Here is a 55,748-nt window from a genome sequence, read left to right on the forward strand (position 1 = left end):
GGTCATCGGCGGCAGCTTCGACCCGGATGCCTACGCCTTCGTGAATGCGCGGGTGGGTGACGTCCGCGACGACATGCTGACCTTCCTCGAGCGGCTGTTCGCGGTCAATCCAGCCGCCCGGGTCATCCTAACAATCTCGCCGGTGCCCCTGATCGCGACCTACGCGGACCGGCACGTTCTAGTCTCCAACACCTACAGCAAAGCCGCCCTGCGAGCCGCGGCCGAGGAGATCGTCGCGGCCGAGCCGCGCGCCGTCTACTTTCCCGCCTACGAGATCGTCACGAGTACCGCCAATGCCGCGCGCTACTACGAGGACGACCTGCGCTCGGTCACGCCCATGGCGGTCGCCCACGTGATGCGGGTGTTCCTCGACGCCTTCACCACCCAGGCGAAGGCGCCGATCCTGACCCAGCCCCTCGGAATCGAGTATCGCCGCGCGGCCAGCGTGATCTGCGACGAGGAGGCTATCGAGCGAAGCCTGACGTGAGCGCCTACTGGAGGTGCCGTGTGTAGGTGTCGCCCGCCGCGCGCTTCAACGCCGCGCCGGCCTCGCGCCCGATGCGGGCGGCGTCCGACACGGCGCCGGAGCGCTGGACGGCCCAGTGGGCGCTGCCGTCGGGCAGGAACAGCAGGCCGTCGAGGTTGAGCGTGTCGCCGCTGATCCGTGCCAGGGCGGCGATCGGCGTCCGGCAGGAGCCATCGAGCTCGGCCAGCAGTCCGCGTTCGGCCTCGAGCTCGGCGGTGGCGGTGGCCGAGACCAGGGGGGCCAGGAGGGCGCGCACGGCGGCGTCCGCCGCGCGGCACTCGATGCCGAGGGCGCCCTGCGCAACGGCCGGGAGCATCTCGCCGACATCGAGCACGCTCCGGGCCATGTCGGCCATGCCGAGTCGCTCCAGGCCGCAGAGCGCCAGGAGCGTGGCTTCGCAGGTCCCCTCCTCCAGCTTGCGCATGCGCGTGTTGGCGTTCCCGCGCAGGGGTACGATCCGCAGGTCCGGACGGCGCATCAACACCTGCGCCGCGCGGCGCAGAGACGAGGTGCCGACCCGGGCCCCCGACGGAAGCTCGGCGAAGCCGGACGCGCGCGGCGACAGGAAGGCGTCGCGGGGGTCATCCCGCTCCAGGATGCAGGCGATGACGAGCCCGTCGGGCAGCCATGTCTCCACGTCCTTCATCGAGTGGACGGCAACGTCGACCACGTCAGCATAAAGCGCCTGCTCGAGTTCCTTGGTGAACAACCCCTTGCCGCCGATCTCGGAGAGCGGGCGGTCGAGGATGCGATCCGCGACGGTGTTGACCACCACGATCTCGGTCTCGAGGCCCGGATTGGCCGCGACGATCTTGTCCCGGACCATTCCGGTCTGGGCCAGGGCCATCGGACTTCCGCGCGTTCCGATGCGGAGGGGACGTTGGATCATGGGCGAGGATCGCTCGGTAGTGGGGGCGGCCGGAACCCGGGGGGCCGGGCCGGTCCGGTCTGCCGATCCTAGGTACGCAGTCCGCGCGCGGATGTCACCGGGACCGCGTTCGATCCGCCGCCGGCCGCTAAGTATTCCGAAACCACGCGTACAGGTCGCGCCTCCCGCGCCCCGCGATCTTAGGCCAAGCTTATCGCTCTCGGCGTGTATCTGGTGCGACGAGGATGTCACGAGCCAGGTCGGCGGACGCTCACCGATGAAGCGCAGCAAGCTTGAAGCCTATTACGAGCAGGAGTTCGGTCCGCGCGACGACGAGCCGGACGACCGCCCGCTTCGGCGTTCGTCCGGTCGGGATCGGGCGCCGGCCAGGCCCCGGGGGCGGCGCGGCGGGTTCGGCATCGTCCGTCTGCTCAAGGTCACGCTGATGCTCGGACCCATGACGATCCTGCTGGCCGCGAGCCTGCTGATGGATTGCCAGGGGGGCGTCCGGGGATCCTGGGTCCCCGACATCCTGCGCAGCACTGCCTGCGCCCGCCGCGACCTGGCCGGCCGGGTTCTCCATCTCGACAGCGACCTTCGAACGGTCACGAACGGCCTGCGGTAGCGCGGCGTGATCGGGACGGACCATCGCGATCGTGGCGGGAGGCCGCGGTGAAGCTCGGAGCTCGGACCATGCCCCTGGAGACGCTCGCCGCGCCGGTGCGGGACGACCCTGCGGCCGACGCGGCCACGCCCGCGCACGCCCGGATCCGTGAGGCGATCATCCGCGACGGCCTGCGCACGCCCCGGACGGTGCGCCGGTTCGGGGAGTTCGAAGGCGAAGCGGACGCGGAGGTCCGGTCCTTCACCCTGGGCTGGGCGCCGTCCCTCCTCCTCAACCTCCTCCTGCTCACCGCGCCCTTCGCTCTGGTGATCGGGCTGCCGCCGGTCCTGGTCTGTCGCGAGCGCGCCGAGCAGTTTGGCTTCTTCGCCGGCGAGACCCTGTCGGGTTGTGCCGCGCGCGGCGTCCGCGCGCGGATCGGCCGGCTCGACGACCGCATCAAGATGCTGGTGCGTGGCTCCGGCTCGTGACGCGGCCTCAGAAGGCCTGGAGCGCCAGCTCGGTGTGCTCGACGCTGGGCGGCGCCTCGAAGCAGGGCGAGACCATGGCCCGGTAGTCCTTCCAGGCCTGGGAGCCGGTGAAGTCCACGGTATGGTTCTCCAGGGTCTCCCATTCGATGAGCAGGCGGTAGCGCTGCGGCTTCTCGATGGAACGGCGGACGGCGAAGCTGCGGCAGCCCTTGGCGGATTTGAAGATCGCCGCCGCCTTGGCGATGCCGGCCTCGAACTCGGCCTCCAGGCCTGGCTTGATGTCGATCTGCGCAATCTCGAGGATCATGAATCTCTCCGGCCGTAAGGTTCGAGGGGGGATCAGCGAAGGGGGCGGCCGAGGGCCTGGGCGAGCAGGCGCTGCGGGCTGCGCTCGGGGCGGGCCTGGTCGGCCACCGCGAGGTAGGCGGTCTGCTCCAGCATGTACTGGCCGCCCATGGCGCCGTGCATCACAAGGTCCGAGAAGGTCACCCAGGTCTGGCCGGGGGAGAAGTGGACATCGGCCTGGGGCGCCGTCTCCTGGTAGGTCATATCCTGCTTCAGGGCGTCGTGCAGGTGCAGCATGAGGTGGTCGTACTCGCTGCGCCGCGCCTTGGTGATCTTGAGGAGCGCCAGCATCCGGGCCGAGAGCGGCGAGTAGCCGGGCAGGCGCGGCAGGAATTTCCGCGCCATGGACGGAAAGTCCTCGCCGACCCGCCAGTGGCGCGGCTGTCCGTTGGGGTTGATGTTCCGGAAGATGCGCAGGATGCGCTTCTCGCCGATCGGGTTCGACGGGAAGGCGTCCACGTGCAGGCGGGTGTCGTCGCGCCGCCAGCTCAGCTTGCGCTGGTCCACCTCGAAGGGGCGATAGGAGGTGCCCGCGAAGGAGACCTTGCCGGCATAGGCCGGCAGGTGCTCGGCGACCAAAGCCTCGGCGAAGGCGCGGTAGCGGATGAGGACCTGGCGCAGGGCCTCCTGCTCCTCCGGCGTGCCGGCCGCGCCCCGCAGGGTGGCTTGCGGCCCGCGGATGTTGACGTTCTTGGCCTTGCCGTCGGCGAAGGGGCGCTCGACGAAGCGCTCCTCGAAGGGGCTAAGGGGAAAATCGAGGTCGGGGAACATCAGGACCGCGCCGCCCTCGAGGGCATCCACCAGAGACGGCGTGCCGGGGGGCGGCCCCGCGCGTGAGACGGATACGATCGGGCTGATCATCGGGCGGGGATCCTCGAAAACCGCGGCGGGACCGGCGGTTTAGCCGAAGCGCACGCGCCTGACCACGGGCGTGGCGGCCCGTCGTCGATCCCCCTGCCCGTCCCGGCCCGGATCGGTCCCGACGGATAGCGGTGGATGACGGCGCTTGCCTGTTGTCACACCGCTCGAACCGGCCCAACCCTGACGGCCTGTCCGGAGCAACCCTGGCGTTTCGGTCGCGTTGATAGAACAGTCGCGGTTCCGACCTCACGGAACCCTGCGGCGATGAGGATGCCGACCATGGCGACGTTGAAGGAATTCGAGGAGTCCCTGCGCGAGCACGGCATGCACATGGCCCTCGCCCTGCTGGAGCGCCTGCGGGAGCGGGACCGGGCGACGCGGACGATCAAGCCGGCCCGGCGCCTGACTGGCCGGAAGATGACCCCGGAGCTCGCCCGCGCGATCCTCGACCTCCACGCCTCCACCGGCATGACCCAGCAGGAGATCGCCTTCAAGGTCGGCGTGAACCAGGGCCGGGTCAACGAAGTGATCAAGCGCGGCAAGTGGCTGGACGACGATCCCCACGCCCCGGAGGCGGTCGCCCGCGACAGGGCGAAGGCCCGCCTGCGCGCCGATCCGCCGGCCGAGCGACCGGCCGCCCGCCGGCCCGTGGGCAAGCCCGCGGCCAAGCGGGCGAAGGGAACGCCGCCTGCGCGGCGTCCGAGCCCGCAAGGACAGCTGATCTTCGGCGACCTGTGATCGCACCCGGCGGTCGAGGAGCCTAGGCGTGGGGCGTTCCGCGTCTCTCTCGCGGGATCGACCGGGCGGGCTGCGCGTTGGCCCGCCATGCCGAACCGCGTCGCCCTCGCCGCCCTCGTTCTTGCCCTCTGCAGCGTCCCGGCGCTCGCGCAGCGGGCCTCGACGGTTGCCATGTCCTGCGGTCAGGCCAAGGAGCTGGTGGACCGGCGGGGCGGCCTCGTGCTCGGAACCGGCGGGCAGACCTATGACCGCTTCGTGCGCGATCGCAGCTTCTGCGAGGTCACCGAGATCACGGTCCCGGCCTTCGTGCCGGCACAGGATACGCCGCGCTGCTTCATCGGCTACCGCTGCAAGGAGCCGAGCCGCAGCGACTGGTTCGACGGCGGTTTCTGACGCGATCGCGTCGCCCCATGGGACAGCGCCCCGGCCATGGGACCGGGGCGCTCCGAACGTCCGTCTGGGCCGATCAGGCGGCGTGCTGCGTCGAGCCCTCGATCACCGGGGCCCGCGGGGTGCGGCCGGTGGCGATCTGGATCTGACGCGGCTTCTTCGCCTCCGGAATCTCGCGGACGAGATCGATGTGAAGGAGGCCGTTCTCGAGGGCGGCCCCTGTCACCTGGACGTAGTCCGCCAACTGGAACCGACGCTCGAAGGCGCGGGCCGCGATGCCCTGGTGCAGGAATTCCGCCGGCTTGGCGGGATCGGACTGACGCTCGCCCTTCAGCGTCAGCGCATTCTCCTTCACCTCGATCGCGAGATCGGACTCCGTGAAGCCGGCCACCGCCACCGTGATCCGGTAGGCGTTCTCGCCGGTGCGCTCGATGTTGTAGGGCGGATAGGTCGGGGCCGCGTCGGCGCTCACGAACTGGTCGAGGGCCGAGAACAGGCGGTCGAAACCGACGGTGGAGCGATAAAGGGGAGCAAGGTCGAACTGACGCATCACATATTCTCCGTAAGAAGCAACATGCTGGTTCTGGGTCCGCCCGAGGGCCGGACCAGTCGCACCGCCGTATTGGCCGGTGCTCACCTGATATCGGAGCCGGGTTTCAGCCTCGCAAGAGCCTCAGCCGGCGCCTCGGCCAAAAAATTCGGTTCCTTTCTTGCCGCGAGACTGCGTCGATGCTGACCCTGCGTTCCACCCCGGACAATCCCGTTCCACCGGGCGGTGCCCTGAAGGCGGTGCGCACCGATGACGGACTCGAGCTGCGGGCCGCCCATTGGCGTCCGACCACCCGCCTGGTGAAGGGCACCGTCTGCCTCCTCCAGGGCCGGGCCGAGTTCATCGAGAAGTACTACGAGACGATCGCGGACCTGCGCGGGCGGGGCTTCGCCGTCGTGGCCTTCGACTGGCGCGGACAGGGCGAGTCGCAGCGGCAGGTCGACGATCCGCATCGGGGCCACGTCGCCCATTTCGACGATTACCGCCTCGACCTGAAGGCGATCACGGATGCGATCCTGCATCCCCTGATGCCGCATCCGCATCTCTGCCTCGCGCACTCGATGGGCGGGGCCGTCGCCCTGACCGGTGCCCATGACGGCTGGTTGCCGTTCCGGCGCGTCGTCATGGTGGCGCCGATGCTGTCGATCCGGATGGTGCGATGGCCGGCCGGGGCGGCCCTCCTGGCCGGCACCCTGCACGCGATCGGGTGGGGCCGGCGCTACATCCCCTTCGGCTCGGCGGTTTCGATCGCGACGAAGCCCTATCCGGACAATCGCCTGTGCCGCGATCCGAAGCGCTACGCCCGCAACGCGGCGGCCGCCCGGGATGTCGGGGCCGGTGCCGTGGGCGATCCGAGCATCGCCTGGCTCGCGAGTGCCTTCCGGGCGATGAAGCGCCTCGCCGACCCGCGCGTGCCGGGCCGGATCTCGGTGCCGACCCTCATCGTCGCGGCAGGCGCCGACCCCGTCTGCGGCACCTCCACCACCGAGCGGTTCGCCCGCCGCCTGCGCGCCGGGCACATCCTGGTGCTGCCCGATGCCCGGCACGAGATCCTGTCGGAGCGCGACAGCATCCGGCAGGACTTCTGGGCGGCCTTCGACGCCTTCATGCCCGGCTCCGACGCGACGGAACCGACCGACACGCGCGTGCGGCAGGAGGCGTGAAGCTCAGGAGCGGGAAGCGGCGCATGACTCGGGAGCAAGGAGGGGCGTGCGCTTCAGGATCAGGTGCGGTCGTCCAACTCCGCGACGCCGCTCTGACGGTCCGCATAGGCCGCTTGGAAGGCCGGGCGCTGCTGCCAGCGCTTCCAGAATGCGTCGATGTGCTCGAAGCGCTCATCCAGCGGCGTGGCGTTGACCGGGAACTTCGAGAAGGCAATGGCGGTCGCCATGGTGATGTCCGAGAAGGTGGGTGCCGCGCCGCCGAGAAGCCATTCGCGACCGTCCGACAGATGCTGGTTCACCAGGCTCGCATGCGCCAGGGCTTCCTTGCGGCAATGTTCGCCCCAGGCCGGGTTGCTGGTGAGTTCGAGCTTCGGCCCCAGGCCCTGATGCAGAACGTGGAACGCGGTGACGATCCGGTAGAGGATGTGCACCCAGATGCGGTTGTCCCACATCGTGTCGAGCCCCTGCTGCAAGGGGTCTTCACCCATGATGCGCCGACCGGGGAACGCCTGATCGAGATATCGAACGATCGCGGCCGTCTCCGAGAGGACGCTCCCATCCTCCAGCTTGAGGGTCGGCGTTTCGCCCCAGGGGTTCATCTTCAGGTGCGGCCACTGCCGTTGCTCGCCGCCCGGTGACATGTCGTAGACCCGTTCGGCGAAGTGATCCGCGATGCCTTTCTCGTACAGGAAGATGCGCAGACGTTGCGGATTCGGGAATGCCGAGGGCGAGGTGAAAAGCTGGAGGCGGGACGCGGTCTCGGTGGTCATTCAAATCTCCCTGTCTGTCAGTAGGCAGGCGGAGAGCTAGGGCTGTCCTTTCGATCGGTCAACACCTATCTGCCAACTGGCAGGCACTGAAGGAACGCGAGGCGGCGCGATGAAGGCAGACAACAAGGAGGCGATCCTCGCGGCAGCGAAGCGGACGGCGATGGCGCATGGCTACGCTGGCTTGAACTTCCGCGATCTTGCGGCCGAGGTCGGCATCAAGGCAGCGAGTGTCTACTACCATTTCCCGGGCAAGGCCGAACTCGGTGTGGCGGTTGCGAAGCGCTATTGGGAAGACATCGCCGCCGATCTCGACGCCATCTCGAACCAAGCGTCTGACCCGCTCGCCAGTCTGCACAGATATCCCGAGATTTTTCGCACGTCCTTGCAGAACGACAACCGCATGTGCCTGTCGAGCTACATGACGGCCGAATACGACGATCTGCCGGACGTCGTGAAGCACGAGGTGCGGGCCTTTGCCGAGGTGAACGTCGCTTGGTTGAGCAACGCTTTGACCGCAGCGGGGGTGGTGGAGGCGGTCGACAGCGACGGGCGGGCGGGCGCCATTTACGCGGCCGTTGCGGGCGCCCAACTCATGGCGAGAGGTCGAGCAGATCTCTCGCTCTTCGACACTCTCATCGACCACTATCGCGCGACCGGCCTTCTCCCCGCGTAGGGATCCGCCCATTACGGAAGAAGGTCCGCTCCCGATCCGACGGCGGTCGTCCGGAGCGACTCGATCGGGTTGCCGCTGACTGTTCTTTGTAGGCCTCCCGAGGGAGGACCAAGGGCCAGAGCTGGACCACTGGGCGGGTGAGCCCCGAGGAGCGTCAAAAAGCCGTGCGCCTCACGGATTGAGGTGGCGCAGGGCCGCCTCGTGCAGGCGGCGGTCCCCGGCGGCGACGATGCGCCCGCCCCCCGTCGCCGGTCCGCCGTCCCAGGTCGTCACGATGCCGCCGGCGCCCTCGATGATCGGGATCAGCGCGACGATGTCGTAGGGCTTGAGCCCGGCCTCCACCACCAGGTCGATCTGCCCGGCCGCCAGCATGCAGTAGGCGTAGCAGTCGGTGCCGTAGCGGGAGAGGCGCACCGCGCCCTCCAGGTCGAGGAAGCGCTCCCGCTCCGCCCCGTCCGCGAACAGGCGCGGGTCGGTGGTGGCGAGGACCGCCTGGTCGAGGGCGGTGCCGCGGCGGGTCAGCAGCCTGCGTTCGCCGCGGGGCGACCGCAGGCGGGCCTGGGCGCCGTCGCCCGAGAACAGTTCGCCGAGATAGGGCTGGTGCATCAGGCCGCGCACCGCCGCCCCGTGATGGGTCAGGCCGATCAGGGTGCCCCAGGTGGGCAGGCCGGCGACGAAGGCGCGGGTGCCGTCGATGGGGTCCAGGACCCAGACGCATTCGGCCTCGAGGTTTTCGGACCCGAACTCTTCGCCGAGGATGCCGTGGGTCGGCAGGTCGCGTCGGATCATGCCCCGCATGGCCACCTCGGCGGCCCGGTCCGCCTCCGTCACCGGATCGAAGGCCGCCCCGCCCCGCGCCTTGTCGTCCATGCCGAAGGCGGCGCGGAAGAAGGGCAGGATCGCCTGTCCCGAGGCCGCGGCGAGATCGTCCATGAACCGCGCGAGATCGACGACGCTCATCGGCATACCCCTCTTCCGGTCGGTGCCCGCCGGACAAAGCCCCATCCGGCAGAGATCCATCGGGATGGTCGGGGAGCGAAGCGGAGGGAGGGGGCGGAGGTCAAGCCCAAAACCGTGCCGTCAGACCGGCATCGTTTGGACCGGGGCGAATTTTGTCTCGACCGCGGGCGGTTCGTCGGCCGGACGACGGGTCCCGTGCGCGGCGGCCACGACGGCCTCCACGGCGGCCTTCAGGGACGACACGTGGATGTCGGCCTCCACCGCCCGGCGCCGGGTCGCCTCGTCGAGGCTGGCATCGTCCGCCTGCCACAGGCCGAGGACGAAGCAGGCGCCCGGGAGCTTGCGGTGCAGGCGGTCGGCCAGCCGGCGCAGGTGCGTCGGCTCGCCGCTGATCGCCATCGACACGATGCAGACGAGCTTTGCCGGGCCGGGATCGAAGGCGTCGATCCGCGCCCGTGCCACGTCGGCGAACGGCACCACCCGGGTGCCGATCCCGCGCTTGGCGAGGAGCTGGGCCAGGATCGCGCAGGCGGCCTCGTCGACGAAGCTGCGCCCGGCGACGCACAGCACCGTGCCGTCGGGCCGCCAGGCTTCCGGCACCGGGTCCGGGCGCGGGGCGTCGGGATCGGCCTTTGCCTCGGTGTCGCCGCGCAGGTCGTCGCGGTCGGCCATCTCCTCGATCAGTCCGCCGACACTGGCCCGGATGTCGTTCTTCTGCTCGGTGGTGAGCACGCCGCGGGCGGCGTCCCGGGCGGCGAGCTCGAGGCCCCTCACCACCACCTCGTCGTAATAGGCGGTGAGCGAGCAGGTCTTCAGGATGAGGTCGGCATGCTCCTGCGCCTCCTCCGGGTCGTCGGCCAGGATGCGCTGGTAGAAGTTCTCCACCGGAGTCAGGGCCGGCCGATCGCCGAACAGGACATCGAGGAATTCGAGCTTGTCCACGTGGCGCCCAAGCACCACGAGGCAGACCGTCAGCGGCGTGGACAGGAGCAGGCCGACGGGTCCCCAGAGCCAGGTCCAGAACAGCGCCGAGACCAGGACCGCGAAGGGCGACATGCCGGTGGACTGGCCGTAGAGCATCGGCTCGATGAAGTGCCCGACCAGGGGTTCGAGGATGAGGAACAGGATCAGCGTCCCGATCACCATCGACCAGCCGGGATCGACCGCGGCGGCCAGCGCCAGGGGGAACAGGGCCGACACGAAGGCGCCCACATAGGGCACGAAGCGCATCAGCGCCGAGAAGATGCCCCACAGGACGGGATTCGGCACGCCGAGGAGGTACAGCCCGATCCCGACCACGAGGCCGAAAGAGGCGTTGAGGCCGAGCTGGACCAGGAAGTAGCGGCTGAGGCGCTTGGCGGCGTCGTCCATCGCCACGGTGGTGCGGTGGAGGTCGCTGGAGCCGGCGAGCCGGATCATCCGGTCGCGCAAGTCCTCCCGCTGCATCAGCAGGAAGAGCAGCACCACGAAGACGATGCCGATGGTGGCGAGGGGGTGCAGGATGGGCGAGATCAGCGTGCCCGCCATGGTCACCGGTCCCGGCACGCGCTCCTTGACCTCCACCAGGATCGCCTTCTCGGGCGGGGCCGGATTGGCCTGGGATTCCGGCTTGGTTTCGGGCTTCGGTTCCTCGTGGCTCTCGTGCATCGTCCGGCCGATGCTGGCGACGTAGCCGGCCAGGCGCCCGGCGGGCGTGTCGTTGAGGCCCTCGATCTTGCGCTCGATCGTGCTGCGGTAGCGCGGCACGTCCTTGGCGATGTCGGCGAGCTGCACGCCGATCAGCGTCGCCAGGGCGGCGGCGGTGCCCAGCGCCAGGAGGACCGAGGCCGCCACCGAGAGGAAGCGGCCGAAATGCCAGCGCCGCAGCAGGTTCACCAGGGGGCCGAGGACGAAGGAGAGCAGGATCGCGATGGCGATCGGGATGAGGACGTCGCGGCCGACATACAGTCCCACCATGATCAGGGCGGCGACGATGATCGGCGACGTCACGGCCTGGGTCGGCGTGCCGGCGGCCGCGATGCGCGTGGGTCGCGGGGGGACGAGGGACGGCTTCGGGGGGGATCGCAGGGCCATTCCGATTCCGTGTTCGAGACGCGACGCGCGGGCCGCCGACGAGGCCGGCACTGACGCGGTGAGAACGACCCGCGCGCGCGAATCGATCCCTCCCGGGGGTTCATCTCGTCGCGAAACCGTGATCGAGGCGGGTTGAGCCTGCCTCCGATGCATAGCTGAGCGGTGGCGCCGCACCGGTCTTCGCGCCGTACGCCCGGGGTTGACGCGTATCCGTCCGCCTGGACGCCGTCATCCTGAACGTTCGGGTGCCAGCGGGAGGACGAGCGCTTCGTCGATCCTCGGGCGTGTCTTGCGCCGAGGGCGGTTTGACCTGCTCGCGCCTCGAAGAGGATGGGCCGATCGTGTTCGACGCCACATGGAGACGTGCTTGGAGTGCGCGAATTCTATGTCTGCATTGGGATACCTGCGCTAACCATAAGATAATTTCGGAGTCTATTTTGGGATGTGCAGGCGCAGCGATTGGTTTTAATGGAACTCTAAGCTTGGTTGCGTACGGTGTTCGACAGCGAGGGGACGGGGCCCGTCCGACGATGGCTGGAGGCAGGTGTGCACGACACGGCGAGTGATGCTGGCACGGGACCCGGCGTGGCCGATGCCACCAACCTGCGGGGCATTGCCACCGAGATCGCGGCGCTCCAGCGCATCGCCTCCGACAAGAGCCGGCGCATCCAGTCGATCACCGGCCAGGTGAAGATGCTCGCCCTCAACGCCCTGATCGAGGCCTCCCGGGCCGGCGAGATGGGCCGCGGCTTCTCGGTGGTGGCGCAGGAGGTGCGTGCGATCGGTGCCGAGGTCGAGACCGTCGCCCGCGCCCTCGAGGTCGAGCTCTCGAACCGCATCGCCGGGCTCCAGGTCCGGGTCCGGAGCTTCGCCGACGAGTCCCAGACCCAACGGCTGATCGACCTCGCGCTCAACGCCGTCGAACTCATCGACCGCAACCTCTACGAGCGCACCTGCGACGTGCGCTGGTGGGCCACCGACGCGGCCCTGGTCGCCTGCGCGGCGGAACCAAGCCCGGAAGCCGCCACCCACGCGACCCGGCGGCTGGGCATCATCCTCGACGCCTACACGGTCTACCTGGACCTCTGGCTCTGCGACCTGAAGGGCAACGTGATCGCCCACGGACGCCCCAACCGCTATCCCGGCCTCATTGGCCGCAACGTCGCCGACCAGGACTGGTTCCGGCGCGCCGCCGCCCTCCCCGACGGGGAGGCCTACGTCGCCGCCGACGTCATGGTGCAGCCCGGTCTCGGCGGGGCGCAGGTGGCGACCTACTGCGCGAGCGTCCGCGCGGACGGCGACAGCCGGGCCGGGCCGATCGGCGTCCTGGCGATCCACTTCGACTGGCAGGCCCAGGCCCAGGCCCGGGCCATCGTCGACGGCGTGCGGGTGGCGCAGGAGGACCGGGCCCGAACCCGCGTGCTCCTCGTCGACGCGCGCAACCGGGTGATCGCCGCCTCGGACGGGTGCGGCGTCCTGGAGGAAACCCTGCCGCTGGCCGCCGGCGGGCGGCTGAGCGGCGCCGACCAGGATCCCCGGACCGGCCGGATCGTCGCCTTCCACCGCACGCCGGGCTACGAGACCTATGCGGGCCTCGGCTGATACGGTGTCATCGTCCAGACGCCGGAGTGAGCGCGCTCAGACCAGGACCGGCATCGCGGCCTGCCCCGCGGCGCCGAAGACGCGGGTGTAGCGCTTGATCTCCTCGGCCGGGCCGATCGCCTTCGACGGGTTGTCGGAGATCTTCACGGTGGGCCGGCCGTCGGCGGCGATCACCTTGCAGACGATGGAGATCGGGTCGAGGCGGCCGTCCGGCACCAGGCCGCGGAAGTCGTTGGTGAGCAGTGTGCCCCAGCCGTAGCCGATCCGCATCCGGCCGTGGAAATGGGCGTGGATCGCCTCGATGGTGTCGATGTCGAGCCCGTCGGAGAAGATCGCGAGCTTTTCGCGCGGGTCGGAGCCCCGGGAGCGCCACCAGGCGATGGCCTCCTCGCCGCCCGCGATCGGCTCCTTCGAGTCGATGCGGATGCCCGTCCAGGCGTTCATCCATTCGGGGGCATTCGCCAGGAAGCCCGTGGTGCCGTAGGTGTCGGGCAGCATCACCAGGAGGTTACCGGCGTAGTCCTGCTGCCAGTCGGCCAGTACCGCGTAGGGCGCGCGGGCGAGGCCCGCATCGTCGTCGGCCAGCGCCGCGTAGACCATCGGCAACTCGTGGGCGTTGGTGCCGACCGCCTCGACCTCGCGGCGCAGGGCGATGAGGCAGTTCGAGGTGCCGAGGAAGCGGTCGCCCAGGGCCTCGTGCATTGCCTCGACGCACCAGTCCTGCCACAGGAAGCCGTGGCGGCGCCGGGTCCCGAAATCCGCGATGGACAGGCCGGGCAGGCGCTGCAGCCGCTCGATCTTCTCCCAGACCCGGGTCATGGCCCGGGCATAGAGCACCTGCAGGTCGAGCTTGCCGAGGTGGCGCACGACGCCGCGCGTGCGCAGCTCGTTGAGGATGGCGAGGGCCGGCACCTCCCACATGGTGGTCTCGAGCCAGGGGCCGTGGAAGGTCAGGACGTACTGCCCGTCCCGCGCCTCCAGCTCGTAGTCCGGCAGGCGGAAGCCCTCCAGCCAGTCCATGAAGTCGGCCGAGAACATCTGGCGCTGGCCGTAGAAGGTGTTGCCGCGCAGCCAGGTGGATTCGCCCCGGCTCAGGCGCACCGCGCGGGCATGGTCGAGCTGCTCGCGCAGCTCGCCGGCATCGACGAACGCGGCCAGCCGCACCTGCCGCGAGCGGTTCTGGATGCCGAAGGTGACGCGGGCGTCGCGATGGCGGCGGAAGATCGTCTGCGCCATCAGGAGCTTGTAGAAGTCCGTGTCGAGCAGGGACCGGACGATCGGGTCGATCTTGAAGCTGTGGTTGTACACCCGCGTGGCAAGATCGAGCATGGTTCGGATCACGGCCCCTCAGGCGGCGCCCCCGGGCGTCCGCGCGGCCGCAGAGGCGCACGGCACCGCGGGCCGAGTCAATCGGTGACACGAAGCGGTTGGGGGGGCGGCTGTGGGCGAGGCGGCGACCCGGCCGGTTCGGGCGATGGCGGGTGCCGCGGCGGCATCCACGTCACCGGTGCTCCACGCTGAGGGTAGGTTCTCAACGACTGCCCGCGACCTGACCTCGCCGCCTCGCAGCGCGGCGCGGACGCAAATCTTGGTCCGAGCGCGATCCCGTCTTTACCGAAATGGAATGCGTGGCCGAAACGGGATTCTTGGCCGAAACGGAATTTGGAATTGTTCGCACTTGAGTGCATCCTGCCCGGGCATCGGGCCGGCTCGTCAGGAACAATAAGACGGGACGCTCGGCCGTGGAGGACACATGAACGAGATCGTCAAGCCCGACTCCCTGATCGTCGCTGAGGCCGAGAGCCTGACCGAAACCTTCTTCGGCGGCTGCCCGCACGATTGCCCCGATACCTGCTCGATGATCTTCGAGGTGAAGGACGGCGAACTCATCGGGGTTCGGGGCAACCCGGATCACCCGATGACCCGGGGCGGTCTCTGCGTGAAGCTGAAGGACTACGAGAAGCGCCACTACCACCCGGACCGGCTTCTCTACCCGATGAAGCGGGTCGGGCCGAAGGGCTCCAACCAGTTCGAACGCATCACCTGGGACGAGGCCCTCGACACCATCGTGACGCGCTGGAAGGCGATCATCGATCAGCACGGGCCGCAGGCCATCGCGCCCTACAGCTATCTCGGCAACCAGGGTCTCGTGCACGGGCTGAACGGCGGCGATGCGTTCTTCAACCGGATGGGCGCCACGGTGATGGAGCGGACCTTCTGCGGCGAGGGGTCCTGCACGGCGTGGCTCCTCACCGTCGGCCCGACCGCCGGCCTCGACCCGGACAGCTACATCCACTCCAAGTACATCGTGATCTGGGCCTGCAACTCGGTCAGCACGAACTTGCACCACTGGGCCATCGTCAAGGACGCCCAGAAGAAGGGCGCGAAGGTCGTCGTCATCGACACCTACGCCTCACGTACCGCCAAGGCGGCCGACTGGCACATCGCGCCGAAGCCCGGCACGGACGGCGCCCTTGCCATGGCGCTGATCAACTCGATCATCGAGCAAGGCCTGGTCGACCAGGACTACGTCGACAACTACACGGTCGGTTTCGAGGAGCTGAAGGAGCGGGCCGCTCCGCGTACGCCGGAGTGGGCCGCCGAGATCACCGGCGTTTCCGCCGAGGACATCCGTAAGCTCGCCCGCGAGATGGCGACCGAGCAGCCCGTGGGCATCCGCATGGGCGTGGCCCTGGAGCGACATTACGGCGGCGGCCAGACCATCCGGGCGGTGTCGTCCATCCCGGCCCTGACGGGCGCTTGGCGTCATGTCGGCGGCGGCGTCACGCAGTTCGGCGTCTGGGAGCACCCCTACAAGTTCGACGTCATGTGCCGGCCCGACCTGATCCCCGAGGGGACCCGCGTCGTCAGCAACCTGCAGATCGGACGCGCGCTCACCGGCGAGATGAAGCTCGATCCGCCAATCATGTCGATGATGTGCTGGAATTCGAACCCGGTCACGCAGGCGCCCGAGACCGACAAGATCGTCGAAGGGCTGATGCGCGAGGACCTGTTCATGGTTTCCGCCGAGCACTTCATCTCGGATACCGCCTCCTACGCCGACATCCTGCTCCCGGCCACGATGGGGGCGGAGATGGAGGACATGATCCTGTCCTGGGGCCACCTCTACCTGACCTACAACACCAAGTGTGCGGACGCGCCCGGCGAGGCGATCCCGAACAACGAGATCTTCCGTCAGCTCGCCGCCCAGCTCGGCTTCGAGGAAGAGAACTTCAAGTGGACCGACACGGAGTGCCTTGAGCACTACGTCGACTGGAACGCACCGGCCTGCGAGGGTATCGACCTCCAGTACATGCGCGAGCACGGCTTCGCCCGCCTGAAGGTCGGCACGCCGGACGACCGTGCCCCGCACAAGGAAGGCAACTTTCCGACGCCGACCGGGAAGTGCATGTTCATGGTCGAGGGCGCCACGAACTTCGTCGCCCCGCCGTTCCGACAGATGTACGAGGGCTTCCAGCCCGGCGAGGCTCTCGACCCGCTGCCCGACTACCTGGGCCCGCGCGAGTCCCACACCAACGATCCGGAGCTGGCCAAGCGCTTCCCGCTCAACATCGTCTCGCCCAAGAGCCACTACTTCCTGAACTCCTGCTACGCCAACATGGAGGACAAGCAGAAGGGCCAGGGCGAGCAGTTCGTCATGATCAGCCAGCACGACGCCGATGTCCGCGGCATCCGGGACGGCGACCGGGTCCAGGTCGCCAACGATCGCGGCGCCTTCAAGGGCGTGGCGCGCATCACCGACGACGTGAAGGCCGGCATCGTGGTCGCGACGCTGGGCTACTGGCGCCAACTCAACGAGGGGACCGTCAACAGCATCTCGTCGGGGGCCTTCACCGACATGGGCCACGCACCGTCCTTCTCGGACAATCTCGTCGAGGTCGCGCGGGCGAATTGAGGGCGTCGCCGGCGAGCGGGGCGACCCCTCGAACCGAGGCGCGCAAGCGTCCCACGGGACGCTTGTCTTTCGCGCCGCAGCCCGCGTGCCGGATTTCCCGGCAATCGGCAGGGACGCAGCCCGCGTGCCCGTCGCCGGTTGGCCCGGCGCGGCTCCCCTGCCCGCCCCCGGGATGAGGCCGGGCCACGCCGTCGTTCCGGCGCGATGCCTGTCCGCAGACGGCACCCTACAAACCAAGAGGGCGGCGCGCCCTTCGGCACGCCGCCCTCCGGTACGACACGGGCGTCCGATTCAGGCAAGGTCGACCTTCTTGGTCTCGGTCTTGGGCGACTCGCCGGTCAGCGCGGCCTTCACGTAGCCGTAGATGTGCAGCATCGTGGCGTTCGGGCTGTCCCAGTATTCGCCCTTCTCGGGATGGACGCGCAGCAGGGCGACCTCGGGATCCTCCTTCCCGTTGGGGAACCAGGTCTTCAGGCTCTCGCTCCACTTGTCGTTGATGGCCGCCTGGTCGGTGACGATCTCGGCCTTGCCGGCGATCGAGACGTAGGTCTGGCTCGACGGATCCGAGTAGGCGAGGTTAATCTGGTTGTCCTTGCTGATCTCGGCGGTCTTCGGGGAGTGCAGCTTGGTGAAGAACCACAGGTCGCCGTTCTCGTCCGCCTCCTGGCACCACATCGGGCGGCTGTAGAGCTTCCCGTCCTGGTCGGCGGTGGTCATCATCGCGACCTTGACGTCCTTGATGAGGGCGAACAGCTTCTTGGCGCCCTCGTGGTCGCGGTGGTTGCCCTGGTGCATGGGATCGCAGTCTCCAACTCGTCGAAAGGGTTTCCGGCGCGATCATCAGCAACCGGATCGTGGGCTCAACGAGCCAGGACCGCATTGGTTTCGGAGAGGCGGGCCGGCGCCGGCGGCGCGAGCGCGGCCGGGGGCGACGTCCGGGCGGGCTTGCGACGCATCGCGCCGAGCCGGCCGAGGCGGCGGTCATCGAGGATCACGGCCGCGTCGCCGATGACCCGGACCACGTGGCAGTTCCGGCCCAGGCCCTTGGCCTCGTAGAGGGCGGCATCCGCCTCGGCCAGGAGTTCGGCCGGGGAGGTCGTCCGTCCGGCTGGCACCACGGCGACGCCGATGCTCACGGTGACGAAGGGATGGCCGTCGCCCCGGGCCACGTGCGGGATCTGCGAGCCTGCGATGCCGGCACGCAGGCGTCGGACCACCCGGGCGACGGACCGGGCGTCGCATCCGCGCATGAGCACGGAGAACTCCTCACCGCCGTAGCGGGCGACGCAGTCGCGTCCGCCGCGCGTCTCCCCCGCGATGGCTTCCGCGATCCGGCGCAGGCAGGCATCGCCGGCCGGATGGCCGTAGGCGTCGTTGAAGCGCTTGAAATGATCGACGTCGATCATCAGCAGGGCGGTACCCCGCGCCTGGCGGGCCGTCCTGGCCAGGGCGGCATCGAGGGCGCGGCGGTTGGCGAGGCCCGTCAGGGCATCCGTCTCCGATAGTACGGTCAGGACCCGGCGATCCTGCTCGAGGCCGGCCGAGCGCAGGATCTCGCGCAGGGAGACGAGGTAGGCCCGGCGGCGCACGCCCTCGATCTGGTGGTTTCCGTAGAGGACGAAGAAGGCGCCCGCCAGGGTCTGGAACGCGAGGCAGAGGGCGAGCTCCGGGGCGAGATCCGTGCGCAGGGCGATGCTCGCGAACGAGGCCGCCGCGCTGAGGCCGGTGAGGAGGAGCGCATGGGGGAAGCGCAGCACCAGCATCATGGTGGCGAACACCATCATGAGCGGGTACTCGATGTAGCAGATGGCGCTCATCGTCTCCCGCTCCAGGCTGAACAGCAGGATCGGCACCGCCGTCACCAGCAGCATCGTGGCGGTGACCATGCGCTCGCGCCGCGGCCCCGGCATCCGGGTGACGGACCAGGCGAGCAGCAGGCCGAGGGGCGTGACCAGGAACAGCCGCAGGCCGATCGCCAGGGGCAGCATGCCCGGCATCAGCAGGGCGGTGGTGAGGTTGTAGGCGTTGTGGAAGACGAGGCCGATGAGGATCGTCCGGCGCAGATGGAGCGCCCGTTCCCGGCCGGTATCGATTTCGTAGCGGGCCGAGACGGGCCGGGAGAACCGCAGGAGATACGGGCTTATGGTCAGGTCGCCTTGAGCGACGTCGCCGCGCGGGTGCCGTCTCGATGGCCGCGCGGGGTCGGAAAACCTGTATCGGATCCAGGCGTACACGAATGAGCGTTCCTGCAACGGGCGAGACCGCCGCCGGGCGGTCTCTTTGTGTTGCATCGAACGTTGCGGCGGGCCGCGCGGACCCAAAACCGCGGCCGTCCCGTCGACTCATGCCTAGCGAAACCTGAACGCCTCCGTGGAAACCCCGGGTGCGGCGCCCCGTCCCGACATGTTCCGGCCCCCGCCGCGACCAGGGGTCTCGCCCCCGGCAGATCAGGGAAGCGCTTGCACTCCGGCACCGCCTGTGCTGTCGCATGGGTTCGTCGCGGGTGGGCCGGCCGAGGCCGCAGCGTCCGCGATCCCCCGTTTGTCGCCGCGCCTTGGCCCTCCGGCCGGACGCGGGCAGGAGCCCGAACCTTGGCGATCACCCGTGACGACGTGCTGAAGGTGCTCTCGACGGTGACCGTCGATGCCGCGGGCACCACCCTGCCCGCCTCCGGGCGCCTGTCCCAGGTGGTGGTGGATCCGACCAACCGTGTGATGTTCTCCATCCTGATCGACCCCAGCGAGGCCGAGCGCTTCGAGCCGATCCGGCGCCGGGCCGAGGGCGCGATCCTGGCGACGCCGGGGGTCTCGGGCGTGTTCGCCAGCCTGACCTCCGAGCGTGGCCCGAACCAGCCGGCCCAGAACGCCCCGCAAGCCGCCCCTCCGCAGCCGCCCGCCCCCGGCCGTCCCGCCGCGCCGCTGCCGCGGACCGGCCCGGCCCTTCCGGGCGTGCGCCACATCGTGGCCGTCGCCTCCGGCAAGGGCGGCGTCGGCAAGTCCACTACGGCCTGCAACCTTGCGCTCGCCCTCTCGGCCCAGGGCCTCAAGGTCGGCCTGCTCGATGCCGACATCTACGGCCCCTCGGTGCCCAAGCTGTTCGGCCTGTCGGGGAAGCCCCGCGTCATCGAGGAGCGGCTGCTGGCCCCGATGGAAGGGTTCGGCATCAAGGTCATGTCGATCGGCTTTCTGATCGAGCCCGAGACGGCGATGATCTGGCGCGGGCCCATGGTCCAGTCGGCCATCACCCAGATGCTGCGCGAGGTCGCCTGGGGCGAACTCGACGTGCTCGTGGTCGACATGCCCCCCGGCACCGGCGACGCCCAGCTCACCATGGCGCAGGCGACGCCGCTCTCCGGGGCGGTCATCGTCTCGACCCCGCAGGATCTCGCCCTCATCGACGCGCGCCGCGGCGTGACGATGTTCCGCAAGGTCGCGGTGCCGATCCTCGGCGTCATCGAGAACATGGCGACCTTCATCTGCCCCCATTGCGGCACGGCCTCGCACATCTTCGGGCATGGCGGCGCCCGCGCCGAGGCCGAGCGGCTGGAGGTGCCGTTCCTCGGCGAGGTGCCGCTGAACATGACGATCCGCGAGACCTCCGATGCCGGCCGCCCCGTGGTGGCGGTGGACCCGGACGGGCCGCACGCGCAGATTTATCGCGGCATCGCCGCCAAGCTCTGGGGCAACCTGACCGGCGGTCCCGCGCCGCGGGCGGCTCCCCGCATCGTCATCGAGTAGCCGCGATGGCGCCGGTGCTGGGCGTGATCCTCGCCGGCGGGCTGGCGCGCCGCATGGGCGGAGGCGACAAGCCCCTGCGCACCCTCGGCGGCCGCACCCTGCTCGACCGGGTGCTCGCCCGCTTCGCCCCCCAGTGCGCCGCCGGCGTGATCCTCAACGCCAACGGCGATCCGGGCCGCTTCCCGGATTTCCCGGGTGCGATCGTGCCCGATGGCGTGCCGGACAATCCGGGGCCGCTCGCCGGCATCCTCGCGGGGCTGGACCACGCGGCCATCCATCATCCGACCACGCGCCACGTGGCCAGCGTCTCCGGCGACGCGCCGTTCCTGCCCCGCGACCTCGTCGTCCGCCTCGCCGAAGCGGCCGGGCGGGAGGGCGTCATCGCCATGGCGGCGTCGGGCGGGCGCGAGCACTTCACCGTGGCGCTCTGGCCGGTGGCCCTGCGGGCGGACCTGCGCGAGGCCCTGGTGGCCCGCGGCGAGCGCCGGGTCGGCGGCTTTCTGAGGCGCCACGGCGCGGTGGCGGTGTCCTGGCCATCGGAGCCCGCGGACCCCTTCGCCAACATCAACGCGCCGGAGGATCTGGCGGCGGCCGAGGCCCGGCTTGGCGGGAACGACGACGCCTGACGCCTCAGGGCGGGGTGCTCTCGACCGCGGCGCGCGCCCGCCAGCGCGGAGAGAGCAGCCCGAGGGCGAGGCCGCCGAGGACGAGGCCGGCGGCGGCGAGCTTCCAGGCCGGCAGCGGCTCCCCGAGCCAGACGGCCGAGGCCCCCATGCCGAAGACCGGCACCAGCAGGGCCATCGGGGTGATCTGGGCGGCGGGGTGGCGCGCGAGCAGCCAGCCCCAGATCGCGTAGCCGAACATCGTATTGCCGACGGACTGCCACACCACCGCGGCCCAGGTCGTCAGGTCGGCCCGCAGGAGGCCGTTGCGGATGGCGTCCCAGCCTTCGAGGAGGACCGAGGCAGCGAGAAGCGGGGGCGCCGAGAACAGGCTCGCCCAAACGACGTAGGGCAGCATCGCCCGCGCCCCGCTGCGCTTGGCCGCCATGTTTCCGCCCGCCCAGCTCAAGGCGGCGCAGACCACGAGCCCGAGGCCGAAGGGCGTCGTCGCGGCGTCGGTATGGGCGGCGATGACGGCGAGCCCGGCCGCGGCGAGGCCGAGGGCCGCCCATTGCGGGCCGGACACCCGCTCCCCGGTCAGTCGCATCGACAGGCCGATGGTGACGAAGACCTGAATCTGGATCACCAGGGAGGCGAGGCCGGGGGCGATGTGGCCGCGCAGGGCGATGAAGAGCAGGCCGAACTGTCCGGCCCCGATCAGCAGGCCGTAGGCGGAGAGGTTGCGCCAGGGGACTGTCGGGCGAGGCAGCAGGAACACGCCCGGCAGGGCGGCGAGCACGAAGCGCAGGGCGGCGAACAGCAGCGGCGGCAGGTGGTCGAGCCCGATCCGGATCACCACGAAGTTCGTGCCCCAGACCGCCACCACCGCCAGGGCGAGGAGGATGTCGCGAAGCGGAAGCGTGCCGGTCATGGGCCGCCATGTCCCAATTGGCGAGGGCCCTGCCTAGGCGTGGCGGGCCTTGAAACGAAAGAAGTGTCCGCACCTTTGCGCGGACACTTCCCTCGAACGCGGATCGAGCGAGTCGGATCAGGCGGCGCCGACGGTCGCCTTGACGATCTTGTCGGGCGAGCGCGGCGGCTCGCCCTTGTTCAGGGTGTCGACCACGTCCATGCCCTCCACGACCTTGCCCCAGACGGTATACTGCTTGTCGAGGAAGCGGGCATCGCCGAAGCAGATGAAGAACTGCGAATTGGCCGAGTGCGGGAAGTTGGTGCGCGCCATCGAGCAGGTGCCGCGCACGTGCGGCTCGGCGTTGAACTCGGCATTAAGGTCAGGGAGATCGGAGCCGCCCGATCCCGTGCCGGTCGGGTCGCCGGTCTGGGCCATGAAGCCGTCGATCACGCGGTGGAACGGCACGCCGTCGTAGAAGCCCTGGGCGGCGAGCGTCTTCAGGCGCTCGACATGGTTGGGGGCGAGGTCGGCGCGAAGTCCGATCACGACGCGGCCCTTGGTGGTCTCCAGGATGATGGTCTCGGTCTCTGCCATGGGTTTAGACTCCTTTTCCCTTAGGTCCTTGGTAGATGAAGCGGAGCGCGATGGGGCGCCCCGCGATGGCCGCGCCGAGGTCGGGGGTGATCCGGGCTGGCGTGCAGCGCCGGATCGCCGCCAGGGTCGCATCCGCGAGGATGCGATGGGCGCGGGGGTCTGAATTCGGGGCCGAGAAGGTCACGCGCGGCGTCCCGAGGACGCTGCCGTCCCGCCGAAGTGCGAAGCGGGTGGTGATCTCGGCCTGGGCCGAGCGGGACAATCCCCGGGGGGCCTCCCAGCAGGCCGCGAGGGTGGGATAGAGGTCTCGCAGGGTGTCGGCCGGTTTCGCGCTCTCGGCCAGGCCGCCCAGCGGGCCTTGCTCCAGGGGAACCCGGACCGTGCCGCGCAGGGTTTCCGGAAGGGTCAGCGGGCCCGTGGAGGGCGCCGCCCACGCGGGGAGCCCTACGGCGACGAGCGCCGCGAGAGCTCCGAGCTGGACGCCGCCCCGCAAACTACTTGGCTCCCTGCGCCATCTGCATCTTCACGATCTTGTCGGGGTTCTGCACCGCCCCGCCCGGCGCGCCGGGGGCCGCCTTCTTGATCGCGTCGACGGCTTCCATGCCCGAGGAGACGAGGCCGACCACGGTGTACTGCCCGTTGAGGAAGGGGGCGTCGCCGAGGCAGATGAAGAACTGCGAGTTGGCGGAGTTCGGGTCGGACGAGCGGGCCATGCCGACGGTGCCGCGCTTGAACGGCGCCGGCGAGAACTCGGCCGGGATGTTCGGCAGGCTGGAGCCGCCGGTGCCGTTGCCCTTCGGGTCTCCGGTCTGGGCCATGAAGCCGTCCATCACCCGGTGGAACTTGAGGCCGTTGTAGAAGCCCTGCTTGATCAGGGTCTTGAGCTGGGCGACGTGCTTCGGCGCGATCTCCGGGCGCAGCTCGATGGTGACGCGGCCGTCCTTGGTGTCGAGGTACACCGTGTTGTCGTCCGCCGCCCAGGCTGCAGGCGCCGTCGCGAGGAGACCGGCGAGGCTGAGGAGGGCGATACGGCGATTCAGTCCAAAGGCCATGGGGTCAGCATGCTTTCGTTGGTCGTGGAAGGAGAGATCAGGCCGCCCGGAAGCGCTGCGCGAGGCGCGTCGCCACCAGCGGCGGCACGAAGGGGGAGACGTCGCCGCCCATGGCGGCGATCTGGCGGACGAGGGTGGCGGTGATCGGCCGGACGCCGGTGGAGGCGGGCAGGAACACGGTCTGCACCTCCGGCGCCATGGCACCGTTCATGCCGGCGAGCTGCATCTCGTAGTCGAGGTCGGTGCCGTCGCGCAGGCCGCGGATGAAGACGCTGGCGCCGACCCGCCGGGCCGCGGTCACTGCGAGGTCGTCGAAGGTCACGATCGTCAGCGCCGTGCCCTCGGCCTCGGCCAGGGGCTCGCAGGTGGCGCGCAGGAGTTCCGCCCGCTCCTCGGGCGAGAACATCGGCGCCTTGCCGGGATGCACGCCGATCGCGATGACGAGAGTCTGCACGAGCCGGCACGCCTGACGGATGACGTCGAGGTGTCCGTTCGTGACCGGGTCGAACGAGCCGGCATAGAGGGCGGTGCGGATCATCGCGGCCCGGGGTAGAGCATTTCGACCCGAAACGGAACCTCCGGCCCCGGCACGAAAACGGGCTAACCCCCGCGCCCTGGGATGCGGACGGCCGCGGGGCCGTCCGCTTGACGGGGTGCGATCGGCCTTACGCGGCCTCGTCGCCGCCCTCGCTCTCGTCCTCGCCCTCGATGTGCTCGACGGACACGACCTTCTCGGTCTTCTCCGTGTTGAACACCGTCACGCCCTGCGAGGCGCGGCCGACGATGCGGATGTCGTCCACCGGCACGCGGATGAGCTGGCCGCCATCGGTGACCAGCATGATCTGGTCGGAGGGTTGGACCGGGAAGGAGGCCACGAGGTGGCCGTTGCGGGCATTGACCCGCATCGCCGTGATGCCTTTGCCGCCGCGGCCCGAGGTCCGGTACTCGTAGGACGAGGTCCGCTTGCCGAAGCCGCGCTCGGAGAGGGTGAGGACGAACTGCTCGTTGGCGCCCATCTCGTTGTAGCGCTCGAGGGAGATGGCGGTGGCCTCGGCCACCCCCTCCTCCGCCTCCGGACTCGCCGTCTCCTCGCCCTCGACCCCGTCGCCGATCACGGCGCGGCGCATCTTGAGGTAGCCCGCCCGCTCCTCGGGCGAGGCGTCGAAGGCGTTGAGGATCGTCATCGAGATGACGCGGTCGTCCTTGCCCAGGCTGATGCCGCGCACGCCGGTGGAATCGCGGCCCTTGAAGACTCGGACGTCCTCGACGGGGAAGCGGATGCACTGGCCGGCCTGCGTGGTGAGCAGCACGTTCTGGTCGGCACGGCAGATCTCCACGTGGACGATGTGGTCGCCCGCATCGAGCTTCATGGCGATCTTGCCGGCGCGGTTCACCTGGACGAAATCCGAGAGCTTGTTCCGGCGCACGCTGCCGCTCGCCGTGGCGAACATGACGTCGAGGGTCTCCCAGGAGGCCTCGTCCTCGGGCAACGGCATGATGGTGGTGATGCGCTCGGTGCCGGCATCCATCGACAGGATGTTGACCAGCGCCTTGCCGCGGGCGTTCGGCGCCGCCATCGGCAGGCGCCAGACCTTCTCCTTGTAGACCTGGCCCTGGTTCGAGAAGAACAGCACCGGCGTATGGGTGTTGGCCACGAACAGGCGGGTGACGAAATCCTCGTCGCGGGTCGCCATGCCGGAGCGGCCCTTGCCGCCGCGGCGCTGGGCCCGGTAGGTCGAGAGCGGCACGCGCTTGACGTAGCCCGCATGGGACACGGTGACGACCATGTCCTCGCGCTGGATCAGGTCCTCGTCCTCGACGTTCGAATCCCAGTCGAGGATGACGGTGCGGCGCGGGGTAGCGTAGGCCTCGCGGACCTCCGCGAACTCCTCCTTGACGATGCCCATGATGCGCAGGCGCGAACGCAGGATGTCGAGGTAGTCGGCGATCTCGTCGGCGAGCTTCTTCAGTTCGTCGCCGATCTCGTCGCGGCCGAGAGCGGTGAGGCGCTGCAGGCGGAGATCCAGGATGGCGCGGGCCTGCACCTCGGAGAGGCGGTAGGTGCCGTCGTCCGAGACCCGGTGGCGCGGATCGTCCACGAGGGCGATCAGCGGCGCGATGTCGTGGGCCGGCCAGTCGCGCGCCATCAGCGCGTCGCGGGCGGTGTTGGGATCGGGCGAGGTCCGGATCAGGCGGATCACCTCGTCGATGTTGGCCACCGCGATGGCGAGGCCGCACAGGACGTGGGCGCGCTCGCGAGCCTTGTTGAGGAGGAACTTGGTCCGCCGGGACACCACCTCTTCGCGGAAATCCACGAAGGCCTGGAGCAGGTCCTTGAGGTTCATCAGCTCGGGGCGGCCGCCGTTCAGCGCCACCATGTTGCAGCCGAAGGACGACTGCAGGGGCGTGAAGCGGTAGAGCTGGTTCAGCACCACGTCCGCCATGGCGTCGCGCTTGATCTCGACGACGATGCGCATGCCGTCGCGGTCGGACTCGTCGCGCAGGTCGGAGATGCCCTCGACGCGCTTCTCCTTCACCAGCTCGGCGATCTTCTCCATCAGCGTCGCCTTGTTCACCTGATACGGGATCTCGGTGAAGATCAGCGCCTCGCGCTCCTTGCGCAGCTCCTCGACGTGGGACTTCGCCCGCATGATGATCGAGCCGCGACCCGTGGCGTAGGCCTGGCGGGTGCCGGCCCGGCCGAGGATCGAGCCGCCGGTGGGGAAGTCGGGACCGGGCACGTACTCGGTGAGCTGCTCGATCGACAGGCCGGGATCGTCGATGAGCGCGACGCAGGCGTCGATCAGCTCGCCGAGATTGTGCGGCGGGATGTTGGTGGCCATGCCCACCGCGATGCCGCCGGCGCCGTTGACGAGGAGATTGGGGAAGCGCGCCGGCAGGACGGTCGGCTCCTCGCGCGACTCGTCGTAGTTCGGCTGGAAGTCGACGGTGTTCTTGTCGATGTCGGCCAGGAGCGCGTTGGCCGGCTTGGCCAGGCGCGATTCGGTGTAGCGCATGGCCGCCGCCGGATCGCCGTCCACGGAGCCGAAATTGCCCTGCCCGTCGATGAGCATCAGGCGCATCGAGAAGTCCTGCGCCATGCGGACCAAGGCGTCGTAGATCGATTGGTCGCCGTGCGGGTGGTAGAGACCGATCACGTCGCCGACGATGCGGGCGGACTTGACGTATTTGCGCTCGGGCAGGTGCCCGCTCTCGTAGGCCGCGTAGAGGATGCGCCGGTGCACGGGCTTGAGGCCGTCGCGCGCGTCCGGCAGCGCCCGGCTCACGATCACGCTCATGGCGTAATCGAGGTAGGAGCGCTTCATCTCGTCGGTGATGGAGACGGGCTTGATGTCGGAGGCGGGCGGCGGCGTGCCGGCACCCGGAATGTCGTTCTCTGCCAAGGTCTTCGGTCTCTACCTGTCCGGGGTCCGGAGCAAGGGCGGCCCGTGTCGGCTCCGCTCGCTCACGGCGTTGTCGCGCGCGTCTCCGGCCGCTCAGCCGGACCGTGCGATGTCCTGCCCAAACCTATAGCGCATCTCGCCGGCCCAGGCCAACAAATCGCGGCTTAACCCCCTGGTAACGAACGGTTTGCCCGCGCGGCTGGAACTCCCTGCGCGCCCGGCTTCCTAGAGGAACTTCGCCGGGTCCGCGCTCGGCGGGGCCGGCTTCACGTCGGCCCGGTTCCACCAACCGCCGCCGAGCGCCTGGAACAGGGCGGCGGTGTCGGCATACTGGTTTGCGCGCGCGCACGCCGAGGTGACGAGGGCCGAGAGGTAGGATTGCTGGGCGATCAGCACCTGCGCGCTGTTCAGGGCACCGGCCGCGTATTGCTTGCGGATGAGGCCGAGGCTCTCGTTGGTGGCCCGCTCGGCGGCCGAGGCCGCCGCCACCGCCCTGGCGTCGGACTGGAGCGCCCGCAGGGTGTCGGCGACGTTCTGGAAGGCGCCGATCACCACCGCCCGGTACTGGGCCTGGGCCTCGTTCAGCGTCTCCTCCGCGGCGCGCTGGCGCCGGAACAGGGTCCCGGCATCGAAGACCGGCTGCGCCACGGTGCCGACGATGCCGTAGAACGAGGCGGCCGAGGTCGCGAGCTGCGCGATCCGCACCGCGCTGGCGCCGCCATTGGCGGTGATGGTGAACTGCGGCAGGCGATTGGCCACCGCGACCCCCACCGCCGCGCTGGCCTGCTGGACGTTGGCCTCCGCCGCCTTCACGTCCGGGCGTTGCTGCACGAGGCGCGACGGCAGGCTCACCGGCAGGTTGGTGGGCAGGCGCAGGGAAGCCAGGGTGAAGGTCGGCGCGATCTCCTCGCTCGGCAGGCGCCCGACCAGGGCCGTGAGCAGGTTGCGCTGCTGGGCGAGCTGCTTCTCTAGGGGCGGCAGCAGCTGCATCGAGACCGAGAGGGCGGCCTGCTGCACCACCACGTCGGCCCCGGCGATCTGCCCGAGCGAAAGCTGCTTGTTGTAGAGGTTGAGGACCTCGGTCTGGGCCTGGATCACCTTGCGAGTGGCGTCGATCTGGGCGCGCAGCGACGCCTCCTGGATCGCCGCCAGCACGACGTTCGTGGTCAGGGTGAGGTAGGTCGCCTCGAGCTGGAAGCGCTGGTTCTCGGCCTGCGCCTCCAGGGATTCGATCTGGCGCTGGTTGCCGCCGAACACGTCGGGGGTGAACGAGACCGTCACCTGCGGCGTGTAGAGGCTGTAGAACAGCTGCCGGGTGTCGTTGAGCGGCCCCTGCAGGGCACCGCCGGGGGCCTTCTGGCGCGAGCCGAGGCCGTTGGCGCCGACCACCGGGAACAGGGTGCCGCGCTGCGCCTCGACGTTCTCCTGCGCGATCCGGAGCGAAGCCTGCGCGGCGTCGAGGTTCGGGTTGTTGGCGAGCGCCTCGGCCACGAGGCGGTCGAGGGCGGGGGAGTGGAAGAGGGTCCACCACTGGCCCGGCACGTCGGCCCCGGAGACGAAGGTCTGGTCGGCGGAGCCGCCATGGGCGGTGCGGATGGTGTCGGCGGCGGTGGGGTTGCGCAGGGGCTCGCGGGTGTAGCGGGTGACCGGCGGATCGGCCGGCGGCACGTAATCCGGGCCGACGACGCACCCCCCGAGGCCCGTGACCGCCATGACGAGCAGGCCGTCCCGGAGACGGCGCGACCTCCGGCCCCGGCCGGCGGGCGCCGCGTTCTGGGGGGATGCCACCATGGTGCCAAGGAATCCTGTCGCCGTCCTGGGCCGTAGAGGCGCCGGGCCGGGATCGAAGTCAACGCGGCCGGCGGCGCGCGCGCGAGGCTGTGACCGGCCCATCACGCGTGCTCCGCGCGGGCCGCCGCCCGGGCGGCCCCCTCCGACGGGATCGCGGCCGGCACCCGCCGGGAGAACAGCGCGATCAGGATCGGAACCACCACGAGGATGAGGTTCGGCGCGAGCAGGATGCCGCCGACAACCACCAGGGCGAGCGGCTTCTGCACCTGCGAGCCGATGCCGGTGGAGATCGCCGCCGGCAGCAGCCCGACGCAGGCGGCGACGCAGGTCATCATCACCGGGCGCATGCGCACGTTGGCGGCGTGCCACACCGCCTCGGTCCGGGCCCAGCCCTCGTCGATGAGCTGGTTGTAGTAGGAGAGCAGGATCACGCCCTCCATGGTCGAGATGCCGAACAGGGCGATGAAGCCGATCGCCGCCGAGATCGAGAACGGCGTCATCGTCAGGAACAGCGCGAAGATGCCGCCGATCATCGCCATCGGGATCACGCTCAGCGTCAGCACCATGTCGGTGACGGAGCTGAAGTTGACGTAGAGCAGCAGGGCGATCAGCGCGATCGTCACCGGGACCACGACGGTCAGGCGCTGCACGGCATCCTGCAGGTTTGTGAACTGGCCGACCCATTCGAGGTGGAACCCGGGCGGCAGGGTCACCTCCTCGGCGATGCGGCCCTGCGCCTCCAGTACCGCGCCGCCGAGGTCGCGCCCGCGCACCGAGAACTTCACCGGAATGTAGCGCTCCTGGTTCTCGCGGTAGATGAAGGCTGCGCCGGAGACCAGGTCCACGGTGGCGATCTCCGAGAGCGGGACCTGGATCACGCCGCCGGCGGGGTTGGCCGCCCCGACGGTGATGTTGCGGATGGTCTCCAGGCTGCGGCGGTACTGCGGCGCGAGACGCACCCGCATGGGGAAGTGCCGGTCGGAGCCGTACTCGTAGAGATCGCCCGCGGTCTGGCCGCCGATCGCCGCCTGGACGGTGGTGTTCACGTCGCCCGGCGACAGGCCGTAGCGGGCGGCCTTTCGCCGGTCGATGTCGATCCGCACCGTGGGCTGGCCGAGGGAGGCGAAGACCGCGAGGTCGGCGATGCCCGGCACCTTCGCCAGGGTGGCCTTGATCGCTTCCGCGGTCTTGGTCAGGTCGTTAAGGTCGTTGCCGTAGATCTTGACCGAGTTCTCGCCCTTCACGCCGGAGGCGGCCTCCTGGACGTTGTCCTCGATGTACTGGGAGAAGTTGAACTCGATTCCCGGGAAGGCCTCGTCGAGCTTGGCCGAGAGGTCGCGGACCAGCCCCTCCTTGTCGAGCCCCTTGCGCCAGGTGTCGAAGGGCTTGAGGGGGGCGAGGATCTCGACGTTGAAGAAGCCGGTGGCGTCGGTCCCGTCGTCCGGACGGCCCTGGTGCGAGAGCACGGTGACCACCTCCGGCACCTCGGCGATGATCTTGCGCAGGCGCTCCACGTAGGCGTTGCCGGCCTCCAGGGAGATCGAGGCCGGCATGGTGCCGCGGATGTAGAGGTTGCCCTCCTCCAGCTTGGGCAGAAATTCGAGGCCGAGCGTGCGGGCGGCGATGCCCGAGACGCCGAGCACCGCGGCGACCACGAGGAGCGACAGTACCTTGTTGCGCAGGCCGAAGCGCAGGATCAGCACGTGGCCGAAGCGCAGGAGCCGCACCACCAGGGTGTCGCGCTCCTCCACGTGTTTGGGGAGGATCAGGGCCGAGAGGGCGGGCGAGACCGTGAAGGTGGCGACGAGGCCGCCGAGCAGCGCATAAGCGTAGGTCTTGGCCATCGGGCCGAAGATGTGTCCCTCGACGCCCGTCAGGGTGAAGAGCGGTAGGAAGCCCACGATGATGATCGTGGCCGAGAAGAAGATCGCCCGGTTCACCTCGGCACCCGCGAGGGCGATCGTGCCGAGGCGCCCGGTCAGGCCCCCCGGCGGCGTCTGGCCCTCGCCGTGTTCCGGTTCGGCGAGGTGCCGGAACACGTTCTCGACCATGATCACGGTGGCGTCGACGATGAGGCCGAAATCGATGGCGCCGAGGGAGAGGAGATTCGCCGAATCGCCGCGCAGGACCAGGATCAGGATGGCGAATCCGAGCGCGAAGGGAATCGTCGCCGCCACGATGATCGCGCTGCGCAGGCTCCCCAGGAACAGCCACTGCACCACGAAGACCAGCGTCACCCCGAAGACGAGGTTGTGCATCACCGTCTGAGTGGTGGTGTGGATGAGCCCGCTGCGGTCGTAGATGCGCTCCACCCGCACGTTCGGGGGCAGGATGCCGCTGGCGTTGATCTTGTCGATCTCGGCATTAACCAGGCCCAGGGTCGGCAGGCTCTCGCCGTCCCGGCTCATCAGCACGATGCCCTCAACGATGTCGTCGTCGCCGTCATGGCCGACGATGCCGAGGCGCGGCGCGTGCGAGACCCGCACCTCGGCCACATCGCGCACCAGCACCGGCACGCCGTTGACCTGGGTCAGCATCGTGTCGCGGATGTCGTCCATGTCGCGGATGAGGCCGATGCCGCGCACCACCGCCGACTGCTCGCCCACGTTCAGGGTCTGGCCGCCGACGTTGATGCTCGAATTGTTGAGCGCGGTGACGAGCTGCACCAGGGTCATGCCCTGGGCCTGGAGCCGGGTCAGGTCGACGGCGATCTCGTATTCCTTGGTCCGGCCGCCGAAGGCCGTGACGTCGACGACGCCGGGGATCGCCTTAAAGCGGCGCTGCAGCACCCAATCCTGCAGGGTCTTCAGGTCGGTGGAGGAATAGCCCGGCGGTCCCGTCACCTTGTAGCGCATGATCTCGCCCACGGGGCTGGTCGGCGAGATCTGCGGCTGGGCGCCGTTGGGCAGGGGGGGCAGCTGCGACAGGCGGTTGAGCACCCGCTGCAGGGCCTCCTGATAGGTGAAGGCGTAGCTGAACTGCACCTTCACGTCCGAGAGGCCGAACAGCGAGATGGTGCGCACCACCGTGGCGTTGGGGATGCCGGCGAGCTGCACCTCCAGGGGAATCGTGATGTAGCGCTCGATCTCGTCGGCCGATTGCCCGGGATTCTGTGTGATGACGTCGACGAGCGGCGGCACCGGATCGGGATAGGCCTCGATGTTGAGCTGCGTGTAGCTGGCATAGCCGAGCGCCAGCATCACCAGGAACAGCAGGCAGACCAGCACGCGCTGGCGCAGGGCGAAGACGATCAGGCTGTTCATGGCAGAGTTCTTCCGGCCGAGGCCCCAGGACGAGGAAGGGGCCCCAGGCCCGACGGGTCAGGAGGCCTTGTCACCGCTCGTCGCCCGATCCATGAACACGGCGCCGCGCGTGACGATCGCCTCCCCCGCCGCGACCCCGGCGGTGACCTGCACCATCCCGCGGGCGGTCAGGCCCAGGGTGACGTCGCGGGCCTCGATGGCCCCGTCGGGCCGCGCGATCCAGACATGCGCCCGCGCGCCCTCGTACACGATGGCGGCGGCGGGCACGGCGGGCGCCGTCTGCCCCGGCCCGGTGAAGATCGTGAAGGTGGCGAACATCTCGGGCTTCAGGACCTGGTCCGGGTTTTCTACCTCGCTGCGAACCGCCAGGCGCCGGGTCGCCGGGTCGAGGCTGGCGGACATGTAGTTGACCCGCGCCTTGAAGACGCGGTCGCCGAAGCCCGCCACCGTCGCCTCCACCTCCTGGCCGATCCGGATGCGCGGGATCTCGCTCTCGCGCACGTTGGCCACCAGCCAGACGGTGGAGAGGTCGCCGATGACGAAGACCGGGTCGCTGGCGGTGGAGAGGTACTGGCCGAGGCCGACCTTGCGCTGGACGATGGTCCCGGCGATGGGCGCCCGGATCTGGGTCTCGGGGCTGAGGGTGCCCTTCTTCTCGAAGGCCGCGATTTCCGCGTCGGTCTTTCCGAGGAGGCGTAGGCGGTTCTTGACCGCCTCCAGGCCCGCCTCGGCAGTCTTCAGGTCGCTCTGCGCCCCGATGACGTCGTTCTGGGCCGACTGATAATCCTTCAGCGCCACCGCCTTGGCCTGGAACAGCTCCTGCTGGCGCGCCGCGATGGTCTGGTCGAGCTTCAGTAGCGCGGTCGCCTTGGCGAGGGTGTTGAGAGCGGCCTGGTAGTCGTTCTGGGCCTGGACCATGTCCGTGGCCTCGAGGGTGAGGAGCACGTCGCCGGCCTTCACCGCATCGCCGGCGCGGACCAGCACTTTGGTCACCCGGCCGGCATAGGGCGAGGTCACCGGCACGTTGTCGTCTTCGTTCAGGGCGATGCGGCCCTCGGCCGTCCCTTCCGGCCGGAAGCCGACCGTCGCGATGGGGACGATGTTCAGGGCGGCGCGCTGGGCCGGGCTCGGCCGGAAGAGCCGGGCCGGCCCGCCCTCGCGGGGCTCGCCGCCCGCGGCGGTCTCGGCCTCACTCGTTCCGAAGCGCTCGCGAATCGCCGTGCTCAGCCCCGTAAAGACGCTCATGACAGGGGCCGGCCAGAGGGTAACGGCCACCACCACGCAGATCAGCAACCCGAGGGGCGCGAGAAGGGTCGCGATCGTGCGCTTTGTCCCAGTCATGTGCCGCAGAAGTGCTTTCAGGTTGGTGGCTGGTGGTCAGGTCGGAGGCGTGTGCGTGGCTCGGACGACCTGATCGGGCGATCCGGATACTGGAGATCGGGGTCAAGTGTGGCGGGGAATATGTGTCTCACCAAAGCAACGGCCTCCCCATCCGAAGGTCGGACAGGTCGAGGTCGACCGCTGCGACTGTCTTAGCCAAGTCGCGTCGTGTTTGTGTGACGCCATTCGTGGCAAATTTCCGATTGGAGTCCCACCTACTCACCGACGACCGGCCCGTCGTTCTCCCCGGGGCCGGGGACGGCCACGGACGGGCGGTGACGCCCGCGGGCGGTGCGCCTGGAGGAGTGAGAGGGCCACGCTTGCGCACGAGTCAATCCGCCGGTCGCGCCTCGCGACGGGCGGCGGCGGCCGTCCTCTCGCGAGACGCGGGGCGGCTGACGATTTCGTGTTTGCGGGGGGCTGCCGAGACCGGGAGTGCGCAGGGCACGTCGCGCGATCACCGCGCGGGCCGCGCGCCAAGGCCGGTATCCGGGCGCTCACGGGGCCGGTCATCGATGGTCAGGATTCTGGACATCTCATTGTGGGGGCAATGAGCTCGAATGGTCGGAGCGAGAGGATTCGAACCTCCGACCCCTAGTCCCCCAGACTAGTGCGCTAACCGGGCTGCGCTACGCTCCGACGCCCCTCGCGGGGTGAGGGGTCTTTAGCTTTCCGGTTTGCGAGGCGCAACCCCAAAACACGAAGCCCGGATGCGAGGTTCGCATCCGGGCTCGGGTCGGTCTCAGGCGTGGGAGGGCGCCGGGTGCGGATCGTGCTTGTCCGGCGTGGTGTTGTGCGGGTCCTTGCCGCGCTTCTTAGCGAGCCAGATCAGGAAGTTCCGGATTACCACGTAGAAGACCGGGGTCAGGAAGAGGCCGAACACCGTGGCGCCGATCATGCCGAAGCAGACGGCGGTGCCGAGCGCCTGGCGCATCTCGGCACCGGGGCCGGTGGCGATCACCAGCGGCACCGTGCCGAGGATGAAGGCGAAGGCCGTCATTAGGATCGGGCGCAGGCGCAAGCGGCAGGCCTCGACGGCGGCGGCCACGGGGCCCTTCCGCTCGGTCTCCTCCAACTGGTGCGCGAACTCCACGATCAGGATGGCGTTCTTAGCCGCCAGACCGATCAGCACGATCAGGCCGATCTGAGTCAGGATGTTGTTGTCCTGGCCCCGCAGCTGCACCCCGAACAGGGCCGCGAGCACGCCGGTGGGCACCACGAGCAGGATCGCCAGCGGCAAGGCCCAGGATTCGTACTGCGCGGCGAGCACGAGGAAGACGAGGAGCACGCCCAGCGCGAACACGTAGATCGCCGTGTTGCCCGCGGCCTTCTGCTGGTAGGCGATCTCGGTCCAGTCGTAGGCGTATCCGTCCGGCAGGTTGTCCTTGGCGATGGCCTCCATGGCGTCGAGGGCCTGACCGGTGGAGATGCCGGGCTTGGCCGTGCCCTGGACCGGCACCGAGTAGTAGAGGTTGAAGCGCTGGACGATCTGCGGGCCGGTGATCTCGCGGATCGTGGCCAGCGTCCCCATCGGCACCAGGGCGCCGGTGGAGGAGCGGACCTTCAACTGCTCGATGTCCTGCTTCGAGACGCGGAACGGGGCGTCGCCCTGCACGCGGACCTGATAGATGCGGCCCAGGGTGTTGAAGTCGTTGACGTAGGCGCCACCGAGCGCCGTCTGCACCGTCGAGAACACGTTGCCGAGCGGCACGTTGAGCATGCGCGCCACCGTGCGGTCGATGTCGAGATAGAGCTGCGGCGTGTCGTTGCCGAAGGTGGTGAACACCCGCTGCACGTCGTTGCTCTGGTTCGCCTTGCCCAGCACCTCGCCGACCGCGCCGAGGAGCGGGCCGATGGCCGAGCTCTGCCGGCTCTCGATCTGCATCTTGAAGCCGCCGCCCTGGCCGAGGCCGCGCACCGGCGGCGGTGGGATGACGATGACGCGGGCTTCCTGGATGTCGGCGGTCGCTTTGATCACCTCGTTGGTGATCACCGCCGCGCTCCGCCCCTGGCCCGCCCGCTCCTTGGCGCCCGCCAGGGTGATGAACATCACGCCCGAATTGGTGGTGTTGGTGAAGGTCGCGCCGTCGAAGCCCGCGATGATGACGGTGTTGGTCACGCCCTCGATCTTGCGGGCCGCCGCCGCCGCCCGGTTCACCACCTCGGTGGTGCGGTCAAGGGAGGCGCCCGAGGGCAGCTGCACCACGCCGATGAGGTAGCCCTGGTCCTGGTCCGGGATGAAGCCGGTGGGGGTCGTCTGGACCAGGTGGAGGGTCGCGGCGATGACGGCCGCGTAGACGAGCAGCATCGCGATCAGCCCGACCGCGTAGTTCGTCAGACCGTAGATGATCCGCCCATAGGTGTTCGAGAGCCAGTCGAAGCCCTTGTTGAACATGTCCGCCAGCCAGGCGACGAAGCGGAAGAGAAAGAACTTCGGCTTGGCGTGCGCGTGGTGGGGCTTCAGGAGCAGCTTGCAGAGCGCCGGCGACAGCGTCAGCGAGTTGAACATCGAGATGATGGTCGAGGCCGCGATGGTCAGCGCGAACTGCTTGTAGAACTGGCCGGTGATGCCGGGAATGAAGGCGGTCGGAATGAACACCGCCGAGAGCACCAGGGCGATGGCGATGACGGCGCCGCCGACCTCGTCCATGGTCTTGTGCGCGGCGTCGCCCGGCGACAGGCCCTCGGCCATGTTGCGCTCGACGTTCTCCACCACCACGATGGCGTCGTCGACCACGATGCCAATGGCGAGCACGAGCCCGAACAGGGTGAGGTTGTTCAGGGAGAACCCGAAGGCCGACATGGCCGCGAAGGTGCCGACCAGCGAGACCGGGATCGCGATCACCGGGATGAGCGCGGTGCGCCAGCTCTGGAGGAAGACCAGCACCACGATGACGACGAGGCCGACGGCTTCGAAGAGCGTCTTGTAGACCTCGTGGATCGACTCCTCGATGAACTCCGTCGGGTTGTAGGCGATGCGGTACTCGATGTCCGGCGGGAAGTTCTTCTTGAGGTTGTCCATCACCTTGCGCACCGACGCGGCGGCGTCGAGGGCGTTGGTGCCCGGGCGCTGGAAGGCGCCGATGCCGATGGCGGGCGTGTCGTTCAGGAACGAGTTGGTGGTGTAGTCCTTCTGGCCCATCTCGACGCGGGCGATGTCCTTCACCCGGACGAGGCGGCCGTCGGAGGCCTTGACGATGACGTCGGCGAATTCCTCGGGGCTCTGGAAGCGCCCCTGCGACTGCACGATGAGCTGGAAGGCCTGGCCCGTCGCGGCCGGCGGCGAGTTCAGGGCGCCGGCGGCCACCTGCACGTTCTGCTCGGACAGGGCCGTGATGACGTCGGAGGTGGTCAGGCCGTAGGCCGCGAGCTTGTTCGGATCGAGCCAGACGCGCTCGGCGTACTCGTTGCCGCCGAAGATGGTGATGTCGCCGACGCCGTCGAGGCGCAGGAGCTCGTCGCGGATGTTCAAGTAGATGTAGTTGGCGAGGTAGTTCTGGTCGTAGGTCTTCTTCGGCGACAGCAGGTGCACCACCAGCATCAGGTCCGGCGAGGCCTTGCGGACGGTGACGCCGAGGTTGCGCACGTCCGGCGGCAGGCGCGGCTGGGCGACCGAGAGGCGGTTCTGGACGAGAACGTTCGCAATATCGAGGTTGGTGCCGACCTTGAAGGTGACCGTCAGCAGCATGTTGCCGTCGTTGGTCGACAACGACGTCATGTAGAGCATGTTGTCGACGCCGTTGACCTCCTGCTCGATCGGGGTCGCGATCGTGGCCGCCACCGTCTCGGCGTTGGCGCCGGGGAAGCTCGCACGCACGGTCACGGTCGGCGGCACGATCTCGGGGTACTGTGCCACCGGCAGCGACAGGTAGGCGACGTAGCCGAGGATCAGGAAGACGATCGACGTGACCGACGCGAAGATCGGCCGATCGACGAAGAAGTGGGCAAAACGCATCGCTTGAACCTCTCGCCGCATGCGGCCCGCACGCGCGGGTTCGAGTCGGCACCGTTTCTTCGTCCGCGGTCTGGTGGCCGCTCCCCGGCCGTGACCGGTCGGGGATGATCCTCGTAGGGGCTGCGCCTGCCTCGGGGCTCACCCGTCAGGTCATAGTGGGCGTCAGGTCTTGCTGGGCGGCAGGGTAGAGGATTCGGCCGCAACCTTGGCCCCCGGACGGACGCGTGTGACGCCGTTGACGACGACGTTCTCGTCGCCCTTCAGCCCCTCGCGGATCACCCGGTAGCCGTCGACCTTGGGACCGAGCTTGACCTCGCGCAGGGACACCGTGCCGTCGTCGGCGACGATGTAGACGATGCGCTTGTCCTGGTTGGCCGAGACCGCCTCGTCGGGCAGCAGGATGCCCTGATAAGGCTTGGTGGCGGGCAGCGAGACGACGCCGAACAGGCCGGGCTTGATGAACCCGTCGGGGTTCTCCACGGTGGCGCGCAGCAGCACCGTGCCGGTGGCGTTGTCGACCCGGTTGTCCACGAAGTCGAGGGTGCCCTTGCGGGTTGGCTTCGCCTCGCCGGTAAGCGCGATCAGGATCGGGACGCCCTTGCCCTTCTGGGTCTCGCCCATGCCGATTCCGAGGCTGCCCTGGTACTTCAGGAACGAGCGCTCATCGACGGTGAAGCCGAAATAGATCGGGTCGAGGGAGACGATCGTCGTCAACAGGGTCTGGTCGGTGATGACGATGTTGCCCTCGGTGACCAGGCGCCGGCTGATGCGGCCCGAGATCGGGGCCTTCACCTCGGTGAAGTCGTAGTTCAGCTGCGCCTGGCGCAGCTGCGCGTCAGCGCTGTCGACATCGGCCTGCGCGGTCTGGGAGGCCTGCCGGCGCTGGTCGGTGACCTGCTCGGAGATGTTGCCGGACTTGCTCAGCGTCTGCGCGCGGTCGAGGTCGGTCTGCGAGAAGTTCAGCCGGGCCTTGGCCGAGACCAGGGCCGCCTGGGCCTGGTCGAGGGCCGCCTTGTAGGGTCGCCGGTCGATGACGAAGAGCAGGTCGCCCTTCTTCACCGTGGCGCCGTCGGTGAAGTTCAGCTTCTCGAGGTAGCCGGTGACGCGGGCCCGGACGTCGACGATGTCGACGGGGTCGAAGCGGCCCGTATAGGTGTCGGTCTCGACGATCTCGCGGACCACCGGCTTGGCCGTGGTGACCTTCGGCGGCGGTCCGCCCGGGGCCTGGGCCTGGGCGGGGGATACGAGGATCGGCGCGACGAGCGCCGAAGCGACCAGTCCGACGATCGGAAGAAAACTGAAGATCGAGCGCATGCGCATATGGTTATTCCCTACGATGCGCCAGCTAGAGGTCCGCCGCGACCTATGTCGTGCGCTGCCACACATGCTCCGCGCATGCCTCAGACCTCGACCGGTTCGCCGGAGCCTGCCCAATCCTTGAATCCGCCCCGGTAATGCGCCTCGATCGGCAAGCCGGCGTTCTGGGCGGCTGCCAGCGCGTGAACCGAGCGTACGCCGGACATGCACGAGAAGACCGGTGTCCGGGCGTCCTCGGCAATCAGCGCCGCGAGGGTCCCCGGGTCGAAGGTCGAGAGCGGATGGGTAACTGCGCCGGGGATGTGTCCTTGTTCGAATTCATGCGGCTCGCGCACATCGATCACCAGCATGGACTGGTCGGCGAGGCCGGCCTTGATCGCATCCCGGTCCAGGTCGACAACCTTCATCCGTCTGTCCTCTCTCGCACCGTCCCGTGCACGGTCGGTCACTGACGGATGTTCTTAGGCGTCAGTCGTCAGGACGGCAAATGGTGCGTGCCAGAACCGCCTCGACGGTCTCGAAATGCGCGGTCCAGCTCGGCAGGTCGGTGTCGGCCGTCCGGCATGCGAGCGCTTCGCGAAGCGTGGAGCCCGGCACCGAGAGGTCTTCCACCGCCTGGCGCCAGCCGAGCCCGTCGAGGGGATCGAGGAACCACGCGAATCCGGCACCGATCTCCCTGTGGACGGCAAGGTCCGAGGCGACGACCGGCAGGCCCGAGGCCGCGGCCTCGACCACGGGCAGGCCGTACCCTTCCGCGAACGAGGGCATCAGCAGGGCGGTAGCTGATCGCAGCAGCGCCGCGAGGCCGTGGCTCGACAGGCCGCTGACTTCGGTCACGTGCGTGCGGATGGCGGGGCACCGCTCCAGCATGTCGATGACGTTCTCCGCCTCCCAGCCCCGTCGGCCGACCAGGACGAGGCGGGGCGTTTCGGGCCCGTGCCGCTCGGCGAGGTCGCGCCAGAGATGCAGCAGCGCCAGGTGGTTCTTGCGCGGCTCGATGGTGCCGCAGGCGACGAAGGTCGGCCGCGCGGGCGTGAAGGACGGTCCCTCCCCCGCCGGCCGGAACACCGGCTCGACGCCGAGGAGTGCCGCCGTCACGGGCGGCGTCGGCCGCCCCAGCGCCGCGCAGTATCCGGCGAAGCGCTCGCCGACGTCGCGGGAATTGACCAGCACGTGCGCGGCGTGGCGGGCGACGGTCTCCATCCGGACCCGGTGCCGCTCCGCCTCCCCGGGCCGCCCGTATTCCGGATAGTCGATGGGGATGAGGTCGTGGACGAAGAAGACGGGCCGGACGTCGCGCCGGTCGTAGAGCCAGTCGAATCGGCCGGGCTTGTCGAGGCGCAGGTGCGAGCTGTGCAGGTAGACGGTCCCGGCCGGCAGGATCTCGGGGCCACGCGCGCGAAGGGTCGTGGCCGCCGTCCGGGCCTGGATCCGCCGTCGGTCCCCGGTGCCGCCGCGCTCCGGAGCCCCGGCCGCCGTACCCCTGTCGTCGCTCGTCGACCCGAGGGTCGACGCCAGCCGGCGGTAGACCGGATCCCGTGTCGCGTCGCGGTCCTCGACCCAGGCCGCCGCCACGGCCTCGACGATGCCGAGCGCCTCCGCCCGGGCCAGCACGCGCGGGCCGAACGCCGTCGAGACCAGGCCGAAGCGGTCTCCTGCCTGGGCCAGGACGTGCCGGGCATAGGCGAGGTCGACCCGGTCGATCCCGCTCGGGCTCGGATGCCGCAGGCGGGTGATGAGACGGGTCAGGTCGAAGGCGAGGCTCGGGACGGGCATGATCCTCCGGTGGCGTTCAGGTGCGGTGCCGTATGGTCGGTCTCCGCCTCGCGCCTATATGCGCACGCCTCAGCCCGAGGCTACCCGCGGCCGACGCCGCCAACGAGAGCAACGCTTCGTGTCTCCCGGATACCTGCCCTTCGCCGGCGCCCTCGACCTTCCCGCCTACACCTGTGACAATTGCGGGTTCTGGCAGCGCCATTTCGAGCGCCCGCCGGCCTGCCCGATGTGCCTCGACGCCCGCCACGTGGTGCCGCAGAAGGGTTGGCAGTTCTGGACCGAGCGGGAAGCGCAGGACCGGTTTCCCTGCCATTGGGAGGAATTGGAGCCCGGCGTGTGGCGGTTCTGGAACGATCCCGTCTCGGGCATCGGGCCCAGCGCCTATCTCGTCCAGACTCCGGCCGGAAACATGGGATTCGAGGCCTGCCCGGTCTTCAGCGAGGCCGCTCTCCAGCACATCGCGCGCCTCGGAGGGATGCAGGTGCTGTCCTCCTCGCACCCGCATGCCTACGGCGCGCTGGTGCAGCTTCAGGACCGCTTCGATCCGGAACTCTGCTTAGCTGCGGCGGACTTCGTCTGGAGCGCGGCGCTGCAGGTGTCCTGGCCCTACGACGATTTCCTCGAGCCCCTCCCCGGCCTCGAACTCCATCGCACGGCCGGCCACTTCGACGGCCACGCGGTGTTGTTCGATCGCAGGCGAAAGATCCTGTTCTGCGGCGACGCCCTGAAGTTCGAGCTCGACCCGCAGGACTTCCGGCGGGCGCTGACCATCTCGGCCCACAAGGCCTTCGTGCGCGGGGTGCCCCTGACCACGAACGAATTGCGGCGCTACCGCGACGTCTTCGCCCAGCTCGACTTCACCCAGACCTGGACGCCCTTCGAGCCAGCCGCCAATTGCGGCCGGGCCGAAGTGCTGGCGCTGATCGACGGCATGCTGGCGACCCGCCCGCACGCCGCCCCGGTGCCGCTCGACACCCTGAGGCGCTGAGGACCCGGGCAGGCCCGATCCGATCGATCCCGCCGGGAGAGCGGATCGGAGCGCGCCAGGGCGCCCCCCGGTCCGGGTCAGCCGCGCGTCGCGGCGGTCTGGCCGAACATCACCTTCTTGGCCTCCTCGCTCAGGGTCTTCCCGAAATCCGGGTTGATCTCCGGAGCGCGGGCATAGGCGGCCTTCGTCCCCGGGCGCTCGGCGATCGCCCGGAACCAGCGCTGGAGGTTCGGGAAATCTTCCAGGCGCTGGCCCTGCTTCTCGTAGGGCACGATCCAGGGATAGCAGGCCATGTCGGCGATCGAGTAGTCCGCGCCGGCGACGAAGGGGCGGTCGGCGAGGCGACGGTCGAGGACGCCGTAGAGGCGGTTGGTCTCCTTGACGTAGCGGTCGATGGCGTAGGGCACCTTTTCCGGCGCGTACTGGGTGAAGTGATGATTCTGGCCGAGCATGGGCCCGAGGCCGCCCATCTGCCAGAACAGCCATTGCAGCACCTCGGCGCGGCCGGGCACGTCCCCGGCGATGAAGCGCCCGGTCTTCTCGGCGAGGTAGAGCAGGATCGCGCCGGATTCGAACAGTGAGACGGGGGCGCCTCCGCCTGCCGGCGCGTGGTCGACGAGCGCCGGCATGCGGTTGTTCGGGGCGATGGCCAGGAAATCCGGCTTGAACTGGTCACCCTTGCCGATGTTCACCGGCTTGAGGGTGTAGTCGAGCCCCGCCTCTTCGAGGAACATCGTGACCTTGTGGCCGTTCGGGGTCGGCCAATAGTACAGATCGATCATCGCGGTCTCCGTGCTGCGCGCCGGGGCTCGGTCCGGTCGCGTCGGGCCCGAGGTGGGCCTCGGAGGAACGGGGGTCAAGCCGGGACGGAGGAGGGCCGCGGTCGGTCGTTCAAATGCGCCGTAGTTTCACAACGGGGAATTCAGGGGACCGTGGTTGCCTCGCGGGAAATGAGGGAGCGACGGCATGGTCAGCGCAATTTCGGCGAGCAGCGGCGGGCTTCTGGCGGCGACTCAGCGCTACGCCACGGCCGCCGAGGGGATCGCGACGCTCGGCACCAGCCTGCCGAGCGCGACCCAGGTCGATCTCTCGACCACCGCCGTCCAGCTCATGCAGGAGAAGGCCAATATCGGGATGAACACCGCCATCCTGAAATCCACGCTCGATTCCGAGCGCCGGGTCCTCGACATCCTCGCCTGAGCCGCGGCCCCCCTCGCACGTTTTCGGAGGATCGACGCCCATGACGATCACCGTTCCCCTCATGCAGGTCGGGATCATCCGCGCCACCGAGATCGTGCATGGCGCCCGGAACGATGCGGCGCGACGCCACGAGGCCGAGCCGCGCACCGTTTCCGTCGAGGTGGATCGGGCACGGGATGCCGAGGGGGACGTGGTGGGCCGCCAACGCCGCATCGTCGACGTGCGGGTGTAGATCGACCCCGTCCACGAGAGACGCCAGGGCTCGCAGGCACACCTTCGCCCGCGGGGCGGACGCCCTCCCGCGCAACGTGACGGACCGCTCGTTTTCCGTGAGTGACGCGATCGGGACGGGCCGTCTTGATCGTGGGACGCCGGCGTCCCGATCGCCATCCTGGTGCTCCGGATCCAGTCCCGCTTCTGGGGGTGAGCGCCCGGTCAGCGCGACCGTCGTTGCTGGGGGTGGCGCAGATCGTTGTTCGACGCTTCCCCAGGGGCGAGGGCTGCGCCCCGGGTGCGGCTTGCCTCAGGCGGCCTTGGCGTTGCGCGCCGGCCGCTCGGCATCCGCGCCGGTCTCGCGACCCTTGGCGGCGATGTCGCGCAGCATCTTGACCATGGCGTCCGTCCGGTCGTCCATGGCTTCGTCGAAGGCCACATCCGTGCTCCCATCGTCGCCCCGGCGCAGCAGGATCACGGCACCGGCGGCGGCGGCGCAGAGGCTCGCGGTCAGCGGCGCACCCAACAAAGCGGTCAGGATGCCGTACGGCAGCAGCAGCGCCGTCGAGAGCATGCCTCCGCCCATGGCGGCCAGTAGAATCAAGACCATCGATCGACCCTCGTTCGACCTTCAATACCATGGTTCGACTGCGAGGATCGCGTCGGTTGCCGTCATCGTGACCGCCACGTTAACGATCGGCGTCGAATGCGAACTGTTCCCGACGTCTCGTCGGCGGTCCTGCCGATGAGGCTTCTCAGGACCAGACGCGCAGGATGATCAGCAACCCGACCGGGACGACGAACATCAGGGCGATCGCCCACTGGATCTCGTTCCGCGCGCGTTTCACCTCGCCCTCCAAGGCGTCGATGCGCGCCTCCAGGGCGCGGTATCTCGCGTCGCTCATGCCCGGCTCCGTCGATTCGGTTCGCATGGGCGATGTGGAAGCGCGCGACCGTCGCTGTCCAGCAATGGGGGGGAGCCGGCGAGGGCGGACGGGCAGGTCCCCCGCACGCGGTGCGGGACTCTTCCCGGTCCCTGGGGGGCCCGATCAGGGCGTCGGGCGGTATTCGTTGCCCTGATCCCCGCCTCGCCCGGTTGCCATTTGCCCCTCGAAACCGTACGTCCCGTCTACGCGCAAGCGTGTCGGGGTGTAGCGCAGTCTGGTAGCGCATCTGGTTTGGGACCAGAGGGTCGTAGGTTCGAATCCTATCGCCCCGACCATCATTTCCCGCCGAGGCTCCCTGGAGTTGGACGACCCGATGACGAGCGCCCGCATCTACCAGCCCGCGAAGGATCCGACGCAGTCCGGGACGGCGCGGGCGAAGGCCTGGGTGCTGGAATTCGACCAGACCGCGCCGCGCGAGACCGACCCGCTGATGGGGTGGACCGGCTCGTCCGACATGCTGCAGCAGGTCCATCTCGAGTTCGAGACGCGCGAGGACGCCCTGGCCTACGCGACGCGGGCGGGCCTGTCCTACCGGGTCGAGGAGCCGCAGAAGCCGATCCTGCGCAAGGGCCTGTCCTATTCGGACAATTTCAAATTCAATCGCACCGCTCCCTGGACCCACTGAGGCGCTGCCTCCGGCGCGTCAAAGCTGGATCAGGATGGTGACGGCACCGAAGATCAGGACGGAGCCGACCGCGGCGTCGAGTAGGATCAGGGCGGCGCGCGATTCGCGCAGGTCGTCGTTCATCATCGCCGCAGGCTAGCGCGGCTGGGGGCCGCCGCCAATCCTCTCATGAGCCGCGCTGTTGCGTGAGCCGTTAGGCCGCGCCCGCTCTGTCATACCAAATCCTGTCCCCGGGGGCTGGCGGATTTCGGCTTCGCTCGAGCGCCGCGCCGGCTTGCCGATACGGGCGCCGCTTCGCGGAAACGCAGCCCGGATCAGAAGAAGATCGGCCGCGCGCTGGCATGGTGCTCGGCCAGCACCGCGTCGTTGGCCGGATCGATCTCCTTGAGAACCGCGTCGTAGCCCCAGAGATCCGCCAGGTGCTGAAGCACCCGCTTGGCATCATCCTTCTGCAGGGTGATGCGATTCAGGGCGCGGTGATGCACGATGAGGCGCCGGTCGCCTTCGAGATCGACGTCCACCACCTCGATATCCGGGTCGAGCCACGCCACGTCGTATTGCCGGGCGAAGGAGCGACGCATCTTGCGATAGCCGCGCTCGTCGTGGATCGCCTCGACGTAGAGCTCCGACTCGTCGGGGTCGTCGACCACGTGGAACAGGCGCATGTCGCGCATGAGCTTGGGCGACAGGAACTGCGCGATGAAGCTCTCGTCGCGATAGTTCGCCCAGATGTCGCACAGGGTCGCCATGGCGTCGCCGGTGCCGGCGATCTCGGGGAACCACGCGCGATCCTCCTCCGTCGGCTGTTCCACGATGCGGGCGATGTCCTGCATCATGGCGAAGCCGATGGCGTAGGGGTTGTGGCCATTGTAGCCGCGCTCGTTGTAGTTCGGCTGGCGCACGACGTTGGTGTGCGACTGCAGGAACTCCAGGTAGGCCGCCTCGCCGATCAGGCCCTTCTCGGACAGGGCGTTCATGATCCGGTAGTGGCAATAGGTGGCGCAGCCCTCGTTCATCACCTTGGTCTGGCGCTGCGGATAGAAGTACTGCGCCACGAGGCGGACGATGCGCAGGATCTCCCGTTGCCAGGGCCGGAGGCGGGGGGCCACCTTCTCGAGGAAGTAGAGGATGTTCTCCTGCGGCAGTTCGAGGAGCGCCTTGCGCCGCTCCGCCGCGATGTCGGGACGGCCGGCGGCCGCCTTCTGCGGCAGGGTGCGCCAAAGGTCGTTGTAGATCTGCTCGCCGTGCTCGGCGCGCTCGCGCTCGCGGCGCTGCTCCGAGGCGAGGTCGGGCCGCTTCTTGCGCGGATAGCGGTGGACGCCCTGGCTCATCAGCGCATGGGCGGCGTCGAGCACGGCCTCCACCGCGGCATGGCCGTGGCGCTCCTCGCAGCGCGAGATGAAGCCCTTGGCGAAGTCGAGATAGTCGAGGATGCCTTCTGCGTCGGTCCACTGCTTGAAGAGATAGTTGTTCTTGAAGAAATGGTTATGGCCGAAGGCCGCGTGCGCAATCACCAGCGTCTGCATCGTCGCCGTGTTCTCCTCCATGATGTAGGAGATGCACGGGTCCGAGTTGATGACGATCTCGTAGGCGAGCCCCATCATGCCGCGCCGGTAGCCGGCTTCGTGCTGGGCGAAGTGCTTGCCGAAGGACCAATGCTTGTAGAACAGCGGCATGCCGATCGACGCGTAGGCGTCCAGCATCTGCTCGGCGGTGATGATCTCGATCTGGTTTGGATACCAGGACAGGCCGAGCGCCCGCGCCTCGACCTCGCAGGCATCGTGGATGCGCCGGATCGTGTCGAAATCCCAGTCGTTGCCCGTGAAGAGCGGCTCCTGGCTACCGGAGATCCGCTGGGGCGTGGGGCGGATGATGCTGCCGACCATACGATTTACGCCTTCCTCGATGGGTCCGTGCTCGAAGCGTCCGGGTCCCGCTTGGCCATGCCCCGTCTCGCCAGGTTCAGGCCTCGGCTTCCGCCCGGGCGTCCTTGCGCCCGAACAGCTCGCGGAAGACCGGGTAGATGTCGCGGCGGTGGTTGACCTTGCGCATGGCGATGGGCGCGCCCGTCTTCGCCAGGCTCTCGTAGGTCCGCCACAGGGTGGTGCGGTGCTCGACGAAGCCGGCCCGCGGGCCGTTCTCGTCGCCGACCTCCAGATAGGCGAAGTGCTGGCAGGCCGGCAGGATGTGGGCGCGCAGCAGCTCCGTCGAGGTCGGGCCGTCGCTCGACACGTTGTCGCCGTCCGAGGCCTGGGCGGCGTAGATGTTCCAGTCGTTGGGATCGTAGCGCTCGGCGATGACGCGCTTCATCTCCACCAGCGCCGAGGAGACCAGGGTGCCGCCGGTCTCGCGCGACCCGAAGAACGTCTCCTCGTCCACCTCCGTCGCCTTGTCGGTGTGGCGGATGAAGACGATCTCCACGTGCCGGTAGCGCCGGGTGAGGAAGATGTGCAGCAGGATGTAGAAGCGCTTGGCCAGATCCTTCATGTGCTCGGTCATCGAACCCGAGACGTCCATGAGGCAGAACATCACCGCCTGCGCCACCGGGCGCGGATAGGTCTCGAACCGGCGGTAGCGCAGGTCGAGGGGGTCCACGTAAGGGATGCGCTTGGTGCGCTCGCGCAAGCCCGAGAGCGCCAGGAGCAGGTCCGGCAGGTCGGGATCGCTCGACGGCATCGCGGCGATGCGGGCCTCCAGGGCGGCGATCTCGTCGGGTTTCGGCCGCTTGAGGGCGATGCGCCGCGACATGGAATTGCGCAGGGTGCGCGTCAGGGCGAGGTTGGCGGGCGAGCCCGAGATCGTATAGCCGGCCCGGCGAAGCCCTTCGGTCTCCACCACCGAGAGCCGGCGCTTGGCGAGATCGGGCAATTCGAGGTCTTCGAGGAAGAGCTCGAGAAACTCCTCGCGGGTCAGGACGAAGCGGAAGGCGTCCTCGCTGTTCTCCGAGCCCTCGCCGCCCTCCCCCGAGCCCTTGCCGCCGCCGCCCGACGGCGGGCGCTCGATCCGGTCGCCCTCCACGTAGGTCTTGTTGCCGGGCAGGATGTGGTCGTGCAGGCCGGTGCCGGACTGGCGGGCGAAGCGCGGCTCGCGAACCCCATCGACCGGCACCGAGACGCGGCCGTCCTTGCCGAGATCCTTGATGTCCTTTTCCCGCGCGGATTCCCGCACGGCCCGCTGGGCCACGTCCTTCACGCGGCGCAGGAAGCGTTGGCGATTGGCGAGGCTCTTGCCCCCGGGATTCAGACGGCGGTCGACGATGTGCATCCGATGTGTGTGCCTTCGCCCTCGAGACCAATGTGGGATCGGCGGAGCGGGGCGACCACCCGTGGCGGCCGCCCCGTCACCGTGCGGACGACAAAGCTCGGTCGATGCCCTAGCCAGCCTGCTTCACCCGCATGTACCACTCGACCAGACGGCGGACCTGCCGCTCGGTGTAGCCACGGGCCACCATCCGGTCGACGAACTCGCCGTGCTTCTTCTCCGTCTCGCCGTCCTTCTTCGAGCCGAAGGAGATGACCGGCAGGAGCTCCTCGACCTGGCTGAACATGCGCCGCTCGATGACCTCGCGCAGCTTCTCGTAGCTGGTCCAGGAGGGGTTGCGCCCGCCGTGCTGGGCCCGCGAGCGCAGCGCGAACTTCACCACCTCGTTGCGGAAGTCCTTCGGATTGGCGATGCCCGCCGGCTTCTCGATCTTGGTCAGTTCCTGGTTCAGGAGTTCGCGGTTTAGAAGCTGCCCGGTCTCCGAATCCTTGAAGTCCTGATCCTCGATCCACGCATCGGCGTAGTCGATGTAACGGTCGAACAGGTTCTGGCCGTAATCGTGGTAGGATTCGAGGTAGGCCTTCTGGATCTCGTGACCGATGAACTCCGCGTAGCGCGGCGCCAGCTCCGTCTTGATGAATTCCAGGTAGCGCTTCTCGGTTTCGGGAGGCAGCTGCTCGCGCCGCAGGGCCTGCTCAAGCACGTACATGAGGTGGACCGGATCGGCCGAGACCTCGGTCGTGTCGTGGTTGAAGGTCGCCGCCATCACCTTGAAGGCGAAGCGGGTCGAGATCCCGTCCATGCCCTCGTCGACGCCAGCGGCGTCCTTGTACTCCTGCATCGAGCGGGCGCGGGGATCGACCTCGCGCAGGGACTCGCCGTCGTAGACCCGCATCTTCGAGAAGGCGTTGGAATTGGCGTGCTCGCGCAGGCGCGAGAGCACCGAGAAGCGGGCCAGCATCTCCAGGGTTCCCGGCGCACAGGCGGCGTCGGACAGTTCGGAGCCCGAGACCAGCTTCTCGTAGATGCGCTGCTCCTCGGTCACACGGAGGCAGTAGGGCACCTTGATGACGTAGATGCGGTCGATGAAGGCTTCGTTGTTCTTGTTGGTCTTGAAGGTCTGCCACTCGGACTCGTTCGAGTGGGCCAGGATCACGCCAGTGAACGGGATCGCACCGATGTTTTCCGTGCCGACATAGTTGCCCTCCTGCGTCGCGGTGAGCAGGGGGTGCAGCATCTTGATCGGCGCCTTGAACATCTCGACGAATTCGAGGACGCCCTGGTTCGCCCGGTTGAGGCCGCCGGAGTAGGAGTAGGCGTCGGGATCGGCCTGCGAGAGCGTTTCCAGGCGCCGGATGTCGACCTTGCCGACGAGGCTGGAAATGTCCTGGTTGTTCTCGTCGCCGGGCTCGGTCTTGGCGATGCCGATCTGGCGCAGGCGCGAGGGGCGGACCTTGATGACCTTGAACTTCGAGACGTCGCCTTTGAACTCGTCCAGTCGCTTGAGGGCCCAGGGGCTCATCAGGCCCGTAAGTCGTCGCTTGGGGATGCCGTAACGCTCCTCGATCTCGGAACCCATCGTTTCGGGGTCGAACAATCCGAGCGGACTCTCGAAGACCGGCGAGACCTCGTTGCCGGCCTTCAGCACGTAGATGGGGTGCGTCTCCATCAGGGCCTTGAGGCGCTCGGCTAGGGAGGACTTGCCGCCGCCAACGGGGCCGAGCAGGTAGAGGATCTGCTTGCGCTCCTCCAGCCCCTGTGCCGCGTGGCGGAAGAACGAGACGATCCGCTCGATCGTCTCCTCCATGCCGTAGAACTCGGCGAAGGCGGGGTAGACCCGGATCGTGCGGTTCATGAACACGCGCCCGAGGCGCGGGTCCTTCGCGGTGTCTACGAATTCGGGCTTGCCGATCGCCTCGAGGATGCGCTCCGCGGCGGAGGCGTACATCAACGGTTCGTCGCGGCAGGCTTCGAGATACTCGGAGAGGCTCATCTCCGTATCGCGACGCGCCTCGTAGCCACGGGCGAAGCTCTGGAACAGGTCGTTCGTCGACGGCATAGGCTTTCCGATCCCCTCACGACAGCGACAGCTTCATCCTGTCTCGCCTTGGATGCAACTGACAGGCCCAGTTTTGTCGCAGCGCATTCACGACGGAACTTGGGCGTGGGATGCGTGCCACAGTGCACCAGGCGGCCCTGCCATTCGGGTTCGGTGTCGGAGCCGCGGATGGCAGACCACCGCGGCCCCGGGGGAGGCTCACAGGTCCGTGGAATCCTTCTTCGCCGCGTCCGGCTTGGTCGCGTCGGGTTTGGCGGCGCCGACCGTGATCTTGATGTTCTGGGTCTGGACGTTCCCGTCGGAATCCTTGACGTCCACCGTCACTTCGTCGCTGCCGGTGAATCCGTCCTTGCTCTGGTAGAACACCGCCTGCACGGCGGCCTCTTTGCTGGGGCAGCGGTACTTCGCCGGGGTCTTGATCTTGCCGACCTTGGTGATCAGCGAGCCGTTCTTCGGCGCGCCGCTGACGCGGATCTCGGGCATCGGGCCGGTGGAGCAATCCTTCTTCAGGTTCGGCACGATGGCGAGGCGCACGCTCTTGCCGCTGGCGGCAGTCTCGCTGCGGGTGACCGTGGTCTGCGCCAGGGCCGGCCCCGCCAGGAGGGTGCCGGCGGCCAGGAAGGTGAGGGAACGGGCGAGCAGCATGCGGGACGAACTCCGATCACGCCGGGCGATCCGCGCGGGACGCGGTGGATTCGGCCCGGCTACAGCGGATGTGGGGATCGCAGGCGCGGCCGTCGAGTGGGCGTTCGCCCTCCCCGCGATCACCGCTCCGCCCTCAGGCGTCGCCGATGGGTTCGGGAGGCAGGCGCAGGCCCGCCAGGGCGGCACGGCATGCCCGGAGGTCCGCGAGGGCGTCCGCCAGGACAGCCCGCTGCGCGGCGGTGAGGCCGTCCCCGGGGGCGAGGTCGGCTGCGGGCGCCTCGTGCTCGGCATCCTGGAGCGAGGGTGCGGCCGCCACAGCCTCGCCCCGGCCCACCGACTGGACGAAGCGCAGGCCACGTTCCCGCAGGACCCGCTGGGCGCCCTTGATGGTGTAGCCCTGCCCGTGCAGCAGGTGCTTGATGCCTTTCAGGAGGTCGAGATCGTCGGGCCGGTAGTAGCGCCGGCCGCCGGCCCGCTTGACCGGGCGGATCTGCGTGAAGCGCGTTTCCCAGAAACGCAGGACGTGCTGGGGCACGTCGAGTTCGTCCGCGGCTTCCTTGATGGTGCGGAAGGCGCCCGCGCTCTTCTCGGGACCCTCACGCACGGCCGCCTCCCCGTCGCGAGAATCGGATTTTGCGTCTTCGATCCGCGCGGCGAGGGACATGGCGGGCCTACGCGTCGTCGTGCTCGGCCGCGCCGTTCAGGCCGTTGATCCGGGCCTTCAGCACGTTCGAGGGCTTGAACACCATGACCTGGCGGGGCTCGATCGCCACCTCGACGCCGGTCTTCGGGTTGCGCCCGACCCGACGGCCCTTGCTGCGCACCACGAAGGACCCGAACGAGGACAGCTTCACCGTCTCGCCGCTGGCGAGGCAGGCGCAGATCTCGGACAGCACCGTTTCGACCAGGGCGGAGGACTCGGTCCGCGAGAGGCCGACCTGCTGGTAGACGGCCTCGCTCAAATCGGCGCGTGTGACCGTCTTTCCCGTCATGCGATATTCCCCAAGGCGATTCGAGTTTTCTTAGTATCTCTATGATTGCGCACGCTAATCGGCGTTCAGGCCGGGGTCAACAGTGCGTGAGGCCCCGTTTCGGAAACCGGTCGCGCCTACCAGCGGATGAGGGCCGCCCCCCAGGTGAATCCGCCGCCGATCGCCTCGATCATCACGAGGTCGCCGGGCTGGATCCGGCCGTCCTTGCGGGCGACGTCGAGGGCCAGGGGGATCGAGGCCGCCGAGGTGTTGCCGTGCCGGTCGACGGTGAGGACCACCTTCTCGCGGGTGATGCCGAGCTTGTCGGCCGACGCCTCGATGATCCGCCGGTTTGCCTGGTGCGGCACGAACCAGGCCAGATCCTCGGCCGTGGTCCCGGACGCCCGGAAGGCGTCGTCGACGACGTCGGTCACGGAGCCGACGGCGAAGCGGAAGACGTCCTTGCCCGTCATCCGCAGATGGCCGGTGGTTCCGGTGGAGCCCGGGCCGCCATCGACGTAGAGTTTTTCGCGGTGCCGTCCGTCCGAGCGCAGGCTCGCGGTGAGCACGCCGCGATCGGCGCTGCTGCCCTCCCCTTCCCGGGCCTCCAGCACGACCGCCCCGGCGCCGTCGCCGAAGAGCACGCAGGTCGTGCGGTCCTCCCAGTCGAGGATCCGCGAGAAGGTCTCGGCCCCGATGACCAGGGCACGCTTGGCGCTCCCCGTGCTCAGGAACTTGTCCGCGGTTGTCACGGCGTAGACGAATCCGGCGCAGACGGCCTGGACGTCGAAGGCGAAACCGCCGCGCAGGCCCAGCGCTGCCTGGATCTCGGTGGCGGTCGACGGGAAGGTGTGGTCGGGCGTCGAGGTGGCGCAGATGATGAGGTCGATGTCGTCGGCGCCGAGGCCCGCCTCGTCGAGGGCCGCCCGGGCGGCGCGCGCGCCGAGGACCGAGGTCGTCTCAGTGGCATCCGCGAGGTAGCGCTGGCGGATGCCGGTGCGCTGCACGATCCAGTCGTCGGAGGTGTCGACGGTGCGGCTGAGCTCGTCGTTGGTGACGCATCGGGCCGGCAGGGCGGAGCCGCAGCCGACCACGACGGAGCGCAGGACCTTTCCGGAATGGGCCGTCCCGGTCGTGACCGTCATGGGGCCGTCCTTCTGTGCGCGGGTCGGCTCATGACGCGACCGCGGCCGGCGTCAGGTCGAGCATGTCGCGGATGGTGCGCATGAGGTCGTGCCGGGCCATGTCGTGGGCGAGGTCGACCGCCGCCGCGAAGCCGTGCGCGTCCTCGGAGCCGTGACTCTTGATGACGATGCCCTCGAGACCGAGGAACACGCCGCCATTGGCCCGGCTCGGGTTCATCTTGTCCCGCAGGGCCTTGAAGGCCTGGCGGGCGAAGAAGTAGCCGATCTTGGCCGAGAGGGTCCGGCTCATGGCGGCGCGCAGGTAGCTGCCGATCTGCTTGGCCGTCCCCTCGGCGGTCTTCAGGGCGATGTTGCCGGTGAAGCCCTCGGTGACGACGACGTCCACCGTGCCCTTGCCGAGGTCGTTGCCCTCCACGAAGCCGTGATAGGCGAGGTTCGGCAGGTCGGTCTCGCGCAGGTAGCGTGCCGCTTCCTTGACGGCCTCGTTGCCCTTCATCTCCTCGGTGCCGACGTTGAGGAGGCCGACGGTCGGCCGGTCAAGGTCGAACACGATCCGGGCCATGGCCGAACCCATCACCGCCATCTCGACGAGGTGCTCGGCATCGGTGCCGATGGTGGCGCCGACATCGAGGACCACGCTCTCGCCGCGCACCGTCGGCCAGAGGCAGGCGATGGCCGGGCGCTCGATGCCCGCCAGGGTCTTCAGGCAGATCTTCGACATCGCCATCAGGGCGCCGGTATTGCCGGCCGAGACGGCGGCATCGGCCTCGCCGTCCTTCACCGCCTGGATCGCGCGCCACATCGAGGACTTGCCGCGCCCCGAGCGAACGGCCTGGCTCGGCTTCTCGTCCATGGAGATCGCCATCGTCGTGTGGCGGATCTCGACGGCGCCCTTCAGGCGCGGCTCGGCGGCCACCAGTGGCGTGAGGATTGCCTCATCCCCGAACATCAGGAACGTCATCTCGGGATGGCGCTCGCGGGCGATGGCGGCGCCGGGCACCACGGTCGTGGGGCCGTGGTCGCCGCCCATGGCGTCGAGCGAGATGCACACTCTCTGGGACATGGTGGGTGGCCGGTGGCCTCTGATCGCGGAAGGAACGGCCTCCCGGCGGGAGGCATCACGGTGGGCGGGGTAGCGGCGGACGACCGGCCCCCTGCCCGGCGGGGCGGAAAATAGCGATTGAGGCCCGGTGGGCAAACGAAATCTTAGCGTTTCGCCCAAAGCCGGTCCGATGTGCCGGTCGCGGATCTCAATCGTTGGCGGGCTTGAGCCCGCGCAGGGCCGCCAGCGGCGGCTCGTCCAGATCCTCGATATGGGGCTCGAACGCGACGCCGGGCTTGCGCGGATAGGGGTCGAGCCCGAGCGCCAGGAACTCGCCCGTGATCGCGCCAAAATCGATCTTGCCTCCCACGATCGGGTCGGGGACGTCGGCATCCTCCGCGTCGGTCCCCGCGAGCCGGTCGGTGTCGGTGAACAGCAGGTCCACCGGCTCCGAGACCGGCCCCTCGAAGGGCTCCAGGGACACCGTGCAGACCTGCGTCACCTGCGCCGTCACCGTTCCGCGCACCCGGAAGGCCGAGGGTGGGCCGCTCGTCTCGAAGGTGCCCACGAGGTCCCGGATGGCCGGGATCTCGAAGTCGGCGGCCAGGGCGGCACACTCCTCCGGGCTCGCGGTGACGACGAGCCGCCCATCGCTGCGGCGCAGGCGGTCGACGCTGACGATCCGCGCGAGCGGTCCGGTCTCTCCGTGACGGGGCGTATCGTGGCGGGTCATGGGACGATCCGTGTCGTGGTGCCGTCCGGTCCGGCCGGGGGAGCGGCGAAGGATTGCGGCGGCGGGAATGCCGGGCCGGTGGCGATCAGCCCGTCGAGGTCGGTCTGGGCCAGGGCGACATCGCTGGCGAGGACGTAGCGGGCGAGGCCGGCCGCCGCCGCCGGTGCGCCGACACCGAGGACGTTGCGCGCGAGCGCTGCCGTCAGCGCCGCCGTATCCCCGGCATCGAGGGCGGCATCGTAGCCCTCGGCCCGGCCGTAGAAGGCGGATCCGAGCTTCTTCATGCGCTTCGGGACCCCGAAATCGCCGATGCCGGATTCCCGAAGGGACGAGTCGAGCTGCAGGAACACCGCGTTCACGAGGTCCTGGGCCACGTCGGCCGCCGGTTCCGGCAGGCGGTTCAGGCGGCGCAGAACCAGGATGACGTGCAGGATCAGGCACTCGAACCGTCCCTCCAGCGTGTCGGGTACGCCGAGGTGGAGGTAGAGGTCCGGTTGGCGGGCCGCCTCGTTGATGCGCCCGTGCAGCGTCTCGATCACCCGCTCGCGCGGGCTCGACCGGCCCCAGGCGCGGAGCCGGTCGAGGAGCCCCGTCATCATGCGCATCTCCCGGGCTCGCCTGGCGCGAAGCCGGCGCGGACGGCCGGCGGGTGTGGCCGGGCTTGCCTTGTCAAAACCATAACCCCGCGTTACGGCAGCGAACGGTCAAGGTGCAACCTCCATCGGGATACTTCTTGCCTCGGTGTCGGGTCGGGATCGGGGCCGCAAGACACCGTCACGGAAGACGCCTTCCCGGAAGTCGCGTCCAGTTTCTCACTGTCAGCAAGGGTGGCCGATGTCGCGCCGTCTCGTCTCGTCGCTCGCTCGCCTCGCCGTCCTCGGCGTGATCGGTGCCGGTGTGTCCGGCTGCATCGGCGAGGACATCCGCCACGGCTACCAGATCGACCAGGCCGCCCTCGCCACCGTGAAGCCCGGGATGAGCGCCGAGCAGGTGCTGCAGATCCTCGGCACGCCGTCCACCGTCTCTACCGTCGGCAACAAGTCGTGGTACTACATCAGCCAGAACACGCGCCGTACCGTCCTGTTCCTCGGCGAACGGGTCGAGGACCAGAAGGTCACCGCCGTCTATTTCAACGGCGCCTTCAAGGTCGAGCGCGTGGCGCTCTACGGCCTGCAGGACGGTAAGGTGTTCGACTTCATCGAGCGGACCACGCCGACCAGCGGCGCCGATCGCGCCTTCCTCAGCCAGCTCTTCCGCGGCCTGACCAAGTACGAGCCGTTCGGCAGCGGGTCCGGCACCAGCGTCGTGCCCGGCGCCAATCGCGGTCTGTAGGCATCGCGGTCCACCCCTCGGGAACCGAGGGGCTGGGCGACCGGCCGACTGAGGGGGCGCGCGTGTGGCGCGGACCGTGAATGGCTCGCCCGGGCTCGACGCCAGGCGGGCAGAGGACCCGAGGATGCCGTTTCGCGAAGCCTTTCTCGTCGAGGGTGGCGAGACCGGCGCGCTCCTGCGCAGCCATGACTGGTCGGCGACCTCGCTCGGCATGCCGGGCGGCTGGCCCCAGGCCCTGAAGACGCTCGTCGGCGTGATGCTCGGCTCGCAGCAGCC

The 55,748-nt window shown here is 69.1% G+C and carries 53 protein-coding genes and 2 tRNA genes (2 of these 55 running past the window's edge); 18 read left to right on the top strand and 37 right to left on the bottom strand.

From position 1 onward, the window contains the following. Positions 1-487: the 3' end of a GSCFA domain-containing protein gene (locus tag ASF41_RS04735; RefSeq protein WP_056491399.1), read on the top strand. The gene continues 563 nt to the left of window position 1, outside the view; only the last 487 of its 1,050 coding nucleotides appear in the window; the start codon falls outside the window, past its left edge; it ends in the stop codon at positions 485-487. Positions 488-491: 4 nt separating this feature from the next. Here the strand turns inward: ASF41_RS04735 and hemC are convergent, their stop codons facing one another. Next, entirely contained in the window at positions 492-1,415 is a 924-nt protein-coding gene (gene hemC / locus ASF41_RS04740) for a hydroxymethylbilane synthase (protein ID WP_056491316.1), read from the bottom strand. A 256-nt stretch (positions 1,416-1,671) separates the two neighbouring features. On the opposite strand from hemC, the gene ASF41_RS04745 reads away from it, so the two are divergent. Both ASF41_RS04745 and ASF41_RS04750 read left to right on the top strand, forming a co-directional pair. Continuing rightward, the gene (locus ASF41_RS04745; protein ID WP_056491318.1) at positions 1,672-2,019 is read left to right on the top strand and encodes a hypothetical protein; all 348 of its coding nucleotides are present in this window, start codon (positions 1,672-1,674) and stop codon (positions 2,017-2,019) included. Between the two features lie 68 nt (positions 2,020-2,087). Beyond that, positions 2,088-2,486 (top strand): hypothetical protein, encoded by a 399-nt coding sequence (locus tag ASF41_RS04750; protein ID WP_056491320.1) that lies wholly within the window; start codon positions 2,088-2,090, stop codon positions 2,484-2,486. Between the two features lie 7 nt (positions 2,487-2,493). Here the strand turns inward: ASF41_RS04750 and ASF41_RS04755 are convergent, their stop codons facing one another. Both ASF41_RS04755 and ASF41_RS04760 read right to left on the bottom strand, forming a co-directional pair. Further along, entirely contained in the window at positions 2,494-2,793 is a 300-nt protein-coding gene (locus ASF41_RS04755; protein ID WP_056350023.1) for an antibiotic biosynthesis monooxygenase, read from the bottom strand. A 32-nt stretch (positions 2,794-2,825) separates the two neighbouring features. Next, positions 2,826-3,692 carry a Kdo hydroxylase family protein gene (locus ASF41_RS04760; RefSeq protein ID WP_056491326.1) on the bottom strand — a complete coding sequence of 289 codons (867 nt, stop codon included), beginning with the start codon at positions 3,690-3,692 and terminating at the stop codon, positions 2,826-2,828. Positions 3,693-3,971: 279 nt separating this feature from the next. Here ASF41_RS04760 and ASF41_RS04765 point away from each other — a divergent pair, with 279 nt between their 5' ends. Together ASF41_RS04765 and ASF41_RS04770 are read left to right on the top strand one after the other, a co-directional pair. Beyond that, positions 3,972-4,430, top strand: coding sequence for a hypothetical protein (locus tag ASF41_RS04765; RefSeq protein ID WP_056491328.1), 459 nt, complete (start codon positions 3,972-3,974; stop codon positions 4,428-4,430). Positions 4,431-4,517: 87 nt separating this feature from the next. Further along, complete coding sequence (locus ASF41_RS04770) at positions 4,518-4,823, top strand: hypothetical protein (RefSeq protein WP_056491330.1); 306 nt, start codon at positions 4,518-4,520, stop codon at positions 4,821-4,823. Positions 4,824-4,896: 73 nt separating this feature from the next. Here the strand turns inward: ASF41_RS04770 and ASF41_RS04775 are convergent, their stop codons facing one another. Then, the gene (locus ASF41_RS04775; RefSeq protein WP_056271655.1) at positions 4,897-5,370 is read right to left on the bottom strand and encodes an Hsp20 family protein; all 474 of its coding nucleotides are present in this window, start codon (positions 5,368-5,370) and stop codon (positions 4,897-4,899) included. A 179-nt stretch (positions 5,371-5,549) separates the two neighbouring features. Between ASF41_RS04775 and ASF41_RS04780 the strand changes: the two genes are divergently transcribed. Beyond that, positions 5,550-6,533 carry an alpha/beta fold hydrolase gene (locus tag ASF41_RS04780; RefSeq protein ID WP_056271652.1) on the top strand — a complete coding sequence of 328 codons (984 nt, stop codon included), beginning with the start codon at positions 5,550-5,552 and terminating at the stop codon, positions 6,531-6,533. 59 nt (positions 6,534-6,592) lie between these two features. Here ASF41_RS04780 and ASF41_RS04785 read toward each other — a convergent pair whose 3' ends face one another. After that, on the bottom strand, positions 6,593-7,303 hold the full coding sequence (locus ASF41_RS04785) for a glutathione S-transferase family protein (protein WP_056491333.1): 711 nt from the start codon (positions 7,301-7,303) through the stop codon (positions 6,593-6,595). A gap of 109 nt (positions 7,304-7,412) precedes the next feature. Between ASF41_RS04785 and ASF41_RS04790 the strand changes: the two genes are divergently transcribed. Then, on the top strand, positions 7,413-7,976 hold the full coding sequence (locus ASF41_RS04790; protein WP_056491335.1) for a TetR/AcrR family transcriptional regulator: 564 nt from the start codon (positions 7,413-7,415) through the stop codon (positions 7,974-7,976). Positions 7,977-8,147: 171 nt separating this feature from the next. On the opposite strand, the gene hisN is transcribed toward ASF41_RS04790, so the two are convergent. Beyond that, on the bottom strand, positions 8,148-8,936 hold the full coding sequence (gene hisN / locus ASF41_RS04795) for a histidinol-phosphatase (protein ID WP_056221298.1): 789 nt from the start codon (positions 8,934-8,936) through the stop codon (positions 8,148-8,150). A gap of 120 nt (positions 8,937-9,056) precedes the next feature. Beyond that, positions 9,057-11,009 (bottom strand): AI-2E family transporter, encoded by a 1,953-nt coding sequence (locus tag ASF41_RS04800; protein ID WP_082504038.1) that lies wholly within the window; start codon positions 11,007-11,009, stop codon positions 9,057-9,059. A 585-nt stretch (positions 11,010-11,594) separates the two neighbouring features. On the opposite strand from ASF41_RS04800, the gene ASF41_RS26410 reads away from it, so the two are divergent. After that, a complete protein-coding gene (locus tag ASF41_RS26410; protein WP_082504040.1) occupies positions 11,595-12,611 on the top strand; it encodes a methyl-accepting chemotaxis protein in 1,017 nt (338 codons plus the stop codon). Positions 12,612-12,647: 36 nt separating this feature from the next. Here the strand turns inward: ASF41_RS26410 and pncB are convergent, their stop codons facing one another. Beyond that, a complete protein-coding gene (pncB, locus tag ASF41_RS04810; RefSeq protein ID WP_056491341.1) occupies positions 12,648-13,940 on the bottom strand; it encodes a nicotinate phosphoribosyltransferase in 1,293 nt (430 codons plus the stop codon). 424 nt (positions 13,941-14,364) lie between these two features. Between pncB and ASF41_RS04815 the strand changes: the two genes are divergently transcribed. Continuing rightward, complete coding sequence (locus ASF41_RS04815; protein WP_056491344.1) at positions 14,365-16,527, top strand: molybdopterin-dependent oxidoreductase; 2,163 nt, start codon at positions 14,365-14,367, stop codon at positions 16,525-16,527. Between the two features lie 291 nt (positions 16,528-16,818). On the opposite strand, the gene ASF41_RS04820 is transcribed toward ASF41_RS04815, so the two are convergent. After that, the gene (locus ASF41_RS04820) at positions 16,819-17,322 is read right to left on the bottom strand and encodes a pyridoxamine 5'-phosphate oxidase family protein (protein WP_056491346.1); all 504 of its coding nucleotides are present in this window, start codon (positions 17,320-17,322) and stop codon (positions 16,819-16,821) included. A 65-nt stretch (positions 17,323-17,387) separates the two neighbouring features. Continuing rightward, positions 17,388-18,761 carry a diguanylate cyclase gene (locus tag ASF41_RS04825; RefSeq protein WP_056491356.1) on the bottom strand — a complete coding sequence of 458 codons (1,374 nt, stop codon included), beginning with the start codon at positions 18,759-18,761 and terminating at the stop codon, positions 17,388-17,390. Positions 18,762-19,118: 357 nt separating this feature from the next. Here ASF41_RS04825 and ASF41_RS04830 point away from each other — a divergent pair, with 357 nt between their 5' ends. Continuing rightward, entirely contained in the window at positions 19,119-20,264 is a 1,146-nt protein-coding gene (locus ASF41_RS04830; RefSeq protein ID WP_056491359.1) for an Mrp/NBP35 family ATP-binding protein, read from the top strand. Between the two features lie 5 nt (positions 20,265-20,269). Further along, positions 20,270-20,890 (top strand): molybdenum cofactor guanylyltransferase MobA, encoded by a 621-nt coding sequence (gene mobA, locus ASF41_RS04835; protein ID WP_056221026.1) that lies wholly within the window; start codon positions 20,270-20,272, stop codon positions 20,888-20,890. A gap of 4 nt (positions 20,891-20,894) precedes the next feature. Here mobA and ASF41_RS04840 read toward each other — a convergent pair whose 3' ends face one another. The 14 genes from ASF41_RS04840 to ASF41_RS04905 form a co-directional block, all read right to left on the bottom strand. Next, a complete protein-coding gene (locus ASF41_RS04840) occupies positions 20,895-21,797 on the bottom strand; it encodes an EamA family transporter (RefSeq protein ID WP_056491362.1) in 903 nt (300 codons plus the stop codon). A 117-nt stretch (positions 21,798-21,914) separates the two neighbouring features. Continuing rightward, entirely contained in the window at positions 21,915-22,373 is a 459-nt protein-coding gene (locus ASF41_RS04845; RefSeq protein WP_056221020.1) for a peptidylprolyl isomerase, read from the bottom strand. Between the two features lie 4 nt (positions 22,374-22,377). Next, on the bottom strand, positions 22,378-22,866 hold the full coding sequence (locus ASF41_RS04850) for a hypothetical protein (protein ID WP_407067258.1): 489 nt from the start codon (positions 22,864-22,866) through the stop codon (positions 22,378-22,380). Position 22,867: 1 nt separating this feature from the next. Beyond that, positions 22,868-23,413, bottom strand: a complete 546-nt coding sequence (locus ASF41_RS04855) for a peptidylprolyl isomerase (RefSeq protein WP_056221289.1) — start codon at positions 23,411-23,413, stop codon at positions 22,868-22,870. 49 nt (positions 23,414-23,462) lie between these two features. Then, positions 23,463-23,963 (bottom strand): pantetheine-phosphate adenylyltransferase, encoded by a 501-nt coding sequence (coaD, locus tag ASF41_RS04860; RefSeq protein WP_056221017.1) that lies wholly within the window; start codon positions 23,961-23,963, stop codon positions 23,463-23,465. Between the two features lie 127 nt (positions 23,964-24,090). Then, the gene (gene gyrA, locus ASF41_RS04865) at positions 24,091-26,829 is read right to left on the bottom strand and encodes a DNA gyrase subunit A (RefSeq protein ID WP_056221014.1); all 2,739 of its coding nucleotides are present in this window, start codon (positions 26,827-26,829) and stop codon (positions 24,091-24,093) included. 225 nt (positions 26,830-27,054) lie between these two features. Beyond that, a complete protein-coding gene (locus ASF41_RS04870) occupies positions 27,055-28,620 on the bottom strand; it encodes an efflux transporter outer membrane subunit (RefSeq protein ID WP_082504045.1) in 1,566 nt (521 codons plus the stop codon). Between the two features lie 101 nt (positions 28,621-28,721). Beyond that, positions 28,722-31,883, bottom strand: a complete 3,162-nt coding sequence (locus tag ASF41_RS04875; protein WP_056491364.1) for an efflux RND transporter permease subunit — start codon at positions 31,881-31,883, stop codon at positions 28,722-28,724. A 57-nt stretch (positions 31,884-31,940) separates the two neighbouring features. Next, positions 31,941-33,224, bottom strand: coding sequence for an efflux RND transporter periplasmic adaptor subunit (locus tag ASF41_RS04880; protein ID WP_082504047.1), 1,284 nt, complete (start codon positions 33,222-33,224; stop codon positions 31,941-31,943). A 600-nt stretch (positions 33,225-33,824) separates the two neighbouring features. After that, positions 33,825-33,902 (bottom strand) — tRNA-Pro (locus tag ASF41_RS04885). Between the two features lie 103 nt (positions 33,903-34,005). Further along, positions 34,006-37,218: an efflux RND transporter permease subunit gene (locus tag ASF41_RS04890; protein WP_056221009.1), complete on the bottom strand. Its 3,213-nt coding sequence runs from the start codon at positions 37,216-37,218 to the stop codon at positions 34,006-34,008. Positions 37,219-37,380: 162 nt separating this feature from the next. Next, complete coding sequence (locus ASF41_RS04895) at positions 37,381-38,532, bottom strand: efflux RND transporter periplasmic adaptor subunit (RefSeq protein WP_056491403.1); 1,152 nt, start codon at positions 38,530-38,532, stop codon at positions 37,381-37,383. Positions 38,533-38,618: 86 nt separating this feature from the next. After that, a complete protein-coding gene (locus tag ASF41_RS04900; protein WP_056221005.1) occupies positions 38,619-38,942 on the bottom strand; it encodes a rhodanese-like domain-containing protein in 324 nt (107 codons plus the stop codon). A gap of 61 nt (positions 38,943-39,003) precedes the next feature. Further along, complete coding sequence (locus ASF41_RS04905) at positions 39,004-40,311, bottom strand: glycosyltransferase family 1 protein (RefSeq protein WP_056491368.1); 1,308 nt, start codon at positions 40,309-40,311, stop codon at positions 39,004-39,006. A gap of 118 nt (positions 40,312-40,429) precedes the next feature. Between ASF41_RS04905 and ASF41_RS04910 the strand changes: the two genes are divergently transcribed. Next, a complete protein-coding gene (locus ASF41_RS04910) occupies positions 40,430-41,299 on the top strand; it encodes an MBL fold metallo-hydrolase (protein ID WP_056491371.1) in 870 nt (289 codons plus the stop codon). Between the two features lie 77 nt (positions 41,300-41,376). On the opposite strand, the gene ASF41_RS04915 is transcribed toward ASF41_RS04910, so the two are convergent. Beyond that, positions 41,377-42,081, bottom strand: coding sequence for a glutathione S-transferase N-terminal domain-containing protein (locus tag ASF41_RS04915; RefSeq protein ID WP_056271612.1), 705 nt, complete (start codon positions 42,079-42,081; stop codon positions 41,377-41,379). 184 nt (positions 42,082-42,265) lie between these two features. Here ASF41_RS04915 and ASF41_RS04920 point away from each other — a divergent pair, with 184 nt between their 5' ends. Both ASF41_RS04920 and ASF41_RS04925 read left to right on the top strand, forming a co-directional pair. Then, on the top strand, positions 42,266-42,499 hold the full coding sequence (locus tag ASF41_RS04920) for a hypothetical protein (protein WP_056271609.1): 234 nt from the start codon (positions 42,266-42,268) through the stop codon (positions 42,497-42,499). Positions 42,500-42,539: 40 nt separating this feature from the next. Further along, positions 42,540-42,731: a hypothetical protein gene (locus tag ASF41_RS04925; protein WP_056220990.1), complete on the top strand. Its 192-nt coding sequence runs from the start codon at positions 42,540-42,542 to the stop codon at positions 42,729-42,731. A gap of 291 nt (positions 42,732-43,022) precedes the next feature. Here ASF41_RS04925 and ASF41_RS04930 read toward each other — a convergent pair whose 3' ends face one another. Beyond that, complete coding sequence (locus ASF41_RS04930) at positions 43,023-43,322, bottom strand: hypothetical protein (RefSeq protein WP_056271606.1); 300 nt, start codon at positions 43,320-43,322, stop codon at positions 43,023-43,025. 145 nt (positions 43,323-43,467) lie between these two features. Then, on the bottom strand, positions 43,468-43,617 hold the full coding sequence (locus tag ASF41_RS24615) for a hypothetical protein (protein WP_156389567.1): 150 nt from the start codon (positions 43,615-43,617) through the stop codon (positions 43,468-43,470). A gap of 240 nt (positions 43,618-43,857) precedes the next feature. Between ASF41_RS24615 and ASF41_RS04935 the strand changes: the two genes are divergently transcribed. After that, positions 43,858-43,934, top strand: a tRNA-Pro gene (locus ASF41_RS04935). A gap of 38 nt (positions 43,935-43,972) precedes the next feature. Then, on the top strand, positions 43,973-44,284 hold the full coding sequence (locus ASF41_RS04940) for an ETC complex I subunit (RefSeq protein WP_056491405.1): 312 nt from the start codon (positions 43,973-43,975) through the stop codon (positions 44,282-44,284). A gap of 314 nt (positions 44,285-44,598) precedes the next feature. Here ASF41_RS04940 and ASF41_RS04945 read toward each other — a convergent pair whose 3' ends face one another. The 10 genes from ASF41_RS04945 to ASF41_RS04990 form a co-directional block, all read right to left on the bottom strand. Next, positions 44,599-46,170 (bottom strand): SpoVR family protein, encoded by a 1,572-nt coding sequence (locus tag ASF41_RS04945; RefSeq protein ID WP_056491373.1) that lies wholly within the window; start codon positions 46,168-46,170, stop codon positions 44,599-44,601. Positions 46,171-46,246: 76 nt separating this feature from the next. Further along, positions 46,247-47,548: a YeaH/YhbH family protein gene (locus ASF41_RS04950; RefSeq protein ID WP_056491375.1), complete on the bottom strand. Its 1,302-nt coding sequence runs from the start codon at positions 47,546-47,548 to the stop codon at positions 46,247-46,249. A gap of 109 nt (positions 47,549-47,657) precedes the next feature. Next, the gene (locus tag ASF41_RS04955) at positions 47,658-49,604 is read right to left on the bottom strand and encodes a PrkA family serine protein kinase (RefSeq protein ID WP_056491376.1); all 1,947 of its coding nucleotides are present in this window, start codon (positions 49,602-49,604) and stop codon (positions 47,658-47,660) included. A 198-nt stretch (positions 49,605-49,802) separates the two neighbouring features. Continuing rightward, entirely contained in the window at positions 49,803-50,249 is a 447-nt protein-coding gene (locus tag ASF41_RS04960) for a hypothetical protein (RefSeq protein WP_056220968.1), read from the bottom strand. Between the two features lie 133 nt (positions 50,250-50,382). Next, the gene (locus ASF41_RS04965; protein ID WP_056271435.1) at positions 50,383-50,913 is read right to left on the bottom strand and encodes a MerR family transcriptional regulator; all 531 of its coding nucleotides are present in this window, start codon (positions 50,911-50,913) and stop codon (positions 50,383-50,385) included. A gap of 7 nt (positions 50,914-50,920) precedes the next feature. Continuing rightward, positions 50,921-51,241 (bottom strand): integration host factor subunit alpha, encoded by a 321-nt coding sequence (locus ASF41_RS04970; RefSeq protein WP_056220962.1) that lies wholly within the window; start codon positions 51,239-51,241, stop codon positions 50,921-50,923. Between the two features lie 116 nt (positions 51,242-51,357). After that, positions 51,358-52,365: a beta-ketoacyl-ACP synthase III gene (locus ASF41_RS04975; protein WP_056491377.1), complete on the bottom strand. Its 1,008-nt coding sequence runs from the start codon at positions 52,363-52,365 to the stop codon at positions 51,358-51,360. Positions 52,366-52,393: 28 nt separating this feature from the next. After that, the gene (plsX, locus tag ASF41_RS04980) at positions 52,394-53,428 is read right to left on the bottom strand and encodes a phosphate acyltransferase PlsX (protein WP_056220954.1); all 1,035 of its coding nucleotides are present in this window, start codon (positions 53,426-53,428) and stop codon (positions 52,394-52,396) included. 187 nt (positions 53,429-53,615) lie between these two features. Then, entirely contained in the window at positions 53,616-54,140 is a 525-nt protein-coding gene (locus ASF41_RS04985) for a DUF177 domain-containing protein (RefSeq protein WP_056220951.1), read from the bottom strand. Further along, positions 54,137-54,736, bottom strand: coding sequence for a ubiquinol-cytochrome C chaperone family protein (locus tag ASF41_RS04990; protein WP_156649674.1), 600 nt, complete (start codon positions 54,734-54,736; stop codon positions 54,137-54,139). The genes ASF41_RS04985 and ASF41_RS04990 overlap by 4 nt, the downstream gene beginning before the upstream one ends. A 238-nt stretch (positions 54,737-54,974) precedes the next feature. Between ASF41_RS04990 and ASF41_RS04995 the strand changes: the two genes are divergently transcribed. Further along, on the top strand, positions 54,975-55,472 hold the full coding sequence (locus tag ASF41_RS04995; RefSeq protein WP_056220949.1) for an outer membrane protein assembly factor BamE: 498 nt from the start codon (positions 54,975-54,977) through the stop codon (positions 55,470-55,472). A gap of 124 nt (positions 55,473-55,596) precedes the next feature. Next, positions 55,597-55,748: the start of a PAS domain-containing protein gene (locus ASF41_RS05000; RefSeq protein ID WP_056491378.1), read on the top strand. 2,302 nt of this gene lie beyond the right edge of the window; the window shows 152 of its 2,454 coding nt (coding positions 1-152); it begins with the start codon at positions 55,597-55,599; the stop codon falls past the right edge of the window.

The organism is Methylobacterium sp. Leaf111, assembly GCF_001423285.1.
In the GTDB taxonomy this organism is placed as follows: Bacteria; Pseudomonadota; Alphaproteobacteria; order Rhizobiales; family Beijerinckiaceae; genus Methylobacterium.

Excerpts from the sequence above, each read along its gene's own strand:
- ASF41_RS04890 (WP_056221009.1), bottom strand. The coding sequence starts at position 37,218 with ATGCGTTTTGCCCACTTCTTCGTCGATCGGCCGATCTTCGCGTCGGTC.
- plsX (WP_056220954.1), bottom strand. The coding sequence starts at position 53,428 with ATGTCCCAGAGAGTGTGCATCTCGCTCGACGCCATGGGCGGCGACCAC.
- ASF41_RS24615 (WP_156389567.1), bottom strand. The coding sequence starts at position 43,617 with ATGAGCGACGCGAGATACCGCGCCCTGGAGGCGCGCATCGACGCCTTG.
- ASF41_RS04880 (WP_082504047.1), bottom strand. The coding sequence starts at position 33,224 with ATGACTGGGACAAAGCGCACGATCGCGACCCTTCTCGCGCCCCTCGGG.
- ASF41_RS04970 (WP_056220962.1), bottom strand. The coding sequence starts at position 51,241 with ATGACGGGAAAGACGGTCACACGCGCCGATTTGAGCGAGGCCGTCTAC.
- ASF41_RS04920 (WP_056271609.1), top strand. The coding sequence starts at position 42,266 with ATGGTCAGCGCAATTTCGGCGAGCAGCGGCGGGCTTCTGGCGGCGACT.
- ASF41_RS04870 (WP_082504045.1), bottom strand. The coding sequence starts at position 28,620 with ATGGTGGCATCCCCCCAGAACGCGGCGCCCGCCGGCCGGGGCCGGAGG.
- hisN (WP_056221298.1), bottom strand. The coding sequence starts at position 8,936 with ATGAGCGTCGTCGATCTCGCGCGGTTCATGGACGATCTCGCCGCGGCC.
- ASF41_RS04975 (WP_056491377.1), bottom strand. The coding sequence starts at position 52,365 with ATGACGGTCACGACCGGGACGGCCCATTCCGGAAAGGTCCTGCGCTCC.
- ASF41_RS04760 (WP_056491326.1), bottom strand. The coding sequence starts at position 3,692 with ATGATCAGCCCGATCGTATCCGTCTCACGCGCGGGGCCGCCCCCCGGC.
- ASF41_RS04915 (WP_056271612.1), bottom strand. The coding sequence starts at position 42,081 with ATGATCGATCTGTACTATTGGCCGACCCCGAACGGCCACAAGGTCACG.
- ASF41_RS04745 (WP_056491318.1), top strand. The coding sequence starts at position 1,672 with ATGAAGCGCAGCAAGCTTGAAGCCTATTACGAGCAGGAGTTCGGTCCG.
- ASF41_RS04755 (WP_056350023.1), bottom strand. The coding sequence starts at position 2,793 with ATGATCCTCGAGATTGCGCAGATCGACATCAAGCCAGGCCTGGAGGCC.
- ASF41_RS04945 (WP_056491373.1), bottom strand. The coding sequence starts at position 46,170 with ATGGTCGGCAGCATCATCCGCCCCACGCCCCAGCGGATCTCCGGTAGC.
- ASF41_RS04995 (WP_056220949.1), top strand. The coding sequence starts at position 54,975 with ATGTCGCGCCGTCTCGTCTCGTCGCTCGCTCGCCTCGCCGTCCTCGGC.
- hemC (WP_056491316.1), bottom strand. The coding sequence starts at position 1,415 with ATGATCCAACGTCCCCTCCGCATCGGAACGCGCGGAAGTCCGATGGCC.
- ASF41_RS04940 (WP_056491405.1), top strand. The coding sequence starts at position 43,973 with ATGACGAGCGCCCGCATCTACCAGCCCGCGAAGGATCCGACGCAGTCC.
- ASF41_RS04900 (WP_056221005.1), bottom strand. The coding sequence starts at position 38,942 with ATGAAGGTTGTCGACCTGGACCGGGATGCGATCAAGGCCGGCCTCGCC.
- coaD (WP_056221017.1), bottom strand. The coding sequence starts at position 23,963 with ATGATCCGCACCGCCCTCTATGCCGGCTCGTTCGACCCGGTCACGAAC.
- ASF41_RS04815 (WP_056491344.1), top strand. The coding sequence starts at position 14,365 with ATGAACGAGATCGTCAAGCCCGACTCCCTGATCGTCGCTGAGGCCGAG.
- ASF41_RS04895 (WP_056491403.1), bottom strand. The coding sequence starts at position 38,532 with ATGCGCTCGATCTTCAGTTTTCTTCCGATCGTCGGACTGGTCGCTTCG.
- pncB (WP_056491341.1), bottom strand. The coding sequence starts at position 13,940 with ATGCTCGATCTTGCCACGCGGGTGTACAACCACAGCTTCAAGATCGAC.
- ASF41_RS04905 (WP_056491368.1), bottom strand. The coding sequence starts at position 40,311 with ATGCCCGTCCCGAGCCTCGCCTTCGACCTGACCCGTCTCATCACCCGC.
- ASF41_RS04955 (WP_056491376.1), bottom strand. The coding sequence starts at position 49,604 with ATGCCGTCGACGAACGACCTGTTCCAGAGCTTCGCCCGTGGCTACGAG.
- ASF41_RS04960 (WP_056220968.1), bottom strand. The coding sequence starts at position 50,249 with ATGCTGCTCGCCCGTTCCCTCACCTTCCTGGCCGCCGGCACCCTCCTG.
- ASF41_RS04965 (WP_056271435.1), bottom strand. The coding sequence starts at position 50,913 with ATGTCCCTCGCCGCGCGGATCGAAGACGCAAAATCCGATTCTCGCGAC.
- mobA (WP_056221026.1), top strand. The coding sequence starts at position 20,270 with ATGGCGCCGGTGCTGGGCGTGATCCTCGCCGGCGGGCTGGCGCGCCGC.
- ASF41_RS04820 (WP_056491346.1), bottom strand. The coding sequence starts at position 17,322 with ATGCACCAGGGCAACCACCGCGACCACGAGGGCGCCAAGAAGCTGTTC.
- ASF41_RS04790 (WP_056491335.1), top strand. The coding sequence starts at position 7,413 with ATGAAGGCAGACAACAAGGAGGCGATCCTCGCGGCAGCGAAGCGGACG.
- ASF41_RS04950 (WP_056491375.1), bottom strand. The coding sequence starts at position 47,548 with ATGCACATCGTCGACCGCCGTCTGAATCCCGGGGGCAAGAGCCTCGCC.
- ASF41_RS04765 (WP_056491328.1), top strand. The coding sequence starts at position 3,972 with ATGGCGACGTTGAAGGAATTCGAGGAGTCCCTGCGCGAGCACGGCATG.
- ASF41_RS04985 (WP_056220951.1), bottom strand. The coding sequence starts at position 54,140 with ATGACCCGCCACGATACGCCCCGTCACGGAGAGACCGGACCGCTCGCG.
- ASF41_RS04785 (WP_056491333.1), bottom strand. The coding sequence starts at position 7,303 with ATGACCACCGAGACCGCGTCCCGCCTCCAGCTTTTCACCTCGCCCTCG.
- ASF41_RS04845 (WP_056221020.1), bottom strand. The coding sequence starts at position 22,373 with ATGGCAGAGACCGAGACCATCATCCTGGAGACCACCAAGGGCCGCGTC.
- ASF41_RS04990 (WP_156649674.1), bottom strand. The coding sequence starts at position 54,736 with ATGACGGGGCTCCTCGACCGGCTCCGCGCCTGGGGCCGGTCGAGCCCG.
- ASF41_RS04780 (WP_056271652.1), top strand. The coding sequence starts at position 5,550 with ATGCTGACCCTGCGTTCCACCCCGGACAATCCCGTTCCACCGGGCGGT.
- ASF41_RS04875 (WP_056491364.1), bottom strand. The coding sequence starts at position 31,883 with ATGAACAGCCTGATCGTCTTCGCCCTGCGCCAGCGCGTGCTGGTCTGC.
- ASF41_RS04800 (WP_082504038.1), bottom strand. The coding sequence starts at position 11,009 with ATGGCCCTGCGATCCCCCCCGAAGCCGTCCCTCGTCCCCCCGCGACCC.
- ASF41_RS04925 (WP_056220990.1), top strand. The coding sequence starts at position 42,540 with ATGACGATCACCGTTCCCCTCATGCAGGTCGGGATCATCCGCGCCACC.
- ASF41_RS04930 (WP_056271606.1), bottom strand. The coding sequence starts at position 43,322 with ATGGTCTTGATTCTACTGGCCGCCATGGGCGGAGGCATGCTCTCGACG.
- ASF41_RS04750 (WP_056491320.1), top strand. The coding sequence starts at position 2,088 with ATGCCCCTGGAGACGCTCGCCGCGCCGGTGCGGGACGACCCTGCGGCC.
- ASF41_RS04775 (WP_056271655.1), bottom strand. The coding sequence starts at position 5,370 with ATGCGTCAGTTCGACCTTGCTCCCCTTTATCGCTCCACCGTCGGTTTC.
- ASF41_RS04840 (WP_056491362.1), bottom strand. The coding sequence starts at position 21,797 with ATGACCGGCACGCTTCCGCTTCGCGACATCCTCCTCGCCCTGGCGGTG.
- ASF41_RS04770 (WP_056491330.1), top strand. The coding sequence starts at position 4,518 with ATGCCGAACCGCGTCGCCCTCGCCGCCCTCGTTCTTGCCCTCTGCAGC.